The sequence below is a fragment of the uncultured Microbacterium sp. genome, from assembly GCF_963524805.1.
In the GTDB taxonomy this organism is placed as follows: Bacteria; Actinomycetota; Actinomycetes; order Actinomycetales; family Microbacteriaceae; genus Microbacterium.
Genome location: NZ_CAURGG010000007.1, coordinates 107,163 through 163,493, shown reverse-complemented (window position 1 = coordinate 163,493; position 56,331 = coordinate 107,163). Strand labels below are relative to the sequence as shown.

Annotated in this window: 56 protein-coding genes (2 of these 56 running past the window's edge); 40 read left to right on the top strand and 16 right to left on the bottom strand. The window is 67.6% G+C overall.

Annotated features, from left to right (window positions below; all coding sequences use genetic code 11):
* The 6 genes from RWQ91_RS13675 to lysS all read left to right on the top strand — a co-directional run.
* Positions 1 to 217: the 3' end of a DUF3180 domain-containing protein gene (locus RWQ91_RS13675; RefSeq protein WP_314507002.1), read on the top strand. Its footprint begins 263 nt before the window's first position; the window shows 217 of its 480 coding nt (coding positions 264-480); the start codon falls outside the window, past its left edge; its stop codon occupies positions 215 to 217.
* Positions 177 to 767 (top strand): PH domain-containing protein, encoded by a 591-nt coding sequence (locus RWQ91_RS13670; RefSeq protein WP_314507000.1) that lies wholly within the window; start codon positions 177 to 179, stop codon positions 765 to 767. Before RWQ91_RS13675 ends, RWQ91_RS13670 begins: the two co-directional genes overlap by 41 nt.
* On the top strand, positions 764 to 2,509 hold the full coding sequence (locus RWQ91_RS13665) for a PH domain-containing protein (protein WP_314506999.1): 1,746 nt from the start codon (positions 764 to 766) through the stop codon (positions 2,507 to 2,509). The genes RWQ91_RS13670 and RWQ91_RS13665 overlap by 4 nt, the downstream gene beginning before the upstream one ends.
* Positions 2,506 to 3,219, top strand: a complete 714-nt coding sequence (locus RWQ91_RS13660; protein ID WP_314506997.1) for a Rossmann-like and DUF2520 domain-containing protein — start codon at positions 2,506 to 2,508, stop codon at positions 3,217 to 3,219. Before RWQ91_RS13665 ends, RWQ91_RS13660 begins: the two co-directional genes overlap by 4 nt.
* A gap of 92 nt (positions 3,220 to 3,311) precedes the next feature.
* Positions 3,312 to 4,478, top strand: coding sequence for a hypothetical protein (locus tag RWQ91_RS13655; protein WP_314506995.1), 1,167 nt, complete (start codon positions 3,312 to 3,314; stop codon positions 4,476 to 4,478).
* 109 nt (positions 4,479 to 4,587) lie between these two features.
* Positions 4,588 to 6,138, top strand: coding sequence for a lysine--tRNA ligase (lysS, locus tag RWQ91_RS13650; protein ID WP_314506994.1), 1,551 nt, complete (start codon positions 4,588 to 4,590; stop codon positions 6,136 to 6,138).
* A gap of 22 nt (positions 6,139 to 6,160) precedes the next feature.
* Here the strand turns inward: lysS and RWQ91_RS13645 are convergent, their stop codons facing one another.
* Positions 6,161 to 7,351: a DUF4192 family protein gene (locus RWQ91_RS13645; RefSeq protein WP_314506993.1), complete on the bottom strand. Its 1,191-nt coding sequence runs from the start codon at positions 7,349 to 7,351 to the stop codon at positions 6,161 to 6,163.
* Between the two features lie 110 nt (positions 7,352 to 7,461).
* Between RWQ91_RS13645 and RWQ91_RS13640 the strand changes: the two genes are divergently transcribed.
* Together RWQ91_RS13640 and cls are read left to right on the top strand one after the other, a co-directional pair.
* Entirely contained in the window at positions 7,462 to 7,650 is a 189-nt protein-coding gene (locus tag RWQ91_RS13640) for a hypothetical protein (RefSeq protein WP_314506991.1), read from the top strand.
* 44 nt (positions 7,651 to 7,694) lie between these two features.
* Positions 7,695 to 9,161, top strand: coding sequence for a cardiolipin synthase (cls, locus tag RWQ91_RS13635; RefSeq protein ID WP_314506990.1), 1,467 nt, complete (start codon positions 7,695 to 7,697; stop codon positions 9,159 to 9,161).
* Between the two features lie 431 nt (positions 9,162 to 9,592).
* On the opposite strand, the gene RWQ91_RS13630 is transcribed toward cls, so the two are convergent.
* The gene (locus RWQ91_RS13630; RefSeq protein ID WP_314506988.1) at positions 9,593 to 9,820 is read right to left on the bottom strand and encodes a hypothetical protein; all 228 of its coding nucleotides are present in this window, start codon (positions 9,818 to 9,820) and stop codon (positions 9,593 to 9,595) included.
* A gap of 254 nt (positions 9,821 to 10,074) precedes the next feature.
* Between RWQ91_RS13630 and RWQ91_RS13625 the strand changes: the two genes are divergently transcribed.
* The 9 genes from RWQ91_RS13625 to RWQ91_RS13585 are packed head-to-tail and all read left to right on the top strand — an operon-like array spanning position 10,075 to position 19,302.
* Entirely contained in the window at positions 10,075 to 10,335 is a 261-nt protein-coding gene (locus tag RWQ91_RS13625; RefSeq protein ID WP_314506985.1) for a PqqD family protein, read from the top strand.
* Between the two features lie 40 nt (positions 10,336 to 10,375).
* Positions 10,376 to 11,758, top strand: coding sequence for an O-antigen ligase family protein (locus RWQ91_RS13620; protein ID WP_314506983.1), 1,383 nt, complete (start codon positions 10,376 to 10,378; stop codon positions 11,756 to 11,758).
* Between the two features lie 47 nt (positions 11,759 to 11,805).
* Positions 11,806 to 13,323, top strand: a complete 1,518-nt coding sequence (locus RWQ91_RS13615; RefSeq protein ID WP_314506982.1) for a polysaccharide biosynthesis tyrosine autokinase — start codon at positions 11,806 to 11,808, stop codon at positions 13,321 to 13,323.
* Positions 13,316 to 14,425 carry a glycoside hydrolase family 99-like domain-containing protein gene (locus RWQ91_RS13610; RefSeq protein ID WP_314506980.1) on the top strand — a complete coding sequence of 370 codons (1,110 nt, stop codon included), beginning with the start codon at positions 13,316 to 13,318 and terminating at the stop codon, positions 14,423 to 14,425. Before RWQ91_RS13615 ends, RWQ91_RS13610 begins: the two co-directional genes overlap by 8 nt.
* On the top strand, positions 14,422 to 15,522 hold the full coding sequence (locus RWQ91_RS13605; RefSeq protein WP_314506977.1) for a glycosyltransferase family 4 protein: 1,101 nt from the start codon (positions 14,422 to 14,424) through the stop codon (positions 15,520 to 15,522). The genes RWQ91_RS13610 and RWQ91_RS13605 overlap by 4 nt, the downstream gene beginning before the upstream one ends.
* Positions 15,522 to 16,409, top strand: coding sequence for a hypothetical protein (locus RWQ91_RS13600; RefSeq protein WP_314506974.1), 888 nt, complete (start codon positions 15,522 to 15,524; stop codon positions 16,407 to 16,409). Before RWQ91_RS13605 ends, RWQ91_RS13600 begins: the two co-directional genes overlap by 1 nt.
* Before the next feature lie 46 nt (positions 16,410 to 16,455).
* Positions 16,456 to 17,478, top strand: coding sequence for a glycosyltransferase family A protein (locus RWQ91_RS13595; RefSeq protein WP_314506972.1), 1,023 nt, complete (start codon positions 16,456 to 16,458; stop codon positions 17,476 to 17,478).
* Positions 17,475 to 18,428, top strand: a complete 954-nt coding sequence (locus tag RWQ91_RS13590) for a glycosyltransferase (RefSeq protein ID WP_314506970.1) — start codon at positions 17,475 to 17,477, stop codon at positions 18,426 to 18,428. The genes RWQ91_RS13595 and RWQ91_RS13590 overlap by 4 nt, the downstream gene beginning before the upstream one ends.
* Positions 18,429 to 18,462: 34 nt before the next feature.
* Positions 18,463 to 19,302: a hypothetical protein gene (locus RWQ91_RS13585; protein WP_314506968.1), complete on the top strand. Its 840-nt coding sequence runs from the start codon at positions 18,463 to 18,465 to the stop codon at positions 19,300 to 19,302.
* A 13-nt stretch (positions 19,303 to 19,315) separates the two neighbouring features.
* Here RWQ91_RS13585 and RWQ91_RS13580 read toward each other — a convergent pair whose 3' ends face one another.
* Positions 19,316 to 21,124, bottom strand: coding sequence for an ABC transporter ATP-binding protein (locus tag RWQ91_RS13580; protein WP_314506964.1), 1,809 nt, complete (start codon positions 21,122 to 21,124; stop codon positions 19,316 to 19,318).
* Positions 21,125 to 21,542: 418 nt separating this feature from the next.
* Here RWQ91_RS13580 and RWQ91_RS13575 point away from each other — a divergent pair, with 418 nt between their 5' ends.
* On the top strand, positions 21,543 to 22,016 hold the full coding sequence (locus RWQ91_RS13575) for a hypothetical protein (protein WP_314506962.1): 474 nt from the start codon (positions 21,543 to 21,545) through the stop codon (positions 22,014 to 22,016).
* 128 nt (positions 22,017 to 22,144) lie between these two features.
* Here the strand turns inward: RWQ91_RS13575 and RWQ91_RS13570 are convergent, their stop codons facing one another.
* The 4 genes from RWQ91_RS13570 to RWQ91_RS13555 are packed head-to-tail and all read right to left on the bottom strand — an operon-like array spanning position 22,145 to position 27,424.
* A complete protein-coding gene (locus RWQ91_RS13570; protein WP_314506961.1) occupies positions 22,145 to 23,269 on the bottom strand; it encodes a glycosyltransferase in 1,125 nt (374 codons plus the stop codon).
* Complete coding sequence (locus tag RWQ91_RS13565) at positions 23,266 to 24,303, bottom strand: glycosyltransferase family 4 protein (protein ID WP_314506960.1); 1,038 nt, start codon at positions 24,301 to 24,303, stop codon at positions 23,266 to 23,268. Before RWQ91_RS13565 ends, RWQ91_RS13570 begins: the two co-directional genes overlap by 4 nt.
* Positions 24,304 to 24,329: 26 nt before the next feature.
* On the bottom strand, positions 24,330 to 25,460 hold the full coding sequence (locus tag RWQ91_RS13560; protein WP_314506958.1) for a glycosyltransferase family 4 protein: 1,131 nt from the start codon (positions 25,458 to 25,460) through the stop codon (positions 24,330 to 24,332).
* A complete protein-coding gene (locus RWQ91_RS13555; protein ID WP_314506957.1) occupies positions 25,457 to 27,424 on the bottom strand; it encodes a glycosyltransferase in 1,968 nt (655 codons plus the stop codon). Before RWQ91_RS13555 ends, RWQ91_RS13560 begins: the two co-directional genes overlap by 4 nt.
* 80 nt (positions 27,425 to 27,504) lie before the next feature.
* Here RWQ91_RS13555 and RWQ91_RS13550 point away from each other — a divergent pair, with 80 nt between their 5' ends.
* The 5 genes from RWQ91_RS13550 (at position 27,505) to RWQ91_RS13530 (ending at position 31,912) form a co-directional block, all read left to right on the top strand.
* The gene (locus tag RWQ91_RS13550) at positions 27,505 to 28,161 is read left to right on the top strand and encodes a hypothetical protein (RefSeq protein WP_314506956.1); all 657 of its coding nucleotides are present in this window, start codon (positions 27,505 to 27,507) and stop codon (positions 28,159 to 28,161) included.
* Entirely contained in the window at positions 28,158 to 29,330 is a 1,173-nt protein-coding gene (locus RWQ91_RS17215) for a glycosyltransferase (protein WP_399546478.1), read from the top strand. Before RWQ91_RS13550 ends, RWQ91_RS17215 begins: the two co-directional genes overlap by 4 nt.
* Positions 29,331 to 29,380: 50 nt before the next feature.
* Positions 29,381 to 30,391: a MauE/DoxX family redox-associated membrane protein gene (locus tag RWQ91_RS13540; RefSeq protein ID WP_314506951.1), complete on the top strand. Its 1,011-nt coding sequence runs from the start codon at positions 29,381 to 29,383 to the stop codon at positions 30,389 to 30,391.
* A gap of 68 nt (positions 30,392 to 30,459) precedes the next feature.
* Complete coding sequence (locus RWQ91_RS13535) at positions 30,460 to 31,185, top strand: hypothetical protein (protein ID WP_314506949.1); 726 nt, start codon at positions 30,460 to 30,462, stop codon at positions 31,183 to 31,185.
* Between the two features lies 1 nt (position 31,186).
* Positions 31,187 to 31,912 carry a hypothetical protein gene (locus RWQ91_RS13530; RefSeq protein ID WP_314506947.1) on the top strand — a complete coding sequence of 242 codons (726 nt, stop codon included), beginning with the start codon at positions 31,187 to 31,189 and terminating at the stop codon, positions 31,910 to 31,912.
* Here the strand turns inward: RWQ91_RS13530 and RWQ91_RS13525 are convergent.
* Together RWQ91_RS13525 and RWQ91_RS13520 are read right to left on the bottom strand one after the other, a co-directional pair.
* Positions 31,901 to 32,149, bottom strand: a complete 249-nt coding sequence (locus RWQ91_RS13525) for a helix-turn-helix domain-containing protein (RefSeq protein WP_314506945.1) — start codon at positions 32,147 to 32,149, stop codon at positions 31,901 to 31,903. The genes RWQ91_RS13530 and RWQ91_RS13525 overlap by 12 nt on opposite strands.
* Positions 32,146 to 32,769 (bottom strand): hypothetical protein, encoded by a 624-nt coding sequence (locus RWQ91_RS13520; RefSeq protein ID WP_314506943.1) that lies wholly within the window; start codon positions 32,767 to 32,769, stop codon positions 32,146 to 32,148. Before RWQ91_RS13520 ends, RWQ91_RS13525 begins: the two co-directional genes overlap by 4 nt.
* Positions 32,770 to 32,971: 202 nt before the next feature.
* Here RWQ91_RS13520 and RWQ91_RS13515 point away from each other — a divergent pair, with 202 nt between their 5' ends.
* The 3 genes from RWQ91_RS13515 to RWQ91_RS13505 all read left to right on the top strand — a co-directional run bounded on the left by RWQ91_RS13515 (position 32,972) and on the right by RWQ91_RS13505 (position 36,922).
* Positions 32,972 to 35,491, top strand: a complete 2,520-nt coding sequence (locus tag RWQ91_RS13515) for an ATP-dependent Clp protease ATP-binding subunit (RefSeq protein ID WP_314506940.1) — start codon at positions 32,972 to 32,974, stop codon at positions 35,489 to 35,491.
* Positions 35,492 to 35,637: 146 nt separating this feature from the next.
* On the top strand, positions 35,638 to 36,141 hold the full coding sequence (locus RWQ91_RS13510; RefSeq protein WP_314506938.1) for an amino-acid N-acetyltransferase: 504 nt from the start codon (positions 35,638 to 35,640) through the stop codon (positions 36,139 to 36,141).
* 76 nt (positions 36,142 to 36,217) lie between these two features.
* Entirely contained in the window at positions 36,218 to 36,922 is a 705-nt protein-coding gene (locus RWQ91_RS13505; RefSeq protein ID WP_314506936.1) for a hypothetical protein, read from the top strand.
* A gap of 320 nt (positions 36,923 to 37,242) precedes the next feature.
* On the opposite strand, the gene RWQ91_RS13500 is transcribed toward RWQ91_RS13505, so the two are convergent.
* Positions 37,243 to 38,802 carry an amino acid permease gene (locus RWQ91_RS13500; protein ID WP_314506934.1) on the bottom strand — a complete coding sequence of 520 codons (1,560 nt, stop codon included), beginning with the start codon at positions 38,800 to 38,802 and terminating at the stop codon, positions 37,243 to 37,245.
* A gap of 193 nt (positions 38,803 to 38,995) precedes the next feature.
* Here RWQ91_RS13500 and RWQ91_RS13495 point away from each other — a divergent pair, with 193 nt between their 5' ends.
* The 6 genes from RWQ91_RS13495 to RWQ91_RS13470 all read left to right on the top strand — a co-directional run bounded on the left by RWQ91_RS13495 (position 38,996) and on the right by RWQ91_RS13470 (position 44,647).
* Positions 38,996 to 40,351, top strand: a complete 1,356-nt coding sequence (locus tag RWQ91_RS13495) for a glutamine synthetase family protein (RefSeq protein WP_314506932.1) — start codon at positions 38,996 to 38,998, stop codon at positions 40,349 to 40,351.
* Positions 40,332 to 41,159 (top strand): gamma-glutamyl-gamma-aminobutyrate hydrolase family protein, encoded by an 828-nt coding sequence (locus RWQ91_RS13490; protein ID WP_314506930.1) that lies wholly within the window; start codon positions 40,332 to 40,334, stop codon positions 41,157 to 41,159. Before RWQ91_RS13495 ends, RWQ91_RS13490 begins: the two co-directional genes overlap by 20 nt.
* Positions 41,156 to 42,520, top strand: coding sequence for an aldehyde dehydrogenase family protein (locus RWQ91_RS13485; RefSeq protein WP_314506928.1), 1,365 nt, complete (start codon positions 41,156 to 41,158; stop codon positions 42,518 to 42,520). The genes RWQ91_RS13490 and RWQ91_RS13485 overlap by 4 nt, the downstream gene beginning before the upstream one ends.
* 53 nt (positions 42,521 to 42,573) lie before the next feature.
* Positions 42,574 to 43,353 carry a 3-oxoacyl-ACP reductase gene (locus tag RWQ91_RS13480; protein ID WP_314506925.1) on the top strand — a complete coding sequence of 260 codons (780 nt, stop codon included), beginning with the start codon at positions 42,574 to 42,576 and terminating at the stop codon, positions 43,351 to 43,353.
* 148 nt (positions 43,354 to 43,501) lie between these two features.
* Complete coding sequence (locus tag RWQ91_RS13475) at positions 43,502 to 44,218, top strand: GntR family transcriptional regulator (protein WP_314507037.1); 717 nt, start codon at positions 43,502 to 43,504, stop codon at positions 44,216 to 44,218.
* Positions 44,219 to 44,251: 33 nt separating this feature from the next.
* Entirely contained in the window at positions 44,252 to 44,647 is a 396-nt protein-coding gene (locus RWQ91_RS13470; protein WP_314506924.1) for a dehydrogenase, read from the top strand.
* Between the two features lie 176 nt (positions 44,648 to 44,823).
* Here the strand turns inward: RWQ91_RS13470 and radA are convergent, their stop codons facing one another.
* The gene (gene radA / locus RWQ91_RS13465; protein ID WP_314506922.1) at positions 44,824 to 46,191 is read right to left on the bottom strand and encodes a DNA repair protein RadA; all 1,368 of its coding nucleotides are present in this window, start codon (positions 46,189 to 46,191) and stop codon (positions 44,824 to 44,826) included.
* Between the two features lie 86 nt (positions 46,192 to 46,277).
* Between radA and RWQ91_RS13460 the strand changes: the two genes are divergently transcribed.
* Positions 46,278 to 46,787, top strand: coding sequence for an SRPBCC domain-containing protein (locus tag RWQ91_RS13460; protein ID WP_314506919.1), 510 nt, complete (start codon positions 46,278 to 46,280; stop codon positions 46,785 to 46,787).
* Positions 46,788 to 46,796: 9 nt separating this feature from the next.
* On the opposite strand, the gene RWQ91_RS13455 is transcribed toward RWQ91_RS13460, so the two are convergent.
* Positions 46,797 to 47,747, bottom strand: a complete 951-nt coding sequence (locus tag RWQ91_RS13455; RefSeq protein WP_314506917.1) for an L-lactate dehydrogenase — start codon at positions 47,745 to 47,747, stop codon at positions 46,797 to 46,799.
* 61 nt (positions 47,748 to 47,808) lie between these two features.
* The gene (locus RWQ91_RS13450) at positions 47,809 to 49,194 is read right to left on the bottom strand and encodes an MFS transporter (protein ID WP_314506914.1); all 1,386 of its coding nucleotides are present in this window, start codon (positions 49,192 to 49,194) and stop codon (positions 47,809 to 47,811) included.
* 113 nt (positions 49,195 to 49,307) lie between these two features.
* On the opposite strand from RWQ91_RS13450, the gene RWQ91_RS13445 reads away from it, so the two are divergent.
* From RWQ91_RS13445 to RWQ91_RS13435, 3 genes are all read left to right on the top strand, one after another.
* Complete coding sequence (locus RWQ91_RS13445) at positions 49,308 to 50,168, top strand: LLM class F420-dependent oxidoreductase (RefSeq protein WP_314506912.1); 861 nt, start codon at positions 49,308 to 49,310, stop codon at positions 50,166 to 50,168.
* 96 nt (positions 50,169 to 50,264) lie between these two features.
* Positions 50,265 to 51,158: a glycosyltransferase family 2 protein gene (locus tag RWQ91_RS13440; RefSeq protein ID WP_314506911.1), complete on the top strand. Its 894-nt coding sequence runs from the start codon at positions 50,265 to 50,267 to the stop codon at positions 51,156 to 51,158.
* 95 nt (positions 51,159 to 51,253) lie between these two features.
* Positions 51,254 to 52,003, top strand: a complete 750-nt coding sequence (locus RWQ91_RS13435) for a sigma-70 family RNA polymerase sigma factor (RefSeq protein WP_314506909.1) — start codon at positions 51,254 to 51,256, stop codon at positions 52,001 to 52,003.
* Between the two features lie 13 nt (positions 52,004 to 52,016).
* Here the strand turns inward: RWQ91_RS13435 and RWQ91_RS13430 are convergent, their stop codons facing one another.
* Complete coding sequence (locus RWQ91_RS13430; protein WP_314506907.1) at positions 52,017 to 52,745, bottom strand: glycosyltransferase family 9 protein; 729 nt, start codon at positions 52,743 to 52,745, stop codon at positions 52,017 to 52,019.
* Between the two features lie 50 nt (positions 52,746 to 52,795).
* Here RWQ91_RS13430 and RWQ91_RS13425 point away from each other — a divergent pair, with 50 nt between their 5' ends.
* The 3 genes from RWQ91_RS13425 to RWQ91_RS13415 all read left to right on the top strand — a co-directional run bounded on the left by RWQ91_RS13425 (position 52,796) and on the right by RWQ91_RS13415 (position 54,234).
* Positions 52,796 to 53,176 (top strand): hypothetical protein, encoded by a 381-nt coding sequence (locus RWQ91_RS13425; protein WP_314506904.1) that lies wholly within the window; start codon positions 52,796 to 52,798, stop codon positions 53,174 to 53,176.
* 110 nt (positions 53,177 to 53,286) lie between these two features.
* Positions 53,287 to 53,538 (top strand): DUF2188 domain-containing protein, encoded by a 252-nt coding sequence (locus tag RWQ91_RS13420; RefSeq protein ID WP_314506903.1) that lies wholly within the window; start codon positions 53,287 to 53,289, stop codon positions 53,536 to 53,538.
* 87 nt (positions 53,539 to 53,625) lie between these two features.
* Entirely contained in the window at positions 53,626 to 54,234 is a 609-nt protein-coding gene (locus RWQ91_RS13415) for a Rho termination factor N-terminal domain-containing protein (protein ID WP_314506900.1), read from the top strand.
* Between the two features lie 34 nt (positions 54,235 to 54,268).
* Here the strand turns inward: RWQ91_RS13415 and RWQ91_RS13410 are convergent, their stop codons facing one another.
* The gene (locus RWQ91_RS13410; RefSeq protein ID WP_314506898.1) at positions 54,269 to 55,105 is read right to left on the bottom strand and encodes an alpha/beta hydrolase; all 837 of its coding nucleotides are present in this window, start codon (positions 55,103 to 55,105) and stop codon (positions 54,269 to 54,271) included.
* 236 nt (positions 55,106 to 55,341) lie between these two features.
* Between RWQ91_RS13410 and RWQ91_RS13405 the strand changes: the two genes are divergently transcribed.
* Positions 55,342 to 55,626 carry a hypothetical protein gene (locus RWQ91_RS13405; RefSeq protein ID WP_314506896.1) on the top strand — a complete coding sequence of 95 codons (285 nt, stop codon included), beginning with the start codon at positions 55,342 to 55,344 and terminating at the stop codon, positions 55,624 to 55,626.
* A gap of 11 nt (positions 55,627 to 55,637) precedes the next feature.
* Here the strand turns inward: RWQ91_RS13405 and RWQ91_RS13400 are convergent, their stop codons facing one another.
* Positions 55,638 to 56,331: the 3' portion of a helix-turn-helix domain-containing protein gene (locus RWQ91_RS13400; RefSeq protein ID WP_314506895.1), read on the bottom strand. The gene runs 422 nt beyond the window's last position; the window shows 694 of its 1,116 coding nt (coding positions 423-1,116); its start codon lies beyond the right edge, outside the window — the gene reads right to left on this strand; it ends in the stop codon at positions 55,638 to 55,640.

The following is a 56,331-nucleotide window of genomic DNA, read 5'->3' as shown; positions in this document are numbered from 1 at the left end:
CGTGGGGGCAGCCGTGGCCGGTCTCGCGGGGGGACTCGCGCTGTTCCTGCTGACCCGCCCCGTGTCGCCGTCGCTAGGCTCGTTGGGCGCCGTCATCGCCACCGCCGTGTGCGGGGCGGCGCTGGTGGCGGCGGGGTTGTATGCGGAGTACCTCTGCACGATCCGGAAGGACGATGATGACGAACAGCCCGGAGGAGACGCCGAGCTCGGTGCGTGAGCAGGCGCCCGCTGCCGGCGACGTGCTCGATCTCGACACGTACGACGCGATCCGGGAACCGCGCTCCGCCGCTCGGCTGCCGCTCGGCGACGGCACGTGGCACCAGCTGGCACGCCAGTACGTGTGGGTGCAGCTGATCTCCACGGGGGCGTTCGCGCTCGTCGTGCTCGCCGCCGTCCTGCTGCTGACGCTGCTGTGGGGCCAGTGGTGGGCATGGATTCCGGGGGGGATCTTCCTCGCGATCCTCGCGTGGACGATGATCATCACGCCCCGCCAGGCGCGTGCGTACGGCTATCAGCTGCGCGACGACGACCTCGTGTTCCGCCGCGGGATCCTCTGGCAGCGGGTCGTGGCCGTGCCCTACGGTCGCATGCAGCTCATCGACATCACCCACGGACCGCTCGATCGCGGGTTCGGAATCGCGCAGCTCAAACTCGTCACGGCCGCCGCGTCCACCGGAGTTGTCATCCCCGGCCTGAAGCAGCAGGCAGCCGAGCAGCTGCGCGACACACTCGTCGACGTCGCCGAATCGCGCCGGACGGGCCTGTGAACGCACTTCCCTCCCCGCACGAGCAGCCGGGGGCCGCTGCGCCCCAGCCGGCGCGCGCCGCTCCCGAGCTGACCGACGGAGAGTGGCATCGGCTGCATCCGCTGACGCCGCTCTTGCGCGGGGGGCTGTTCCTGGTCGTCATCGCAGGTGTGATCATCACGAATCTTCGCGATCGCCTGGTGTTCCTCTTCCTCCCCTGGCTGGATGAGGACATCGATGTCGACTCGGAGGACTTCACCCGCGGCGACCCGATCGATTTCATCATCGCGAACAACCTCTACCTCATGGCCGGGCTCGTGGTGCTCGGCATCCTGCTCGCCCTGATCGGGCTGTTCTACCTGTCGTGGCGCTTCCACACGTTCCGCATCACCGGAGACGATGTGGAGGTGCGCAGCGGGGTGCTGTTCCGCACGCACCGCCGCGCGCCCCTGGACCGCGTGCAGGGCGTGAACCTGACGCGCCCGATGTTCGCGCGCCTCGTCGGCATGGCCAAGCTTGAAGTGGTCGGCGCGGGGCTGGATTCCAACGTCAAGCTCGAATACCTGTCGACCTCGAACGCGGAGGCCGTGCGCGCGGACATCCTGCGCCTGGCCTCGGGAAGCCGCGCGGCGGCCACACGACGGGATGCCGGTGCCGGGGCTGTCTCGCGCCGATCGGCGGCGGCATCCGCGGTCAGTGCCGGCATCTCGGGGCTCATCGCCGGAGCGGAGGAGCCGGTCGACGAGCCGGAATCCGTCGTGCACATCCCGGTCGGACGCCTGATCGCCTCGCGCCTGCTGAGCACATCGACCCTCTGGCTGCTGGCCCTCGTCGTGGCGATCGTGGTCGGCTCGATCGCGGGGACACCGTGGGTGCTGTTCACGCTGATCCCGGCGCTCATCGGCTTCGCGGCGTACTGGCTGCGCACCATCACCCGATCGCTGCGGTACTCGATCGCGCCGACCCCCAGCGGGATCCGCATCACGTTCGGGCTGTTCACCACGATCACCGAGATCCTGCCGCCGGGCCGCGTCCATGCCGTCGAGATCGACCAGTCGCTGCTCTGGCGGCCGTTCGGCTGGTGGGGCATCACCGTCAATCGACTGTCGGGTCGCGGGCTCGCCGACGGAAGCACCGATCAGTTCGCCACGGTTCTGCCCGTGGGCACCCGGGCCGATGTCGAGCGGGTGCTTCGACTCCTCCTGCCCGACCTGCCTGAGAGCGAGTGGCCGCTCGTCTTCGACCACGGGCTGCTCGGACCGCAAGCCGACGACCCGTTCGTCAACACGCCGCGCCGCGCGCGGCTGCTGCGGCTGCTGTCCTGGAAGCGGAACGGCTTCCGCCTGCTGCCCGACGTGATCCTGTTGCGCCGCGGCGTCATCTGGCGCACCCTGTCGGTGTTCCCACTCGCCCGCATGCAGAGCATCGGCATCGATCAGGGCCCGCTGGACCGCGCGCTGCGCGTGGCGGGGCTGCGGGTGCACACGATCCAGGGGCGTGTTTCGGGACGCCTGGCCGCGATCGATCGGGATGCCGCGCTCAGCCTGTTCGATGGTGCGGAGGCGTCGGCCATCCGAGCCGCGGTGCGCGATCACAGTCACCGCTGGGCCGACGGCGATGTCGTGAGCGAGGGGGACGAGGTGGGATCCGGCGATCAGGTGCCGCCGATCGGCCCCACCTCCGCGGGGGACGGCCCCGTCGAGGAGACCCCGATCGTCTACGCCGCGCCCGCGCCGGTCCACCCGCGAACGGAGCCGTCGTGAAACGCGACGGTCGCCTCGGCGTCGGCATCATCGGGGCCGGTCGCGTGGGTCCGGTCATCGGTGCGGCGCTCGGAGGCGCCGGCCACGCGATCGTGGGCATCACGAGCGGATCCGACGACGAACGCGCGGAGGCGATTCTGCCGGGAGTGCCCGTGCTCGACGCGCTGGAGGTCGTCCGTCGCAGTGAGCTCGTCGTGATCGCCGTGCCGCACGAAGAGCTCGCCGGACTCGTCGCGGGACTCGCCGAACTGGGCGCCTGGCAGCCGGGACAACTGGTCCTTCACACCGACGCCGCCCACGGCACCGGCGTCCTGGCGCCCGCCGCCGCGCGGGGAGCCATCCCGCTCGCGGTGCACCCCGCGCTGGCCTTCACCGGCAGCTCCATGGATCTGCGCCAGCTCTCCCACGCGTACGCTGCCGTCACGGCACCCGCTCCGGTGCTGCCGATCGCGCAGGCGCTCGCGGTCGAGATGGGGTGCGAGCCCGTGGTCGTCGACGAGGAGTCCCGTCCCGCCTATGCCGAGGCGCTGGCCACCGCGACGGAGTTCTCGCGTTCGATCGTGCGCCAGTCGACCGAGCTCCTCGCCCAGGCCGGCATCCCCTTCCCGGGCCGCTACCTGTCGGCGCTCGTGCACTCGACGGTCGATCAGGCCCTCTCCGAGGCGGGCTCCGCCGGGACGGGAGGACGGGGTGAAGGCCTCGAAATCTGACAAGCCGAGGGTATCTTTGGGGAATGCTTCCAGCACCGTCGCGCTCGAGAAGTGTGGAGCGGGAGCGGATACCGCCCTGGCTGATCGCGGCAATGGTGGCGTTGATCGTCGTCGCGTCCCTATCAAGGCTGTGGAGGCTTGGCCTGCAGCCGTACTGGGTAGATGAGACCTGGTCGCTGGGTGCCGCATCGCTCGCTTTGCCGGACAGCCTGCATACGATCAAAACAGAGATTCACCCGCCGACATTTCAGCTCCTCCTCTGGGGCTGGATCAGGATCGGCGGCGTCGAACCCGAGTGGACCCGACTGCTAGGGGCAGTGTGTGGGGTGGCCGGAGTGTGGCTCGCATATTGGCTGCTTCGCGCGTCGCCCTTCCCGCTCGGCTTGCGCTTGATATGGGTGGCGTCGGTGGCCGTCTCCGGTTTCGCGATCGTCTACTCGCAGGATGTGCGCTCCTATAGCCTCGCTTGGCTCGTGGCCGTCGCGTTGACTGCCATGACATTGCGATTGTGCATCGATGTGCATCCCCCGGCACGCGTGGTGATGGTCTCCTGGGTCATGTGGGGCGCGATCGGGTCTGGGATCCACCTCTTCAACGCGCTCCTCGTCCTCTGCGCAGCGATAGCGATAGGGCTTCGTTGGCGGAGTCGAATGGGGCTCTTGTCCGCACTTGCATCGCTCGCCCTGCTGCCGCAGATACTCTGGCTGCTGCTCGCCAAACTGATTGCCCCAGGCTTTGCGGGGGGGTCCTCGTGGATTCCCGCTCCCGTCCTGGCAGACTTGGTTGAGGGCGCGACCACTCTCTTCGCAGCGGATGGCCTGCACCATACTGCACGGGGTTTCGTGTGGGGGTCACCCGCTGCGCTCCTGATCTTGGCGGTCTTGACCCTGGCGCTCATTTCAAGCACCCTCCTCCGACGCAGAAGAGGCACTCTCGCCTCGCCGACGGCAGACGATTCACTCGCGTGGCTCGCCGCACGCGTCCTTGGGACAATGCTGGGGGTTGCGCTGTTGCTCGCGTTCGTCGGTGCGCAGGTCATCCATGTATGGACAGCGCGAAACCTGATTGTCCTGCAACCGGCGGCTGCCTGGTCCGTCGCTGCCGTCCTCTTTGCGTACGCCAACCGGTTGCGCTGGGGGAATATGCTGGTTGCCCTCGCGGTCGGGCTCCTCACACTCAACCTCATCAGCATCCTCTTGAACATGTCCGCCGAGTACAAGCCCGCGTCTACGCTCACGGCTCACTTGGAGGACGGCTGAGCCAGAGCTCGACGGGCATCGCCGTCGTGTCCCGACTCTGGGTACCGTACGCCGGGCTGTCGTTGCTCGGCCGCCGTAGACTTGGGCGGACTTCTGAGGAGCCCACACGATGAGCACTGCGCCCCCGCCCGCCGACGCCCCCGAGCCGACCGAGGAGGACGTCTTCGAGCAGAAGGCCGTGCGCCTGGCCAAGCGCGAACGGCTCATCGCCGAGCGGGTGGATGCCGCGGGTGGGGCGTATCCGGTCGCCCTGCCCATCACCGACACCATCCCCGCCCTGCGCGCCGAGTACGACGAGCTGGAGGCGGGAGCCGAGACCGGCGTGACAGCCGCGGTCGCCGGACGGGTGGTCTTCAGCCGCAACACCGGCAAGCTGTGCTTCGCGACGCTGCAGGCCGGTGACGGCAGCCGCATCCAGGCGATGGTCTCCCTCGCCGGCGTGGGCGACGAGTCGCTGCAGCAGTGGAAGGAGCTCGTCGACCTCGGAGACCACGTGTTCGTGCGGGGCGAGGTCATCTCCAGCCGCCGCGGTGAGCTCTCCATCATGGTGGCGGACTGGCAGATCGCGGCCAAGTCCATCCTTCCGCTGCCCAACATGTACGGCGAGCTCTCCGAAGAGAGCCGCGTGCGCAGCCGCTACCTCGACCTGATCGTGCGCGATCGGGCGCGCGAGACGGTGCGAGCTCGGGCCAAGGTCAATGCGTCCTTGCGTCAGACCTTCGCCGATCGGGGCTACATCGAGGTCGAGACCCCCATGCTGCAGGTGCAGCATGGCGGCGCCTCCGCGCGCCCCTTCGTGACGCACTCCAACGCGTTCGACACCGAGCTGTATCTGCGCATCGCGCCTGAGCTCTTCCTCAAGCGCGCCGTCGTGGGAGGCCTCGACCGGGTGTACGAGATCAATCGCAACTTCCGCAACGAGGGCGCGGACTCCACGCACAGCCCGGAGTTCGCGATGCTCGAGTCCTACGAGGCGTACTCCGACTACAACGGCATCGCCGACCTGACGCAGGATCTGGTTCAGAACGCGGCCATCGCCGTGGCAGGCTCGACGACCGTCACGTGGGCTGACGGCACCGAGTACGACCTGGGCGGTCAGTGGGATCGCATCTCGATGTACGACTCGCTCAACGATGCGGTCGAGGCCTGGTGGAGCGAATCCGCCCCGTTGACGCGCATCTCGCCCGAGACCTCGGTGGAGGAGCTGAGCGCGCTGGCCGCCCTCGCCGACATCGACGAGCCGCCGCTGGCCACGCACGGCAAGCTCGTCGAGGAGCTCTGGGAGTACTTCGTCAAGGGAGACCTCGTTCGTCCCACGTTCGTCATGGACTTCCCGCTGGATACCAGCCCCCTGGTGCGCGAGCACCGCTCGATCCCCGGCGTCGTGGAGAAGTGGGACCTGTACGTCCGCGGCTTCGAGCTGGCGACCGGCTACTCCGAGCTCGTCGACCCGGTCATCCAGCGCGAGCGGTTCACCGAGCAGGCGAAGCTCGCCGCGCGGGGCGACCTCGAAGCAATGCGGATCGACGAGGAGTTCCTGCGGGCTCTCGAACACGGGATGCCGCCCTCGGGCGGGCTCGGGATGGGCATCGACCGTCTGCTGATGGCCATCACCGGCCTCGGCATCCGCGAGACGATCCTCTTCCCACTGGTCAAGTGAGCTCGTCGCCGCCTCCATTCCGTCACTGACCAGGACGGCGGAAGGCCCAGTCCGGCAGGTGCCCGGCCAGCACGAAGGATCGCACGATCTCCGCGAGTCCGTGCTCCGGCTCGATCTCGCACGCGAGGAGCGCGTAGCGCTCCGCGTGGGTCGACCGGCCGAGTGCCCAGCCCAGCCAGCCGCACGTCGCCAGGGCACCCGCGCGGGACGCGCGCGGCGCGGCTGCGGCGATGCGTCGGGAGAGTGCGAGCGCGGCTTCGAGCCGGTCGGGATCCGGCCGCTCGCCCTCCCCCCACATCTGCATCGCCAGATGCGCCGGGTACTCCTCCCCGGATTCCCAGCGCAGCTGGGCATCCAGCGCCTCATCCCCGGCCGACATGCCGCCGCACCACTGCACCAGAGCGATGTCGCGGAGCGCGGGGCGGTCGAGGCACCACGTGAGGGCTGCCGCGTCGAACGGGGCGAGAGCGCCGGCATCCCACCCGAGAGCCGCTTCGAAGAGCGTCGGCAGGTCATCGAGCATGCACACCGCGGCGAGGGCCTGCGGGTCGATACGGCGCGTGCTCGGACTGTGCTGCCGGTCATCCTCTTCGCTGACGGGGGAGCGTTTCGCGACCCGGCGCGTCGCGTCGGACGAGTCCGGACCGCACAGCAGCTGCACCGCATGCTGCAGTGCGGCCAGGGCCTGGGCGAGGCGCTCCTTCTCAGCGAGGTCGACGCGCGGCAGGTCCGCACCGGCGGACTGATCCCCCGCCGAGACGGGGAGGTGCTCCGCCCCCTGCGGCTCATCGGTCAGCTCCGTGAGCGGGCGACCGCCATCGGGGCACGAGGGATCGAAACGCGAACCCCATGCGTCCGCCGCCACGCACAGCGCATCGGTGACACGCACCCCGCAGGCGTCGGCGCGGATCTCGAGCGCGTCGATGAGCTCGCGGTGCGGCATCCCTGCGCCGTCGAAGCCTTCGTCCGTGTACGCGACGGCGGCGACGGCGTCGGCTTCGGGGAGCCGGCACACCATGCCGATGAAGGTCGCCGCGAGGCGGTCGATCTCGTCGAGATCGCCGCCCGCGGGCAGATCGAAGCGCATGGCGCCGATGCTGCGTGAGCCCGAGAAGGGGATGAGCACCAGACTCCGAGACGGCTGGTAGCCGAGCATCTTGGGGACGATGGACAGGAATTGCGCGGCGTTCGCGGCCTTGACGATCGTGGTCATGGCACGAGCCTCTTCGTGCGCGTCCGGGCGCGGACGGGTACGCGGGAACCTGTGGATCGAAGGACGTCGGCTGCGGGCTGGGGAGGAGTGGCGGCGGGTATCCTGGAGGTATGGATGACTACTGGGTCGCGGTGTTCTGGTCACTGCTGCCGACGGTGGTCGTCAGCGCGCTGTTCTTCTTCATCCTGCGCAGCATCCTGCGCGCGGACCGCACCGAACGCCGCGTCTACGCGCGCATCGAGGCCGAGGAGCGCGCGAAGCAGGGCCTTCCGCCGGCCGCGGCGGCCTCCGAGCGCTGACTCGCCCTCCCACTACGCTGGGAGAAGTCCGCCGGGGAGGCCCATTGATCACTGTCACGTTCGACGCGACGTGGTGGCTGATCCTCGTCTTCATCACCGACCTTGCGATCCGCATCGCAGCGATCATCGTCGTGCCGCGCAACCGGCGCCCGACGGCGGCGACCGCGTGGCTGCTGGCGATCTACTTCATCCCCTTCATCGGCGTGCTGCTGTTCCTGCTCATCGGCAACCCCCGCCTGCCCCGCAAACGGCGGCGCAAGCAGGAGCAGATCAACACCTACATCCACGACACGAGTGCGCACCTTGACTTCGGCACGCTGCGGCCGCACGCGGCCGAGTGGTTCACTTCGCTGGTCACCCTCAACCGCAACCTCGGCGCGATGCCACTCGCCGGCGACAACGCCGCGCACCTGATCTCGGAGTACCAGAAGAGCCTCGATTCGATGGCGGAGGCCATCCGAGAGGCGACGAGGTACGTGCACGTGGAGTTCTACATCCTCCAGACCGATGAATCCACGGACAACTTCTTCCGCGCTCTCGAGGAGGCCGCCGCCCGCGGCGTCACCGTGCGGGTGCTCATGGACCACTGGGCCAATCGTGGCAAGCCCTTCTACAAGAAGACCATGCGGCGCCTGACCGACATGGGCGCGCAGTGGCACCTGATGCTTCCGGTTCAACCCTTCAAGGGCAAATATCAGCGGCCCGATCTGCGCAACCACCGCAAGCTCCTCGTCGTCGACGGCACGGTGGCCTACATGGGTTCGCAGAACGTGACGGACTCGACGTACAACCTCAAGAAGAACATCCGCCGCGGCCTGCACTGGGTGGATCTGATGGCTCGTCTCGAGGGGCCGGTGGTCGCCTCCATCAACGCGGTCTTCCTCTCGGACTGGTACAGCGAGACCGACGAGGTCCTCACGGAGGAGATCGACCTGTTCAGCGTGAAGTCGGGGCCGGGCGACCTGGACTGTCAGATCATCCCGTCCGGGCCGGGGTTCGAGTTCGAGAACAACCTGCGGCTGTTCCTGGGCCTGATCTACTACGCCCAGCGCAAGATCATCATCGTGAGCCCGTACTTCGTGCCCGACGAAGCTCTGCTGAACGCGATCACGACCGCGTGCCATCGCGGCCTTCACGTCGAGCTCTTCGTGTCCGAAGAGGGTGACCAGGCGATCGTCTACCACGCGCAGCGCAGCTACTACGAGGTCCTCCTGCGGGCCGGCGTGAAGATCTGGATGTACCGCAAGCCCTACATCCTGCACAGCAAGTCGATGACGATCGATGACGAGACGGCGATCATCGGCTCGAGCAACATGGACATGCGCTCCTTCGGTCTGAACATGGAGATCTCCATGCTCGTTCGCGGGGAGCCCTTCGTGGCCGAGATGCGCGACGTCGAAGCGAGCTACCGCGCGCTCAGCCGGGAGCTCACGCTCGAGGAGTGGGAGACGCAGCCGCTGCGCTCGACGGTGCTCGACAACCTCGCCCGACTGACCAGCGCACTGCAGTAGGCGTCGATGTCACGTAGCAGGGCAGAGAGCAGGTAATGATGAGCGAAACCGAAACTGTCGCCATCCCCCCGGGCGTCAGACTGCTGTTGGGGAGGGCGGCTGTGCAGGTTATAGCAGACCGAGAAGGCGTGGACCTGCTCCATATCAAGGGCGACGCCGTCGATCAGTCTCTCCGAGACCCACTTGCCCCTGGTGCGTCTGGCACAGACGTCGACGTCATGGTGCGACCCGAGCAAGCCGCTCGCATGGATCGGGCACTGAGGCGCCGCGGATGGAGCGTCTACAGTACTTACCTCAACGGCTCCCCCTTCGGGCACGCCCAGACGTATCTTCACGAGACGTGGGGGTACCTGGATTTGCATCGGGCCTTCCCCGGTTTTGAGGTCGATGGGTCGGCCGCTTTCGCGATTCTGTGGTCGCAGCATTCGGCGTCAAGCGTCGCTGGTGTTCAGTGTGCGGTTCCATCCGTCTCCGCTCAATCGCTGATCCTCATCCTCAATGCCGCGCGCTCGCCGTCGAGGGGCGATTCTGACGTGCAGGCCGCATGGGACGCTGCTGACCCAGTGAGACGCGGCGAGATCCAAAGCCTCGCTGAGAACCTGCGGGCTCAGGTTGCCATGGCTGCTGGGATCGGACGGATCGAGGATTTCCGAACTCACCGTTCCTATCGTCTCTGGCATGCGGTCTCTCGGGGCGGGACCCGATCCGAGGAGTGGTGGGGACGGCTGCGAGCCGCCCAAACCTGGCGTGAACGCGCCCGGTTGGTGGGACGCTTGCCGCTGGTGAACACGGAGCACTTGGCGATCCGCCTGGGTCACTCACCGACGTTCGGGGAGGTGGCGGTAGAATTCATATCTCGACCATCCCGGGCACTGCGCGAGTGGGGGGGATCGTGGCGTCGAAGGTTCCGCTCGTGACTCGGCTCGCCACCGGGCCGGAGGTTGCCTGGGTCGAGGTCGAGCGCACCGTCTACGTAGCGGTCCTACCCGATCCGCCGATCTTCGTGCTCGAGGGAACCGCAGCCGTGATCTGGGTGACTGCGCTCCAGGAAGAATACGAGATGGTGCACGAGCACGTCGCGGCCAAAGCCGGAATCTCGCCCGAAGGGGCACGCGAGCCGGTCGCCGCGTTCATCGATGACCTTCGCGCACGAGGGCTGCTGGTCCGCGAGTGAGCGCACCTGCGATACTTGGACGGTCCTGAAGGGAACCGCCATGGCATCGCCCGGTATCGTCCGTCTGCGCGAACGCGCCGGCGATTGGTGGAGCGGCGCTTGGCGCTGGATTCTGCTGGCAGCGGGCATGGCCGTGGTCGTCTTCTACATCCTCGAATCCGGCGCTGTCAACGGTACCGTCGCGGCGCTCGCCATCGCGGTGCTCGTCGTGGCGGCAGCCATCACGAGGAGCGCCTCCATGGCCGTTCCTCTCATGATGATGCCGTTGCTGTTCGTGGTCTCTCGTGTCGGACTCGGCGGCAGTATCCTCTCGGTGTCGGACGTGGCGTTGGCGGCGGCTTTCGGAGCGGCAGTACTCCTCGGGGAGCGCCCGTATAGCCCTCCGCTCCGCCGCCTTCTTCTGTTCAATCTCATCTATCAATTCGCCACTCTCTTCACCGTTATCGTCAACCCGTATGCGCAGAACACCATCGAGTGGTTCCACGCCTGGCTTCTCATTTCAGGTGCGCTCATCGTCGGCTGGGCAGTCGGACGGGCGGGCCAGGCTCGGACGGCTCTTCTGCTCACAATCGGAGCGGCTGGCGTCCTGGGGGTGGGGGTGTATTGCCAAGCCCTCCTCCAGTATGCGCAGGGTGATTTCACGGCGGCCTACCCCACATGGCCGTTCCCCTTACAGAAGAACGCCGCCGGCTGCATGTTGGCATTCGCCGCGCTGATCGTATACATACGTCCCGATTGGATGGCATGGTCGCCTCGTTGGGCGATGCCGCTTTTCTGGGCATTCGTCGCGGGTGTGGCCATGACCCAGTCCCGCCAGGCACTGATCGGCCTCATCGTGGCCATCGTCGTCATCAGCTTCCGGCGAGGAGGACGTCGCTCGGGGCTGGTTCTGCTGGCTGCCATCCCGGGCGCCTGGTTGATCGTGACGATGGTGATCGACCAGATTCAGTCCCAGAACCAATTCAACTCGTACTTCACGCGAATCGACTGGACGCGCGAGGTGTACGCCCTATGGAAGTTGTCACCCGTATTCGGCCACGGGCTGCGCTACTGGTATGTGCACGAGTGGGCCAACTTCCAGCCGCCGCAGGCCGAGCTCGAGGTTGCCGCGTCGAGCGGGCTCGTGGGGTTGGCCGGCTTCGTCGTAATGTCCGTCGGCATCCTGGTCGTGCTCTGGCGCGTTGACCCCAGGTTCGGCACGCTCGCCTTCGCGATCGTGCTGAGCCGCCTGGTCCAAGGCCAGTTCGACCTGTTCTGGGTCGCCGCTCAGGTGTCCATTCCGTTCGTGGTGGCCGGCATCTGCCTCGGGGCGCAGTCGCTCGATGCGAAGCGCGGGACCGCCGCGAATTCGATCGCGGGCGCTGAAATGACCGTGGTCGGGACCATCGCAAGGAGCGGTCCCGACCGCGTGGCATACCATTGAGCCTGGGGCCGGTCGCCACGCGATCGGAATGAGAGCTCGGAGGAGCGATGGAGTTGCGCGACTATATCCGCGGACTTCGGCGACACTGGATCGCTGTCGTGCTGATGACAATCGTCGGCGTCGCCGTCTCCTACGGGTGGTACGCGGTTCAGACCCCTGCGTACGAGGCGACCGCCGTCGGTCTCGTGAAGACCCGTGAAGCAGCGATCGCGGACGAAGTCAACCAGAGTTTGATGGAGTCGGCCAACGACTCGGTGGCCCGCGGCAAGGTGCCAACATACCTCGATATGGCCACGTGGAAGCCTGTCGCGGACCGGGTTATCGAAGACCTGGGGCTGACAACGACGCCGGATCGGGTGGTGACGCGAGTCGCCTTCGAGAACCCCGAGAACACCAACATCATCCGCGTCACGGCTTCGGGTGGTTCGCCGGAGGACGCGGCTGCACTCGCGCAGTCGTGGCTCGAATCCCTCGCCGTGCAGATCGACGAAGTCGAAGGAGACGGAGCAGCCGGTTCCGCGCCAGTGTCGATATTCGTCACGGGCTCGGCCATCCTGCCGCAGACGCCGGTATACCCCGATTTACAGACTGCGCTCATTGTCGGGGGCGTGCTCGGCCTCGGCGTGGGGATCGCATTTGCTCTCATGCGGACAGCGTCGGATCGTCGTATCCGTGGTGCCGATGATGTAGAGGCGAGGACCGGGCTGCCGGTCGTGGGGATCATTCCGCTTACGGACCTGCCGTCGGACAGTCGGCTCCTGGATGCCGGGTCTCTGCGCGACTCGAAGGCCCGTTTCGCCGTCGCCGAGGCGCTCCGAACGCTTCGCACGAACCTCCAGTTCATGGATGTGGACCACCCACCGCGCATCATTGTCGTCACGAGTCCCGTACCCAGCGACGGCAAGTCGACCATCGCCTGCAACCTGGCTATCACTCTTGCCGCGAATGGAAAAGCGGTCGTCCTCGTGGACGGCGATCTCCGCCGCTCCACGGTCGCGACGACGATGGGCCTGCCTGGCAGCGTCGGGTTAAGCGACGTCCTCGCCGGCAGAGCGGAGATCGCTGACGTCCTGCAGTCGACCCCCCGCGCTGAGAGCCTTTTCGTGCTGGCTGCTGGCAGTACGCCGCCGAACCCCAGCGAGGTGCTCGGATCGGAGCGCATGCGGACGCTCATTCATGACCTTGCCAAACATGCCACCGTAATCATCGATGCGCCGCCCCTCCTTCCCGTGACGGATGGCGCTGTCCTCACCCATCAAGCCGACGGGGCCCTGCTGGTGGTCAGCATGGGCAAGACGACGTACGATCTGCTTGAAAAGGCGCTCGACACGATCGGGAAGGCTGGAGGACGAGCGCTGGGTGTGGTCCTCAACAAGGCGCCGATGAAGGGCATCGACTCGTCGGCCTACTCTTACGAGTACCGCCGCGAGTACACGAAACCCACCAAGAAAGGCGGCGCGCGCCGAAAGCCCGCGGAGACTGATCGTGTCAGCGACATCCTTCAGACGGGCCAGGCCGTTTCCGCGCCCGACACGGTGGTCGACACGCGCGTCAAGCGTGGCTGACTCGACTCCGGTCGAGACCGACCGCGTGGCGGAGGACGACTTCGCCGTTCGCGCGCTCGCCTTCTACCTGCCACAATTCCACCTCATTCCCGAGAACGACGAGTGGTGGGGTCCGGGGTTCAGCGAATGGACCAATGCCGCTCGGGCGCGTCCGCTCTTTCGGGGCCACATTCAACCGACGCTGCCGGCGGATCTCGGCTTCTACGACCTGCGAGTGCCCGAAACGCGACACAGCCAGGGCGAGCTCGCCCGCAGGTACGGTGTCGAAGGATTCATCTACTGGCACTACTGGTTCGGCGGTGGTGATCGGATCCTCGAGCGCCCGTTCCGAGAAGTGCTCTCAACCGGCGAGCCGGATGTCGGATTCGCCCTGGCGTGGGCGAATCAGTCGTGGACGGGAACCTGGCACGCAGCCCCTGATCGAGTCCTCAAGCTGCAGACGTACCCCGGCGTCGAAGATGATCGAGCGCATTTCGACTCGCTGCTTCCTGCATTCCGCGACGATCGCTATCTGCTGGTGAATGGCAAGCCCCTGTTCTACGTCTTCCGGCCGGAGGAGCTTCCGAATGCCGGCGCATTCGTCGAGCGATGGCAGGCGATGGCACGAGCGGCTGGACTCGACGGCCTCTATCTGGTGGCGGAGGCAAGTGATCTGCTAGGCCAGGGCCCGCGCTACACGAGCGCGGATGCTGACGGCTTCGACGTGAGTGTGTACATGCGGCTGCCCGTAGAGGTCAACCCATGGACTACCCTCCGAATGCGGGCACGGCGCAAGCTGCGGGGCGGGCCGGAGGTCTGGCCGTACTCTGACACGATTATGGACACGTATCCGCGTGGTCGACGTATCCAACCCTGCGTGTACCCGAACTGGGACAACACCCCCCGTGCGGGAAGGCGCGGTCTCGCAGTCACGCACGCCGAACCCGCCAAGTTCGAGAGGAACGTCCGCGCCGCCGTCGCGCAGCTGATGGACAGACCTCACCAGGAGCGCCTGTTGTGGGTCAAGTCCTGGAACGAGTGGGCGGAGGGAAACCACCTTGAGCCGGATCTGCGCGATGGCCACGGCTGGCTCGAAGCGTTGAGAGCGGGCATTTCGCGGTGATCGACGCGCGCGCATCCCGGCCGCTTCGCATCGCGATGATCTCGTACTACCTCCCGAGCGAAAGCAAGATCGGGGTCGGCTACCAAGTGCACGAGCTTGCGTCCGAGCTCGTCCGGCGGGGGCACACCGTCGACGTCTTCAGTCCGTGCGCGCCCGTCGAAGGAGCGGTGTACGGCCATATTCGAGTGCCGCTTAGCGGGTCCTTGCGGACCTTCAAGTTCGGCCTTGAGATGCGCAAACGGGACCTGTCCTCCTACGATGTGCTGCACGCTCACGGTGAGGACTACTGGATGTGGCGACGGCGCGTACCCATGCACGTGCGCACCCTCCACGGATCGTGCTTCGAGGAGGCGCTACACATCCGAGGGGTCAGGGAGAAGGCCAGGATGATCGCGCTCGGGTTCACCGAGGTGCTCGCAAGTCTGGTGGCGGACCGAACCGTACTGGTGTCGCCCCAGACGCGCCGGTGGACGCCCTGGGTAAGCGTCGTGATACCGAACGGGGTGGATGCCGCACGTTTCGCGCCGGACGGGACGCCCAGGTCGACCGACCCGACTGTGCTCTTCGTCGGAACATGGCTACAGCGCAAGCGGGGTGCGGATCTGGCTCGCATTTTCGCGCAGAACGTGCGAACGCGAGTGCCGGATGCGCAGCTTCGGATGGTGACGCAGGATGCACCGGAGGTACTGCCCGAGGGTGTGGTCGCGCTCGGTCGACTTACCGATGCACAGCTTGCGCGCGAGTACCGGAAGGCGTGGCTCTTCTGTCTGCCGTCCGCATACGAAGGCTTCGGCATCCCGTACGCCGAAGCGATGACGGCAGGAACGCCGGTGGTCGCAACCCCGAATGCCGGCGCCCGGTTCGTCACGGAGGAAGGGCGATACGGAAGCCTTGCGTCGCTGGACGACGTCGGCGATGCGATCGTGCGGCTTCTGGAGGACAGCAGGCTGCGGGAGGGACTGGGCAAGCGGTCCCTCGAGCGCGCACGCGAATTCCAGATGCAGAGTGTCGCCGCCCAGTACGAGGACATCTACCGCTCGGCGCGCGGCTTCCCTGACCCTCGCGGGCGTCGGTCACGCCGAACGCCGGCGTTGTGATGGACGAGTCACGCCGATCGCCTCTCCGGGTCAACGCCTATGTCATGCTCGCCGACCCGTCCTTTCTCCGCGAGAGCCTGACCTCGTACTATCACTTCGTGGATCGCATCGTGCTCTCCTTCGATCGAGCGGCGCTCTCGTGGACGGGCACACCCCTTCCGATTGAACAGTGCCTGCGGATCGTGGAGGAGCTGGACGTGGAAGGGAAATGCGTTGCCGCGCCCGGTCATTTTGCATTCGTAGACCGAGACCCGCTGGAGAACGATACTTTTCAGCGCCAACATGCCCTCGACATAGCCTCCGCTGACGCCGACTGGGTCCTGCAGCTCGACACCGACGAGGTTCTGCTCGAACCACAGCTCTTCTTCGACTGCTTGGCGCGTGCGCATGCAGCGGGCAGTGGCGGGATGGACTTCCCTGCCATGTGGCTGTATTCACGTGTTTCGCCCGGTCGTTATCTCGAGCGCTCCGGCCGCTTTTGGAAACGGGCAGCGTCGTACCCGGGGCCCCTGGCGGTGCGGCCGGGCACCCGTCTTTCGCTTGCTCGGCAGACCGACGTCGACCTGTACCGCGTCGACATTCAACCAGCGAACAGCGACCCGTGGCATCCGCGCCAAACCGTCGTTGATGAGGCGATCGCCCCCGGTCAGGCCGTGGCGCATTTCTCCTGGGTGCGCCATCCCGATGTCATGCGGCGCAAGTTCGGCTGGTCGGGGCATGCCGAGGACCTCAGGCCGCCCTCGGTATACCGCGCCTGGGCCTGGCGCACGCGGCATCCGCGCATTGCGGTGGCGACATCGGTATTCCGCCCACTCGGAGCCTGGTACCGGCTTTCGAGGTTTCCGGAACCTCCAGGCGGCGAGCCGATCGAGGTCCAGGCCCGCTGAGGGCCGAACATGATTCCGCACCGTGCGGCAGTCGTAGGCTGTGGGAGTGACCCAGTTCGCATACGACGTGGTGATACCCACCCACGGTCGCACGCTCGGACTTCTTCACGAGACGGTCGAGAGTGTTTTTCGCCAGACGATTCCTCCACAGGGGGTGATCATCGTCGTTGATGGGAACACGGCCGCCGTTGACTCCATCCAGGTGCGGTGGCCGGATGCCGTAGTGCTGGATCATCCCGGTCCCAGTGGTGAGGCAGCCGCGCGACAGGCCGGCATTGCTGCGACGAGCGCGGAGTGGGTTTGTTTCATCGACGACGACGATCTCTGGCCAAGCTACAAGTCAGAGGTCACGGCGGCTTATCTGAGCGGGCACCCGGACTGCGACGCTGTTCGCGCGACCTACATGATCTTCGCCGCCGAGCACTACGCCAATGAGATGTTGAATGGGCAGTACATCGATATTCGCGGCAACGCTCTAGATGAGCTAGAGGTACAGGCGCGAGGGCTGAGTCCGCGCAATGATTTTGCTTACCTCGACATTCGGGGACAAAGCCTGGCAAGACTGATGGACCGCAACCGCAGCGTCATCGGAACGACGTGCGTTCGGCGTCACGTGCTCAGTCGGCTGCCCGCTGTCCCTCCAGGAACCCGACCGGGAGCCGACTACGTCCTGGCTTGCCTGGTCGCCACGCAGACCGAATGGCATCTGATCGACCAACCCTTGATGTTTTATCGGCTGCACGCGGCACAGGACTCCCGCACCCCCGATCCCCGGGGCGTGCTCGGCATCCTGGCAGCTCGAGCCACGGCATGGCGGCTGTGCGGCCCATTCGTGCAGCGCCGACTGTCCGATTACGGGCCGGCCTACCGACGCGAATTCCGGTCCCTGATCTGGCCGCTCGTGCGCGATCGTCATGTGCGCGAGGCCATCAGCGCCGTTCGACACTCTTTCGAACTCTTGCCGCGGTGGCGGGATCGTGCGCTGCTGATGATTCCGGAACCCATCGTCTGGCGCTGGCGCTATGGACGACATCGCGGCCGCCTCACTCATTCCGGGATCACCCCGTGACCGGCGAGGATCTTTCGATGTCGGTATGCATCGTGACGTTTCAGCGCCCCCGGTTCCTAGAACGTTGCCTGCGAGCAATTGATGCAAATCTCTCTTCAGAAGTTGGGGTGGTCATCGTCGATGCGTCAGACGAGGACTCTGCCGAGTTGGTCTCAGCCATCCGCCCGTCCGCTGTCTACGTCCATGACCGATCAGTTGCGGGCTGGATGACCAAGGCACGCAATATCGCGCTGCTGCACGCGACGGGGGATGTGGTCAGCTTCCTCGACGATGATGTCGTCGTCAGCAAGGGTTGGCAGGAAGCGATTCTCGCGGCGTTCGTCGATCCCGGAGTGGATGCTGTCGCCGGGCGGACTCGCAATCTCCAGCCGGGCGAGGAGGTCTACGACCTGCCGATCGGTCGACTCCAGCAGGACGGGTCCCTGACCGAGGGATTCGCGTCTCTCCCCGCGGGTCAGGTCGATGTCGACCATGGGATCGGGGCGAACATGTCGTTCCGACGCGGCGTGCTCGCAAGACTTGGCGGATTTCGCGACGACTATCCCGGGACGGCGATGCGTGAAGACACCGACGTGTACCTCCGTATATCGAGGATCGGCGGGCGGGCCGTGTTCGCACCGGATGCCGCTGTCGATCATCTTCCGGCGCCGCACATCACGGGCGCGCGCTTCGACACGCGATACAAGCTGTATGCGCGTCGCAACCACATGGTGATGCTCGCCCGCCACGACGGCATCGGGTCGCCCCTCCTGCGCCGATGGATTGCTCGCGAGTACCGCATGGTCTCGGGCGCTGGGGGCGCCCTCAGGCGGGTGCAACGCTGGGGCATCACTACCCTCGGAATAGCCTGGGGTACCGCAGCGATGATGCGTCATGCTCGCTGGCGCCCCTCCGACCCCGAGAAACAGGATGTCGGCGGTCGCCGCGTCCGTGCCGCGCTCTCGCGCTAAGAGTCGACCAGGATACCTGCGTGGAGAAGAGCCGATGAATACACATCCGATAGTTCCCGTCGGCCTCATTGTGAACGTGTACGAGCGCACCTACCGGGACGTGCTTCGGCCGGGCTTCTTCGCCGGCATATCGGACCAGAATCGTGTCCGGTTCGCGGAGACGTTCGCTCTGATCAACAATGTCGCAGACCTCGTCGATGCGACCGCACGGGCGGACGCGCTCGTATCCAGCGGCGAATTGACCGGCTTCCGGATCGTCGCCGCCGACGTCGATCGAGCGCTCCGTGTCGCCCACCTGCCGAGGCGGGTGCTCCGCGACCGGGGCTACTTCCTGGACTACGGCCTGGTGATGTCCGTGACCGGATCCTCCCAGTTCGTCCTGGGTTGGGATGCTGAGACACAACTCGCAGAAGACTTCGACTGGGTGAGCCCCGCCGTGAACTTGCTGAACTCAGAACCTCGCGTCTTCTCGGCGGCGCCACGCTGGCCACTCGACCGCGACACGCTCGACGAAGAATCATTCGCGCGGCGCGGTTCGTGGTCGCTCAATTACGGATTTTCGGATCAGGTGTTCCTGGTCCGAAGAGCGGACATCGCCGGTCCGATCTACCGCTCGTTCGCACCAGCGGCATGGGCGCGGCACGCGAGTCACCCCAATACGTTCGAGGCTCGGCTGGAAGCACATCAGCGCGCAGCCCAGACGCCTCGGGCAACACACCTCCGCGCGTCATATCGCACGAATGACCTCGACCCGGTCATTCCCCGCACCGGGGGCTACACCGCCTACGAGGTGCTCCGCAGGAAGGCATGCTCCTTCGTTCGTCACGTGCTGAAGCGGGTGCACATCCACCACCCGCGCTTTCGGCTTCCGTGAACCTTCGAGCGGCTTAGCGAAGCTCGCCGAGGGAGACGAGTCGGGCGAAGTCCGGGCTCGCGTCGCGAAGCTCCGAGAAGGTTCCCTGAGCCTCAATGCGGCCGTCCTTGAGAAAGACGAGGTTGTCGGCGTCACGGACCGTCGAGAGCCGGTGAGCGACGATGACGATAGTCAGGTTTCCCGACAGCGCGGCGAGAGCCTCGGTGATCTGGCGCTCGGTTTCGTTGTCGAGCGCCGAAGTCGCCTCGTCGAGCACGAGGATCGATGGCCGCCGGTACAGGGCGCGAGCCAGGCCCAGCCGCTGGCGCTGACCTCCCGACAACCGCGTCCCGCGTTCTCCGAGCAGAGTATCCACGCCCGCCGGCAAGGCGTCCACCGTCGTTGTCAACCGGGCGATCGAGAGCACCTCCCGAACGCGATCTCGATCGATCGCGCCCTCGGGTATGCCGAAGGCCACGTTGGCGGCCAGTGACGCATTGATCACGAAGACGTCCTGGGGTACGACCCCGAGACCGGCATACCACCCCGTCAGGTCGCGGTTGATCGGTCGTCCACCGCACTCGATCGAACCCGCAGTCGGCTCCAGCAGGCCGAGGATGAGATCCAGCAGTGTCGACTTGCCCGCGCCGCTCGCTCCCACGAATGCGGTGGTGGCATTCTCAGGGATGACCAGGCTGATGCTGTGCAGAACCGGGATGTCGGCATCCGGGAATTCGAACATGAGGTTCGAGAGGACGATGTCTCCTCGATATGGTGCGCTCTGGTCAGGCGTTTCGTCATGACGGCCTTCCGCATCGAGCATCGTCATCGACTCGGTGACGATGTGTAGCCCGACTCGCCCAGCACGGACGATGGCAAGACTGCCGGCGACGCGATTGAGGATCGGCAACCCGCGCAGCGACGCCGCGGCGAACACTCCCAGGATGGTGAGCGCTTGAGCCGGGTCGCCTGAGGTGAACAAGAGCAGGGAGATCGCTGCGATCATCACGACGAAGCCGATCTCCAGGGCGTAGCGGGGTAACTCGGAGACGATCGCCAGTTTCCGCGACGCTTCGGCGTTGCGCAGCTTCGCCGAGCGAAAGCCATCGACGAACACCCGTGTGCTCGAGCTCAGTCGGGCCTCACGAAAGCCGTCGAGTGCAGGCATGATGTAGCCCCATGCTTCCAGATTCGACTCCGCGCTTTCTTCACCGATCCTCGACTGCATCTTTCGCAAGCTCAGCTGCAGGCCGAGCACTCCTGCCCCGAACAGCACCACAGCCATCAGCGTCACCAGTGGTGAAGTGATCGCCAGCACGACGATGATCGCGATGAGTGTCAAACTGTCCGTCACGATCGTCAGACTCGTCACCAAGACCGAAGCGCCTTGGGTCGAGGCCTCCCCAATGTTCCGATAGACCTCACTCAGTCGCCGCTGCCGGTGCGCGGCATACGGGGCAAGGAGATACCGGTGCATCAGTTCGGCGCTCACGAGGGCAGCCACCTGACTCGTACGCCCGAGCAGCCACCAGCGGAATGACATCGCCGCGATGCTCTTGACTATGAAGAGGACTGTTATGCCGAGGGCGACGAGAGGGATCAGCGTGGCGGGATCACTTGTGCCCGTCAGATCAGAGATCACAGCAAGGGCACCCGTGTCAGGGTCCGCGCCGCTCACGAGCTGCATGAGCGGGATCATGGCCGCCACGCCGGCGGTGTCAAGTAGAGCCAGGATGACGGAGGCCATCAGCACTCCCGTAGCCCACCTACGTGGTCGCGCGCCGGCCATCTCCAGTAGACGCGCGAGTTCGCGCACCAGACTGTCGCCGCGTGCAGCCGACATGTTTTCCCTTCGGCCGGTTGCTGGCCTGAGCACGCCGGCCGGCTGTGCAGATCGGTTACCGAACGTCCATCCGATTGTACCCGTCGCGGCTCGCCGGTCTGGGTCTTCCTCCACTTCTAGCCTCGGGGATTAGGGAAGGCGCCGGGAGACAATCCGGTGGCGGTCTGACGCGGAGTACGACATCTCGTTGGCCGACTCGGGAGTCCCCGTCCACCGCGGACTCAGGACTGCGGTCTGGACTCCCAGCGGATTTACGGTATTCTTCTCGGAGATCGACCAACATGGGGACGAGGTTCGGGCTTTTGGGGAGTCCTGACTCAGGGTCGGCCGACCCGCAGAGAGAAAACGTCCACGTCACTGACCCGTTAACCGCCAGCCTCGTCGGGGCCCAGGCCGCACACTACCGAAGGACTCGACCATGAGTGAATTGAACGAACCGCAGAAGTCGGGCGTGAGCCGCCGGACCGTCACAAAGGCCATGGCGTGGTCCGTTCCGGCCATCGCCGTCGCGGCCACAGTGCCCAACGCCGCGGCGTCTCCCATTTGCCTGACGGCGACCTTCTCAGGAACCAGCTGCAAGGACCCGGGTAATCCTACTAAGGGCTACCGCCTCCAAGTCTGTTTCACCAACTCCTGTAACGCGGCCATCACGGTCAACGTCATCTCAGTTCGGGGAGACACCGGCCAGGCTCCTACGCAGGCGGTAAATCAGCAGATCGTCATCCCTGCTAATTCGGGGCCAGTCTGCACTACGGAGTTCGTTTACTGCAGCACCAGCAGCGCCAATTTCATCGAAGTGTCGTACTCGCTCGCAGGGGCCCCCGGCACCGTCCTGACGCAGAATGTCGCCTCGCCTCCCCAGGAGTGCGCAAACACTCTCAACTGCCCCTGACGTCGCCGCTCAGGTGTAGGAGCGGATATTAGGTCTACAGATCGCGCAGGTGCTTTCCGCACCTGCGCGATCTGCCGTATTCACTGGGCGGCCTACGGCTTGGGTGAGCCTGTCTCCACGGGGTCGAACTAATAGGACATCCGGTCGAGCACTGCGCACATGGCTGTCACTCGTTCCGCCCAGTCCGCGACGGTCCGGTTCGGCGAGTTGACCGAGGGAGAATCGAGCATAGACCGGACGGTCGCTGCGAACCCCGACGACGAATCGACGATGTGGATACGCGGATCGTCGGTGTCCCGGAAACCGGCAACCGCTGTGGACACGATCGGTCGCCCCGCCGCTAGGTACTCGTACAGCTTGAGCGGGTCGAGGCTCTCGGTGAACGGTGTGATGACATGGGGCACGATGAGTGCATCGCCGTGCGTCAGGTATCCGATGACATAGTCGGCGCGGCGCGCACCGAGCACGATGACCCCTGCGGTGCGCAGCCGTCGTGTGTCTGCCTCGCCGAGGGCGTTCGGACCGACGAGAACCACGCTGGCTTCGTCCTTCAGCTCCCGCGCTGTTTCCTCACAGAGGTCTATGTCGAGACGGTCGGTGTGCAGCGTGCCGACATACACGGCGGTGCGACCCGGCGGAAGATCCCTCGGCCGTTCTCGAGGTCGTTCGTACGCAGCCGTGTCCACGGCGTTGCGGATGACTTCGATGGGAGCGGAGCCGCGCGGGCGGTCGGCGCCCTTACGGCGCGCGAGCTCCGGGGAACACGCGACCACCTGCGAGGCGTGTTCGAGAAGGAACCGCTCGACCTCGCGCAACCGCGCCAGCTCCCGGGGAGGGCGGTCGGCCGCCAGCCAGTCGTCGGTGATGTCATATAAGGTGGGCCATCCAGTCGACTTCGATAGAGCGGCCCCACCCGGATCATTGACCCACACGATCGGATGCTCGAACTCGAGTCGATGTGCCGCCCGTCGCACTTGAGTGGCCAAGCGCTTATCCGCGCTCCGGTCCACGCGGCGCGGCAGTGCCTTGAGCGGGCGCATCGTCCACAGGTGCTTGCACCTGGACGACTGTCGTGGGCCATACCCGAGCTGCGGCATTGCACCGTGCGTCAGGCGGTGAATCGGATCGGCGGGGGGCTCGACGAAGAGCACGCGGAGCGAGGGGTCGCGGTCGAGCAGACGAGAAACGAGATGCTGGTTGCGACGCCACACGCCGTCCCACGCCTCGAGCGATACGACGATGAGATCGGTCATGGTCGGCTCGCGCGCGAGCCCCGGCGGAGCGCAATGGCGGTCCGGTACACCGAAATGGTCGCATCCGATTGCGCGTCCACACTGAAGTCCTGCCGCTGACGGTCGCGCTGCGCACGTCCGAGGCGGGCGCGGCCGACCGGGTCATCGGCAAGAGAGGCGAGCTTTCCGGCGGCGTCGGCGACGTCGTCGGGTGCGAACAGAGCGCGCGCATCGAGGCCGCTGAGGAGTTCTCGATGCCCGCCCGCTGATGCTGCCACCACGGGCAGACCATCCGCCATGGCCTCCAGCACCGTCAGGCCCAATCCCTCGACGGGGCACGGGGCCAGCAGCATTCCCGACCGGGTCATGAGAGCCGGGACATCATCCCGGAAACCCAGCATCCGCACTGCATCGGACACACCGAGGGCGTCAGCAAGCGCGCGTAGCTCTTCCTCGAGGGGCCCGGAGCCCGCGATGTTCAACTGCCAGCCCTGGCCTGCAAGCCCGGATGCTGCGAAAGCACGCAGTCCGATATCGGTGCGCTTCTCCCTCTGCAGCCGCTGTGCCATCAAGACGGTCGACTCGCGAGCCTCCGGATCCGTGGTCGCGACCGGGTCGACCCCTGAGTGCACAATCGTGCTGGCAACGCCGATCGACCCGGAGACGGCGTGACTGATGGCGATCTCGGCGTCGATGCGCGCCTCCACCGCGCGGTACAGCCAGGAAGGGCCGCGGGAGCCGCGCCGCTGGGTGAAGTGCCGCGTCGACACGACGGCGGGGCGTCGCCGCAATCCCATCACTCCGAGCACTGCAGCGACGTCAGCATCCGTCATGTGGGCATTGACCACGTCGACGTGATTCCCGAGGTTCAGGATCGAGCGCGCCATGGATGCGAGGCCTTGAGAAGGGTGGAAGAGAATCCCGGTACGAGTGAATCCCCGCCGCATGCGGGCTGGGTCTCCGCCGATGACGCGCACACTGTGCCCGGCAGCTGCCTGTGCGATCGCGAGTCGCTGCACGAAGCGCTCGACTCCCGCGAACCGATCGGATCGCACTACGTGCAGGATTCGAAGGGGCGCGTTCACGAGATTCCACGCTCCTGCTCGATCTCATCGGCGAGCAAGAGGTACTTTTCCGCGATCGCCCGCCACGACAGATGTTCCACGCTTGCGCGCGCTCTCAATCGCCACGGCACGGGGTCCGCGGCGGCCAGCTCCTCGAAACGGTCGCCGATCTGCTGCGGATCCGCGTCGACGAGGAAGCCGTTGATTCCATCCGCGACCAGCTCTGCTGCATATCCGACGGGTGTCACGACCACGGGAAGGCCGCTCGCCAGCGCCTCGAGAATGACGAGCGCATTCGCTTCGTACGCACTCGGCAGGACGAACATGTCGGATGCTGCGAACATCGCCTGCAGGTCGTTGCGCACGCCGACGAAGAGGACTCGTTCGGCAACGCCCGACGTCTCCGCCTGCGTGCGAGCTGCAGCAAGGCTGTCTGTTTGTCCGCCCACCACGAGAAGAAGGACTGTGGGGGCGAACGTCAGCGCGTTGATCGCGTGCTCGAGCCCTTTGCGTCGGAATTCGTGACCGATGAAAAGGGCCACCCGGTCCTCGTCGTCCAGTCGCAGAGTCTCGCGCGCCCGGAGTCGCTCGTCCGCAGTCGGCGGGTGAAAGCGATCGAGGTCGACCCCATTCGGAATGATGGCGACACGCGGCTTGACTCGGCCGTACACTCGCCGCAGCGTCTTGCCCTCGGACTCCGATAGGACGACGATCGCGCGGTGGGCATCGCTGCGATAGCGGATCGAATCGCGCAGCGTCGTGAAGATGTGTGTCGGATTCCTCAACACACGCCACACTCCCCATCCCCGGGCTTGCATGCTGGCCGCGACGATGCCGTGATTGACGTAGATGTCGCCGGTCATGATGTTGTTGTGGCAGATCGAGATGGCGTCCGGTCGATCGCTGAGGAAGATCCGCGCCTTCCGGGTTCCGACAATGAAGAACCAGAGCATGTCCCACGTCAGCGCAAGTGCTTGCGTGAAGCGTCCTCGCCCAGCCAGGCGCAGCGACCTCGGCTCCGTATCGGAGTGGGTGAATCGTTCTGTCCGCACACCCAGTTCTCGGAATTCCCGATCGAGGTTCCATGCAACGCCGGCGACTCCGCTCCCATTGTGCATGTATGGGACGATCTGGACGATGTGAGTCATGCGGCATCCGAGGTGGTGAACAGCGTTTCGATGCGGATCGGCCCCAGCCGGTACAGCGCCGCTCGCCGGCGCGCCTCGAAACCACGAGCACCGGGAAGGATCGCGGACCGTGCGATGGCTCCCAGCCACGCAGCGGCTCGGGCGCCCTGCCATCCGGCCCAGCCGAAGTGCTTTCTCAGGTAGCGCTCCTGCGAAGCATGGAAGTGGGCTTCGCGGAGCCGGCCGTCCGAGCTTGTTCCTCCCCCGGCGTGCACTGCGCGCGCCCCCGGTACCGCGCGATGATGCCAGCCGAGCCGATATGCGCGATACGCCCAGTCCGTCTCCTCCGCGTAGAGAAAGAAGCGCTCATCGAAGCCGCCGACCTGGTCCAGCGCCTCCGCGCGCAGCAGCAGGACGGAGCCAACCACGAACGTTCCGCCACGCTGTAGCCTTGCCAGCCCCAGCGCCTCGAGCCAGGAGTTCAGTGGCGAGGGGAAGTACCACTCGACGCGGGCCGAACTTCCTTCCCCGTCGACTTGCTGGGGGCCTACGCTGGCGAGGTCTGATCGCGCACGGAGCGCACGCTGAAGGACGGCGATGTCCTCGGGCTGAACGCGTGCGTCAGGATTCAGCAGCAGGACATCTGCTCCCGGCAGCAGGCGATCAGCGAGAGCGATGTTTACCGCCGTCCCGAAGCCGACGTTGCGTCCGGAGTCGAGGTAGCGCACGCCGAGTTCCTCGCAGAGTGACGCGATCTCGGGCATCGAGGAGTTGTCCACGACGGTCACCGTCATCGCTGCGACGGGCTCGAGAGCAGTTCGCAGCATGTCGGGGTGGCCATAGGCGACGACGATGACCTCGATCCGGGGATCGAAAGAGCTGGACGGCTCATGCAGCACCGCACCGTAGAGGTCTCGATAGTCTTCGGCCACCGCGGCCCACGTGCAGCTCCGGGCCCGGACGAGCCCTGCCGCCCGCAGTTCCGCCGCCCGCGGTCCGGCTGCCTCCACCAGCGCGTCGGCGAGCGCGCCCACGTCGCCTTGAGGCACGACGATCCCAGCGCCCCCCACGACGTCCGGGAGTGCACCGGCGTCACTCGAGACGACCGGCACGCCGCACGACATCGCTTCGACCGCAACGCGTCCAAACTGTTCGGTCCATCGCGAGGTCGGCAATGACGGGACAGCCAGGACATCGATCGACCGGTAGAAGGACACGATCTCATCGGGTGGGACAGCCCCATCGAACTGAACGCGGTCGGAGAGGTCGAGATCTGCGGCCAGACGCTGAAGTCGGTCGCCCTCAGCGCCAGCTCCCGCGATTCGGAGTCGCATCCGCTGGTCGCGGTGCACAGCGCGCAGCAGGAGACCCACACCCTTTTCGGGTACCAATCGCCCGAGGTAACCTACCGTGACTGTCCTCGCGCCCGGGTCGGTAGCGGAGGGACGCGCATCCGAGGGCGCGAAGCGAGTGGGATCGATGCCCAGGGGGATGACCCGAGCACGACCCGCGAAGCCCTTTTCCGCGGCGATGCGTGCGGCCGCGGTGTTGCATGCCGAGATGCCCGCTGCGTTCCGCAGCGCGTGGCGTTCCAGCCACCGGAACGGAATCGGGTAGCGCTTCTGCAGATTCTGTGCTGTGTACAGCACCACCGGGGCGCCATTGCGGCGCAGCGCGCGGAGCAAGAGCACCTCGGCGGTAGCCAGCGCGAATGGCTCCTCGTGGATATCGATGACGTCCCAGTCGTTCCCGAGCGCTCGCCACAGGGGACGGGGGTCGTAGAGGAAGAGGGCGGGATGTCGACCTGCCGTGCCGACGCCCTCGACCTGTTCGCCGGGCCGCGGCTGCAGGGTGACGACGGAGCCGCCCTCCACGCTCTCACGCGCACTCATCAGCGACACATGGACTCCGAGTTCGCGCATCGCTCGCTCTCTCCCGCGCCACTCGTCGACCACGGCGCTGTGCGAGATCCTCAGTACGCGCACCCGAACCTCCCAGTAGGCTTCCCAGTAAAGATAGTCGCCGTCATCGGTTCGATGGGTGGCACCGCAGGTGGGGGCGCGTGATGGACGATCGATTCTCGATCCTGACCGTCTGCACAGGCAACATTCACCGATCCGCACTTGCAGCGGCGCTGCTCGAGCGATGGCGCACCTGGTATCTTCTCGACCCCGTCGCAGCGGCTGTGACCGTGACCAGCGCGGGGTTCGACGCGCCATCGGGCGCGCCCATGGGCACCCGAGCTCAAGCGATCGCTCGCGCGCTCGGGGCGGACGGTTCCGCTCATCTTGCCACCCGGATGACTGACCGCATGATCTCCGACGCCGACCTCGTGCTCGTGGCCAGTGTGCATCACCGAGATGAGACGGTTCGGCGGGTGCCGGCGGCGCTGCGCAAGACCTTCACGATCCGCGAGGCGGGACGGATCGCCGCAAGTCTCGACTTGCCACACCCGCCTGCCGGTGTCGACGATCTCCTGCGTACCGTCGCGTTGCTTGCCGGGAACCGGGTCCAAGCCGACGATTCGGATGACATCATCGATCCTCAGGGCCGCAATGAGGAGGCCCACCTCCAGATGGCGAACGAAGAGGTGCCCGCTCTCGCGCGTCTTGCACACGCGCTCTTAGGGATGCCGAAGTCCGACGCGGATGCCTACATCGACGTTGCGGGCACGCCTGAAGCGCTCCGTGCACAGCTGCGGAAGGTGCGGCCCGGCGCATGACTGTGCGTTCCCATCGACCCGATGCCCTCCCGCGTATCGTTCATCTCGATCACACGTCGGTGGCGGGCGGTGCCGAGTACGCCCTGGTGCGGATGCTGCGCGCCTCCCCCCGGTGGCACCCTCTTGTTCTCGTTCCTCGCGGCTCGTCCGCCGGCGTCTTCGCGGAGCTGGGCGAGACGGCGAGGATCCGGGAATGCGGCGTACGCCAGCGCGCAGGCGTGAGCGCAGGGGCGGCCAGCGTTCTGTTCGCGGCGGGTGCGGGGCTGGCCGCCCAGTCCGTTGCGACGCGAATGCACCCAGGCTTTCGGAGCGCCGATATCGTCGACGCCAATACGTCACGCGCCGCTGCCTACGGAGCCCTCGCTGCGTGGTCGTCACGCACCCCGTTCGTCGTACACGTTCGTGACATGACCGACGCTGAGGCGATGGGACGCTTCGGTTCACTCGCGATGCGCAAAGTCGCGCTCCCGCGCGCGGATGGCGTCATCGCGGATACCCACGCGGCACTGGAATCCGCCGCGCGCTTCCTGCGGCCGGATGCCGTCACCGCCGTCATCCCAAGTGCCTCGGGTGTCCGGCGCTCGCTGACAGGGCAGGCGTCCTCTGAACCGCTCCGTGTCGGCATGCTCGCGCGGATCGACCCTTGGAAAGGCCAGCGGCTGCTCATCGATGCGTTCGCCGCGGCGTTCGCCGGCAGCGAGGCAGTCCTCGAGTTCGCGGGAGCAGCGCCGTTCGGTCACGAGCAATTCGCCACCGAACTCAGGAGTCGTGCCGCTGAGCTCGGGCTCGGGGAGCGCGTGAGATTTCTCGGTCATGTCGCCGACGTGGACGAGCTGCTGGCGGGATGGGACATCGCCGTGCAGGCCTCGACGCGGCCGGAGCCGCTAGGTCAGAACGTGCTGCAGTATCTCGCCGCGGGGTGCGCGGTGGTCGTCGCGGACGAGGGCGGCCCTGTCGAGTGGGTCGATGACGGCGTCAACGGGCTGCGATTCGCGCCACGGGACGGGGCCGCCCTCACCGCTGCCCTCCGCCGACTGGGTGCGGATCCCGAGCTGCGCGTTCGGATGGGGCACGCTGCCCGGCGGACGCCAGGTCTGATGGAGGATGCTGAGGTCGCCGCAGCGCATGCAGAGTTCTACGCGGACGTGCTCAGCCGTGCGGAGAGGTGATCCAAGCGGCACGACCCTGCCAGCGGCGACAACGCCCGTAGAATCGAGCAATGCCGGGACCACTATCCATTTCGTTGCCGCTCGTCTTGGGGGCCGTTCTGATCGCGAGCGGTATTGCGAAGTTCCGTCATCCCGATGACCTATCCGGCTGGGAGCAACTCGGAGTACCTCGCATCTTCCGCCGGACGGCGCTTCTCCGCCTACACCCATGGGGAGAGCTCGCGCTCGGCGTTACCTTGATCGCGCTCGGCGGGGTTCTCGGCCTGGTCGCCGCTCTCGCGACACTTGGACTGATGGCCGCTTACCTGTGGCTTGTCGTGCGTGCAGTACGCCGACCTGGGGACACCTCGTGCGCCTGCTTCGGTTCCGCCAAGCCGGTGACTCGCGTGACCGTTCTACGAAACGCATGGCTGACGGCTCTGGCTGTTGCGGTCGCCGCTGTGATCTGGGTGAATCCGCCGTGGGGGGGCGCCCTGGCAGCGATTCGGATGGATGACGGCCTTTGGGTCCTGGCGATGGCTGTCGCGGCAGTAACCACAGCTCTGATCACGGCATCGGGGGAGTCGGCTGCGGACGTGCCGTCTATCGAGGTGGCGACAGCAGCACTCGATGGAGACGACGACGAGGATGCGCTGGATTACATCCGCTTGCGCATACCCGCAGTGCCGGTCACCCTCGCCGACGGCAGCACTGTTAACCTGCGCACTCTCGCCGCGGCCCGCCCCATCCTGCTGCTCGCGGTGTCGGAAACATGTGGCCCGTGTATGAGTGTTCGCGATCACCTCGGGGAATGGCGCGAGCTTCTCCCCGAGGTCGACATCCGTCTACTGCTCGTGGCGGATCCGGAGCTTGCGGGCTGGGCCGAGAAGAATGAGCCGCAGTCCCTGCACGATCCGGCCAAGTACGTGAGCGGATCTATCGCCGACTGGCCCACACCGACAGCAGTCCTGCTGGGCTCTGATGGCCTGCTCGCCGGGGGACCGGTCTCGGGTTTCGCAGAGATAGCGGCTTTTGTCAATGACGTCCACACGACTCTGCATCCTCAGCCCATGCCCGCGTGACTACCCCGTGACCTCCCCGTAACCGGTTTCCCGGGCGTCCCACAGCCGCCGTGGGGAAGGATCGGCACATGATCCTCGCCCCTCGCCTCCTCGCGCTTCCGGCGGTCCTGCTTTTGGCCGGCGGTGCGCTCGCCGGCTGCGCCAGCACCCCCGCCGCGGCGCCCCCGACCGCCCCTCCGTCCGGTGACAGCACGGAGGCGCAGATCGATGCGGCATGGCTGGACGACGGTCGGATCATCGGGCTCGTGACGACTGGCAGCTCGACCTGCGTGCCGGCCGCCGACGAGGCGACCCTCCAGGCCGACGGATCGCTCGCGGTCACCCTCGTCGAGCCGGATGCCGACACGGCGTGCACGCGCGACCTCGTTCCCCGCGTGACCCTGGTCGAGGTGCCCGAGGGCGTTGACCCGTCCGAGGATCTCGCGATCACCGTGACCGGCGACGGATATTCCGGCAGCACCGATCTCGAGGGGGTCGACGGGCTCGCCGGCGGCGGAATGACCGACTACCTGCCCAGCGCAGGCTGGACGGGGACCGACGGGCAGTTCGTCCTGCTGACGTGGGGATCATCCTCCTGCGTCCCGTTCATCTCCGACGTGGCGGCATCCGGCCCCGCCGAAGTGACCGTCACCCTCCAGGCGCCCCCGGCGGATCAGGTCTGCACCATGGACATGGCCCCGCGCGCCACGGTGGCGGTCGTCGACGGCCTGGAGGAGGATGGCGACGTATCGCTCGTCCTCGCCGGCAGCGCCGAGTTCGACGACGTCCGCGTTCCGATCCACGGAGAGAACTGACATGACCCCTCGCAACCTCGCTCTGCTCGCCGCCGTCACGGCCGTCTCGCTGACGGCGCTCCTCGGCGGGTGTGCCGGTTCCTCATCCGGCTCGGCGCCGAGCGAGGATCCCGCGGAGACCCTCGACACCGATCTCGGCGCCGCATGGCTGGACGGCGGCCGGATGGTGGGACTGATCACGCAGGGCTCGTCCACCTGCGTGCCGACCGCGGAGGGCGAGTACGCCGACGGTGTTCTGCAGGTCACCCTCACCGATGTGTCCGAGGGCGCCTGCACGTCCGATTTCGCCCCGCGCGTCTCGCTCGTCGCGGTCCCGGAGGACGTCGATCCGTCCGCGAACCTGGTGATCGAGGTCACGGGCGCCGGCTTCGGCGGCGAGGTCACGCTTCCCGGCGTCGACGGGCTCGCGTTCGAAGGCGTCTCCGAGCAGACACCCAGCGCCGGCTGGACCACGGCGGAGGGCGGCGTGATCGTGCTGCTCTGGGGCTCATCCGGATGCCCGGAGCTCGTGACCGCCACGGAGGTGACCGGCGACGCCGCCGCGACCGCCACCCTGTCGGGCGTGGAAGAGGACAAGGTCTGCACCGCGGACTACGCCCCGAACCCGCAGCTGACGGCGATCGACGGACTGGGCGGCGTCCAGGACGTGCAGCTCACCATCAGCGGACCCGTCGGCGAGTCGTTCACGACGACGATCCTGGGCGTGAACCCGGCCTCAGCCGGCTGAGCCCAGCCCGTCGGCCCGCACCAGCAGGTCGCCGATCTCGCAGTCCAGTACGCGGCAGAGCGCCGACAGCGTCGAATACCGGATCGCCCGCGCGCGATCGTTCTTGAGCACGGACAGGTTGACCACCGACACCCCGACGAGTTCTGACAGGCGCGTCAGCGTGAGCCCGCGCTCCTCCAGCAGTTCGTCGAGGCGGCAGTGGACCCCGGTGGGGCCTTCGTCCTCCGCGGGGCTCACACCAGCCCCTCGGTGTCGCGCTGCAGACGGTCTCCGACGGTGAAGGTCGTTGCCGCGAGCGCCGCGATGAAGGCGACCGTGAAGAGCTGACTCAGATCGGCCGCCAGGATGACGTTCTCGAACGTCCGGTCGGAGATCCACGCGAAGGCCCCGTTCGCGCCCATGTTCGCGAAGAAGGGCGCGAGTGCGACGCCGAAGAACGCGACGATTCCCGCAGTCGTGACGAGCCGCGTGTTCTTCCGGCTGAACACGCGCCCGTGCAGGACGTTCCACGTCAGGCCCAGGAGGCACGTGACGACCGTCGCGACCGCGGCCACGATCACGAGCTGCTCGATCACGAGCGCGACGGTGGAGGCGACAGGAAGTTCCGGCGCGATCAGATACGCCGTGTCCAGCTCGACGGCGACCGGTGCGCCGTCCGGTCCGATCGGAGCCTCGGCCATCGTCCCGGAGAACCGGGCGAACACGCGGACACTCTCGCCTCCCAGCACTTCGGCGATCCGCGCTCCGGATCGGATGACCGTGAACATCGCGTACGCGGCGCCGATCACCATGAAGATTCCCATCGATACGGCATCCCACCGCGACATGATCGCGTCCTGCTTCGGCCTCGTCGACATCACCATCAACTCCTTATCGATAATCGTTGTTATCGAAGAACGATATGTCGACGGGATGCCGCTGTCAAGGAAGCGCCGAGCGGGCCCCTTTCGCGACGCTATGCCCATGGCGAACACCGCGCTATCGGCATCCCCCCGTCGTTACCCTCGATGTAAGCGCGCGGAAGTGCGCCACATGGCCCCGAGGCCGGAGGAATGGATGATGTTCGAGAGATTCACGGATCGCGCCCGTCGGGTGGTTGTGCTCGCCCAAGAAGAGGCGAAGATGCTCAATCACAACTACATCGGCACCGAGCACATCCTGCTCGGGCTGATCCACGAGGGTGAGGGTGTCGCCGCCAAGGCGCTCGAGTCGCTGGGCATCTCGCTCGACGCCGTGCGCGAGCAGGTGCAGGACATCATCGGGCAGGGGCAGCAGCAGCCGACGGGGCACATCCCGTTCACGCCGCGCGCCAAGAAGGTGCTCGAGCTGTCGCTGCGCGAGGCCCTGCAGCTGGGTCACAACTACATCGGCACCGAGCACATCCTGCTCGGGCTGATCCGCGAGGGCGAAGGCGTGGCCGCTCAGGTGCTCGTCAAGCTCGGTGCGGATCTGAACAAGGTCCGCCAGCAGGTCATCCAGCTGCTCTCGGGCTACCAGGGCAAGGAGCCGGCCGCCGTCAGCGGTGCGGCGCACGACAGCACGCAGGCAGCGCAGGGAGGTTCCGCGGTGCTCGACCAGTTCGGCCGCAACCTGACGCAGGCGGCTCGCGACAACAAGCTCGACCCGGTGATCGGGCGCGAGAAGGAAATCGAGCGGGTCATGCAGATCCTCTCGCGTCGCTCCAAGAACAACCCCGTGCTGATCGGCGAGCCGGGCGTCGGCAAGACCGCCGTCGTCGAAGGCCTCGCGCAGGCGATCGTGAAGAACGACGTGCCCGAAACCCTCAAGGACAAGCAGGTCTACTCGCTCGACCTGGGTTCGCTCATCGCCGGTTCTCGCTACCGCGGTGACTTCGAGGAGCGCCTGAAGAAGGTCACCAAGGAGATCCGCACGCGCGGCGACATCATCGTCTTCATCGACGAGATCCACACGCTCGTGGGTGCCGGTGCCGCCGAGGGCGCGATCGACGCGGCCTCGATCCTCAAGCCGCTGCTCGCCCGCGGCGAGCTGCAGACCATCGGCGCCACGACGCTCGACGAGTACCGCAAGCACTTCGAGAAGGATGCCGCGCTCGAGCGCCGCTTCCAGCCGATCCAGGTCGCCGAGCCGAGCCTGCCCCACGCGATCAACATCCTGAAGGGGCTGCGCGACCGGTACGAGGCGCACCACAAGGTGCAGATCACCGACGGCGCGATCGTGGCGGCGGCGAACCTCGCCGACCGGTACGTGAGCGACCGCTTCCTGCCCGACAAGGCCATCGACCTGATCGACGAGGCCGGTGCACGCCTGCGGCTGTCCATCCTGTCCTCGCCCCCCGAGCTGCGGGAGTTCGACGACAAGATCGCGAGCGTCCGCCAGCAGAAGGAGCAGGCCTCGGAGGACCAGGACTTCGAGAAGGCCGCATCGCTGCGCGACGAGGAGAAGTCCCTGCTCGCCGAGCGCCTGCGCCTCGAGAAGCAGTGGAAGTCCGGCGACGTCGCGACCCACGCGGTCGTGGACGAGGGCCTGATCGCCGAGGTGCTCGCCCAGGCCACCGGCATCCCGGTGTTCAAGCTCACCGAGGAGGAGTCCTCGCGCCTGGTCTTCATGGAGAAGGCTCTGCACGAGCGGGTCATCGGTCAGGAAGAGGCGATCGCCGCCCTCGCCAAGACGATCCGTCGTCAGCGCGCGGGTCTGAAGGACCCCAAGCGCCCGAACGGCTCGTTCATCTTCGCCGGCCCCACGGGCGTCGGCAAGACCGAGCTGGCCAAGGCGCTCGCCGAGTTCCTGTTCGACGACGAAGCCGCTCTCATCTCCCTGGACATGTCGGAGTTCGGCGAGAAGCACACCGTCTCGCGCCTGTTCGGTGCCCCTCCGGGCTTCGTCGGCTTCGAGGAGGGCGGGCAGCTCACCGAGAAGGTGCGCCGCAAGCCGTTCTCGGTCGTGCTGTTCGACGAGATCGAGAAGGCACACCCCGACATCTTCAACTCGCTCCTGCAGATCCTCGAAGAGGGTCGCCTGACCGACGGTCAGGGCCGCATGATCGACTTCAAGAACACGGTCATCATCATGACGACCAACCTGGGCGCGCGCGACATCGCGGGCGGCCCGGTCGGGTTCCAGGTCGAGGGCGACTCGTCGACCTCGTACGACCGGATGCAGGGCAAGGTCAAGGAAGAGCTCAAGCGGCACTTCAAGCCCGAGTTCCTCAACCGCGTCGATGACATCATCGTGTTCCCGCAGCTGTCGAAGGAGGAGCTGGTGCAGATCGTGGATCTGTTCACCCGCCGCCTCGGAGAGCGTCTGCTGGATCGGGACATGACGATCGAGCTGTCGCTGCCGGCGAAGGAGCGACTCATCGAGATCGGGTTCGACCCCGCCCTCGGTGCCCGCCCCCTGCGCCGCGCGATGCAGCACGAGGTCGAGGACCGGCTGTCCGAGCGCATCCTGCACGGCGAGCTGAACTCGGGAGACCACATCACGGTCGACGTGCAGAACGGCGAGTTCGTCTTCGAGAACGGTCCGCGCGGCGAGAAGGTCGCCGTCGGCGCCGTCGCCGCGGGCGAGATCACCGCGACGCCCGACCTCGCGATCGGCTAGCAACCCACGAACGAAGAGCGGATGCTGCGGCATCCGCTCTTCGTCGTTCTTCGCCCCCTTCATCCGTCACCCGCGTACGCTTTTCCGCCCGATCGGCGTACGCGGGTGACGGATGAACCGGGGGGATCGGCGCATAAGGTTGACGGGTGAGCGAGTACAGGGTCAGGGCGGCGCGGTCAGCGGACGTCCGCGGCATCCGCGACCTGCTGGAGCCCTATGTGCAGCGCCGAATCCTGCTGGGCAAGGACCTCGTCGTGCTCTACGAGGCGGTGCAGCAGTTCGTGGTCGCGGAGGATCCGGACGGCACGCTGATCGGCTGCGGCGCACTGCACGTCATGTGGGAGGACCTGGGCGAAGTGCGCACGCTCATCGTCGCCGACGCGTGGCTGCACCACGGCGTCGGGCTCGGCATCGTCGAGGCGCTCGAGCAGAATGCGCGCGCCCTGGGACTCTCGCGACTGTTCTGCCTGACGTTCGAGGTCGACTTCTTCGCCCGGCGGGGGTTCGAGCCGATCGGCGAGCAGGTCGTCGATCCCGACGTCTACTCGCAGCTGATCCGCAGCCCCGACGAAGGTGTGGCGGAGTTCCTCGACCTCGCCCATGTGAAGCCCAATACGCTGGGCAACACCCGCATGCTCAAGCGCCTCTGACGGCGCGCCTGACAGGTTGCCGCCAGCTCGCGCGTGCCGTTCCGGAGTGCCGGAAGCGCCCACGTAGCCTGGAATCATGAGCGGCGCACCTCCTCGCAAGCGGCATCCGCCGGCCGTCTACCGCCGGCGGCGGATCGTGCTGATCGTGGCCCTCGTCGCCGTGATCGCCCTGGTCTGGCTGCTGATCGCGCAGCCCTGGCGCGGCGCGGCCGCCGAAACGTCATCGATGCCGGCGCCGACCTCCTCTCCGGCGCCCGCCGTGACGACCCCTGCGCCGACGACCACGCCCGAATCGACGATGGATGCCGCCGCCTCGGCGACTCCGACACCGCCGGCGTCGCCCGAGCCGGAGTCCACCGCGACCCCGGCGGCCAAGCCCTGCGTGGCGCGCGACATCGCCGTCGAGCCGGTGAGCGACCAGGACACGTACGCCGAGGGACAGAACCCGCAGCTGTCGATCACCCTCACCAACAACGGCGCCGCCGACTGCACCCTCAACGTGGGCACGAGCGCGCAGGCCTTCACGATCGCGAGCGGCAGCGACGTGTGGTGGCGCTCGACCGATTGCCAGTCCGAGCCGAGCGACATGGTCGTGCTGCTCGCGGCCGGCCAGAGCGTCTCCAGCGCCACGCCGCTCGTGTGGGACCGCACCCGGTCCTCGGTCGGATCCTGCGAGGACGAGGGCCGGCAGAGCGCGCCGGGCGGCGGGGCGTCGTACCACCTCAGTGTCGAAATCGGCGGCATCCCGTCGACGCAGTCCAAGCAGATCCTGCTCTACTGATCGCTGCCGGCAGACCCAACGCCGAATCTGTCCCCCGAAGAGGGGACAGACGAATTTCGACGGCCAGCGTACCGTTGAAGACAGCTCCCGTTCGATGGCTCATAGCTGTCCCCAGCAGCGTCTCGTCCCCAGCGAGGTATTGAGCCCCGGAGAGCACTTGGCCCTCTCGAGTCACTCCCCGCGCAGGGGGTGGCCCGAGGGGGCCGAGTCATTCCACCCTGCCGACGGCTCGCGGATGCCGCACCCCTCGTTCGCGAGAAAGCGGGGCCGCAGCATCCCCCCGGACCACTGCGACCCCGCCGCCCTCTGCGGGCTGTCTCTCAGGGTTTCGGCTCAGGTGTCTCGCCGAAGACCTCGCCCTCCATGGTGTCGTAGCCCTCCGCCTGCGGATCCCAGTGCTTGCCATCCGAGAGGGCGTACTCCTCCTCGGGGGAGAGGACGAGGCGGTGGCGGAAGAACACCGCGAATCCGATGAGGATCACGACGTAGACGATCGCGATCGCGATGATCGCCGGTCGCGCGGGCTCGTTGATGAAGAATCCGAAGAAGATCAGCACCGAGATGACCAGCGCGATCACGGCGCCCGGAACGCCCCAGGGGCTGCGGTAGGGGCGGTTCGCGTTCGGGAACTTGCGGCGCAGGATGATGAACGACACCATCTGCAGCGCGTACGCGATCACCGCACCCCAGATCGCGATGTTCAGCACGATCGCTCCGGCCACACCGCCCGCACCGCCGAGGGACTCGACCAGCACCAGGGCGATGAACCCGATCACCGCACCGACAAGGAGCGCGACCCAGGGCGTCTGGCGCTTGCCGGTGAGCGAGAGGAACCGCGGGTAGTACCCGGCCCGCGACAGCGAGTACATGTTGCGTCCGTAGGCGAACATGATGCCCTGCAGCGAGGCGAGAAGGCCGATGAGCGCGAACAGCGCGAGGATGGCGGCGAGCTGGTCGCCGACGATCGCGCGGAAGCCGTCGAGCAGCGGCTCGCCCGCGGTGCCGGTGGCCTCCGCTCCCACGACGCCGGTGTTCAGGAACAGCACCAGCAGGCCCGTGACGATCAGCGTGGTCCGGGCGATGAAGCCGGCGCGGGGGATGTCGCGCTCCGGGTTGTGGGACTCCTCGGCGGCGAGCGGGAGCTCCTCGATCCCCAGGAAGAACCACATCGCGAACGGGAGGGCGAACAGGATCGGCACCACGCCGTGCGGCAGGAACTCGGTCTGGCCCGGGTCGGGGGCGATGTCCCACAGGTTCGCCCACTCGAAGGCGCCGGAGAAGATCGCCATGGCCGAGAAGACCAGGATGATCGCGATCGAGATGATCGACACGACGATCGCGAATTTGAATGAGATCGCCGCGCCGGCGGAGTTCAGACCGATGAACACGGCGTAGAGGATGATCCACCACACCCAGGCCGGCAGGGAGAAGTTGAGCAGCTCACTCGTGATCGCGTCGGCGTACGACGCGGAGAAGTAGACGATCACGGCCGTGGTCGCGACGTATTCGATCGTCTCGGCCAGCCCCGTGACCAGACCGCCCCACGGCCCCATCGCCGACCGGGCGAAGGAGTACGCACCGCCGGTGTGCGGCATCGCGGCGGCCATCTCGCCGATCGCGAAGATCATGCCGTAGTACATCGCGACCAGGATCACGAAGGCGATCAGCATCCCGCCGAATCCGGCGTAGTCGATGCCGAAGTTCCACCCCGAGAAGTCGCCCGAGATGACTGCGGCGACCGCAAGCCCCCACAGGCCCCAGATACCGGCGGAGCGCTTGAGCGTCCGCTTCTGGAAGTAATCCTGGCCGGCTCGCGTATAGGTTGCTCCGGCAACCTTCGCGGAGTCCTTGCGCGTGGACGCATTGCTCGGTTGCGACATCGATCCTCCGGTGCATTCGGGTGCGGCGCGGGGGTGGCGCCTTGCGCATGATTGTGATGCCTATTGGTGGGTTCTGTCTACCTTTGCGACGAACTTCGTGGTTACAGTGGACGCAGCGTGCGGCAGGTCCGGGCGCGGGGCTCCCATCGTCGGGCGCCGCAGATGCGCGGACATCGCGCCAGGAAGGTGACGGATGCCAGGCAACCTCAGCGTCTCGGAGCTGCACGCGGCGATCGCGGCGGACGAGATCGACACCGTCATCGTGGCCTTCGCCGACGCGCAGGGCCGCCTCGTCGGCAAGCGCGTCTCGGCACGCCTCTTCCAGGAGGAGGTCCTTCCTCACGGTGCGGAGGCCTGCAACTACCTGCTGTCGGTCGATGTCGACATGAACACGATCGACGGGTACGCGATGTCGAGCTGGGAGAAGGGGTACGGCGACATGATGCTGCTGTCCGACCCCGAGACGCTCCGCAGGATCCCGTGGATGCCGGGCACGGCGCTCGTGATGGCCGACCTCGGCTGGGAGGACGGCGACCCGGTCGTTCAGTCGCCCCGCGCGATCCTCAAGCGTCAGCGCGAACGCCTCGCCGAGCGCGATCTCGTGGCCTACGCCGGCACGGAGCTGGAGTTCATCGTCTTCGACGACACGTATCGGGATGCCTGGGCGAAGGGCTACCGCGACCTGAAGCCCTCCACCGACTACAACGTCGACTACGACCTGCTCGCCTCCGGCCGGCTCGAGCCGCTGCTGCGCGACATCCGCCGCGGGATGGACGGCGCCGGCATGTACTGCGAGGGCGTGAAGGGCGAGTGCAACCTCGGCCAGCAGGAGATCGCCTTCCGCTACGCAGAGGTGCTCGAGACCGCGGACCAGCACACGCTCTACAAGAGCGGTGCGAAGGAGATCGCCGAGAAGCACGGCAAGTCGCTGACCTTCATGGCGAAGTTCAACGAGCGCGAGGGCAACAGCTGCCACATCCACCTGTCCGTGCGCGGGAAGGACGGCACCCCGGTCATGGCCGGCGACGAGGAGCACGGCTTCAGTCCCTTCATGCAGCACTGGATCGCCGGCATCCTCGCGACGCTCCGCGAGTTCACGCTGCTATACGCGCCCACGATCAACTCGTACAAGCGCTACCAGATGGGCACGTTCGCGCCGACCGGCGTGGCCTGGGGGCTGGACAACCGCACGTGCGCGCTGCGCGTGATCGGACACGGTCAGTCGCTGCGGCCCGAGAACCGCGTACCGGGGGGCGACGTTAACCCGTACCTCGCGATCTCGGCGATCATCGCCGGGGGCCTGTACGGCGTGGAGAACGAACTGCCGATGCCGGACCCGCTGACCGGCAACGCCTATTCGTCCGAGGTCGACCACTTGCCCACGACGCTGCGCGACGCCGCCGATCTGTTCGAGAACTCCGTCGTCGCCCGCGCCGCGTTCGGCGACGACATGGTGGAGCACTATCTGCACCAGGCGAGGATCGAGGTCGCCGCCTACGACGCCGCCGTGACGGACTGGGAGCGCATCCGTGGCTTCGAACGTCTCTGACCCGGTCCCCGAGCCTGTCGAGGGGTCGCTGACCCGGCCGCCGGTCATCGGGCTCACGACCTACCTCGAGCAGGCGAAGCAGGGCGTGTGGGACGTGCGAGCCGCCTTCCTGCCGCAGCAGTACTTCGACGCCGTCACCGCGTCCGGCGGGATCGCGGTGCTGCTGCCCCCGCAGCCGGCGCGGGATGCCGTCGCCGACGCGGTGCTGGAGGGCCTGGACGGACTGATCCTCACCGGAGGGCTGGACGTGCAGCCCGAGCTGTACGGCGCGCAGCGGCATCCCCTCACCGATCCGGCGCGTCCTGACCGCGACGCGTGGGAGCTCGCCCTGTTCCGCGGAGCGGAGAAGCGCCGGATGCCGGTCCTCGCGATCTGCCGCGGGCTGCAGCTGGTGAACGTGGCGCGCGGCGGAACGCTGCACCAGCACCTGCCGGAGGCGATCGGCACCGACCGGCACCGCGTCGGCGGCGGGGTCTTCGCGACCAACACCGTCGAAGTGGAGAGCGGAACCGCCCTCGCCTCGCTCGTCGGCGACGGAGCGCTCGACGTGCACAGCTACCACCACCAGGGAGTGGACCAGCTGGGCGACGGGCTGCGGGTGACCGCCCGCGATGACGGCGGCCTGGTGCAGGCTGTCGAATCCACCGGCGACGGGTACGTCGTCGGCGTGCAATGGCATCCGGAGCAGAACGTCGAGGACCGGCGCCTGTTCGCGGGGATCGTGGACCAGGCCGCGGTGTATGCCGATGCGCGCATGAGAACGGAACGAACGAGCACTGAGGGCATGAGAGTGGGAAGAACCGCGTGAGCACCTTCACCGTCATCAATCCGGCCACGGCCGAGCCGCTGCGCGAGGTCCCGCGGGCGAGCGTCGGCGAGGTGGATGCCGCGATCGCGCGCGCCGTTCGTGCCCAGGCGTCGTGGTCGGCGCTTCCGCCGCTCGGGCGTGCCGATGCGCTGCGCTCGTTCGCGCGGGTCGTCGAGAGCCACGTCGAGGAGCTCGCACTGCTCGAAGTGCGAAACTCCGGGCATCCCATCAGCTCGGCCCGGTGGGAGGCGTCGCACGTCGCGCAGGTGCTGAACTACTACGCCGGCTCACCCGAGCGGCTCGTCGGTCAGCAGATCCCGGTGGCCGGCGGGATCGATGTGACATTCCACGAGCCGTACGGCGTGGTCGGCATCATCGTGCCGTGGAACTTCCCGATGACGATCGCAGCGTGGGGGTTCGCGCCCGCGCTCGCGGCGGGAAACGCCGTCGTGCTCAAGCCCGCCGAGCTCACCCCGCTCACCGCGATGCGGCTGGGCGAGCTCGCGCTGGAGGCGGGCCTGCCGGAAGGACTCTTCGAGGTCGTCACCGGCTCGGGATCGGTCGTCGGGCAGCGCTTCGTCTCGCACCCGGAGGTGCGCAAGGTCGTCTTCACCGGGTCGACCGAGGTCGGCACCGATGTCGCGGCCGGCTGCGCGCGCGCGCTCAAGCCGGTCACGCTGGAGCTCGGCGGCAAGAGCGCGAACGTGATCTTCGCGGATGCCGACCTCGAGCGCGCGGCCGCGTCGGCGCCGGGCGCGGTGTTCGACAACGCCGGGCAGGACTGCTGCGCGCGCAGCCGGATCCTGGTGCAGCGCTCGGTGTTCGATCGCTTCCTCGAGCTGCTGGAGCCGGCGGTCGCCGATTGGCGGGTGGGCGATCCGCTGCTCGAGTCCACCGAGATGGGGCCGCTGATCTCGGCGGCGCATCGCGACACGGTGACCCCGTTCGTGAAGCACTCGCGGGTCGCCTTCCGCGGGTCGGCGCCGAACGATCCCGGGTTCTGGTTCGCGCCCGCCGTCGTGATCCCCGACTCGCGCCACGACCGGGTCGCCCAGCACGAGATCTTCGGACCCGTCGTCGCGGTGCTGCCGTTCGAGGACGAGGCCGATGCGATCAGCCTCGCGAACGACACGATCTACGGGCTCGCGGGATCGATCTGGACCGAGAACCTCGGTCGTGCCGTGCGCGTGGCGCGTGGCGTCAAGAGCGGCGTGCTGTCGGTGAACTCGCACTCGTCCGTCCGATACACCACACCGTTCGGGGGGATGAAGGCGTCGGGGCTGGGCCGCGAACTGGGTCCGGACGCCGCCGAGCACTTCACCGAGACGAAGAACGTCTTCTTCGCCACGGACGCGCCGTGAGCGGCATCCACCCATCGAATCCGTCGAACCCCGAGACACAGGGAGCACCACGCATGACCGTCGATCTCACGCAGCGCCTGAAGGACCGCGTCGCCATCATCACCGGAGGGGCGAGCGGCATCGGCCTTGCCACCGCGCGGCGGTTCGCCGCGGAGGGCGCTCTGGTCGTGATCGCCGACGTCGATCCGGTCACCGGTGAGGCCGCCGCATCCGAGGTCGGCGGGGTGTTCCGGCGGGTGGACGTGGCGGATGAGGCGCTCGTCAACGAGGTGTTCGACGGGGTGGCGGCCGAGTTCGGGCGCCTGGACATCGCGTTCAACAACGCCGGCATCTCGCCCGCCGACGACGACTCGATCGAGACGACCGAGCTGCCCGCGTGGGACCGCGTGCAGGATGTGAACCTCAAGAGCGTCTACCTGTGCTCGCGCGCGGCGCTTCGGCACATGCTGCCCGCAGGCAAGGGCTCGATCATCAACACGGCGTCGTTCGTCGCACTGCTCGGCTCGGCGACCTCGCAGATCAGCTACACCGCCTCCAAGGGCGGAGTGCTCGCGATGACGCGGGAGCTGGGCGTGCAGTTCGCCCGGCAGGGCATCCGGGTGAACGCGCTCTGCCCCGGGCCCGTGAACACGCCGCTCCTGCAGGAGCTGTTCGCGAAGGACCCCGAACGCGCGCAGCGCCGTCTGGTGCACGTGCCGATGGGGCGCTTCGCGGAGCCGGAGGAGCTCGCGGCGGCCGTCGCCTTCCTCGCCTCGGACGACTCGTCCTTCATCACCGCGACCGCCTTCGTCGTCGACGGCGGTGTCACGAACGCGTACGTGACACCGCTCTGACCCTCGTCCGCCGGTCGGAACTGGAGCCTTCCCCGATGTCGATGTGCCGAATTCAGGCTGGCCGCGGAGCGACCCGGCGCACGTCGGCGTGTCGGCGGCATCCCCACGCGCTCAGCCTGAATTCGGCATCTGGTGGTGGGGGGCACTCGTGACCGAGGTTCCGCTGCGCGAAGTCGGCCGGGTCGTGTACCGGCCGCTCCGCGAGGGCAATGCCCTCGAGGACACCGTGGCGCGGCTCGTGCAGACCATCCGGCTGGGCGTCGTCGCGCCGGGGGAGTCCCTTCCGGCCGAGCGCGAACTCGCCGCCCGCTACGAGGTGAGCCGTGACACCGTGCGCGAGGCCATCCGGGAGCTCGCCGACACCGGCTTCCTCGTGCGGCGCCGCGGCCGCTACGGTGGCACGTTCGTGGCGGATCCGCTGCCGCGGGCACCGCACCCGGAGGTCGTGCCGCTCGCGGAGCTGGACGACGTCCTGGGCCTGCGCCGTGTCATCGAGGCCGGCGCCGCGCGGGCTGCGGCCGGCCGCACCCTGACCCCCGAGGTGCGCGCCGATCTGTGGGAACGGCACGAAGCCGCCACGGGTGCGGATGCCGCCGACTACCGGCGCCTGGACACCCTGCTGCACCTCACGATCGCCGAAATCGCCGGCATCCCCTCGCTCGTGGAGATCGCGGCGGAGAACCGCGCCCGCGTGAACGCCTGGCTCGACTCGTTTCCCCTGCTGCCCCGCAACATCGAGCACTCCAACGCCCAGCACGAGCGGATCGTGACCGCGATCCTCGCCGGGCGGGCCGAGGCCGCGGAGACGGCGACGCTCGAGCACCTCGCCGGATCCGAGTCGCTGCTGCGCGGCTTCCTCGCCTGATCCGGTCGCTGCCGGACTGGGTACGCTGATCGGATGCCGGACGCCAGCCCCGCCGAAGAACAGCCCGAGTTCCGCAACATCGCACTGACCGACGCGCTGCAGACCCAGGACCTGGCCGCCGTCGCGTTCGCACTGCGCCACGGCCCCACGGTCGTGCCGCTGCTCCCGCCCGGGGCGGAAGACCCGCTGGAGGCCGGGGTGTGGACCTACCGGGACCCCGGAAGCGGCGCCATCACCCTTCTGCTCTTCAGCGACGCCGCCCGCAAACCGGATTCGCTGCCGCCTCAGGTGGGGCTGAACACTCCAGGATGGCTGCGCGCGTTCCTCGGGGTGCATGAGGACCGGATTGCGAACGTGGTCTTCGATGTCGCCGGTCCGCATCCCCTGCAAGCGTCGCCGAGCGACCTCATCGCCGCGCTCGACGCCTGAGCGGCACGCCGCGGCGGCAACTCGACATCGGCGCGGGTCTTTGGCACACTCGCCGGATGGAGTTCCTCATCGTGGGCCTGGTCTGTGCGGCGGGACTCGTGATTCCCGTCGCCCTCGGAATGCGCGACACCCGCTACCGCCGCACGCACCGCCGCTGAGACACGCCGGCTGCCGGATCAGAACTCGGGGATGTCCTCGCCCCGTCCGCCCTTCGCGCGTGCCCGCACATCGTTCAGCGCTCCGCGCACCGAGCCCGAGCGGTTGTCGATCAGATCGGTGTAGCCCAGGCGCGCGGCCTCGCTGCGCCGCTGAGCGGTCTGCGTGACCGGCCGGATCTCGCCGGCGAGGCTCAGTTCGCCGATCGCGGCGAGCTTCTTCGGCGTGGCTTCGTTCAGGATCGACCCGGCCACCGCGATCGCGATCGCCAGGTCGGCTGCCGGCTCGGTGAAGCGCACTCCGCCCACGGTGGACACGTAGACATCGAGATTCGACGTCTTGATGCGGGCTCGCTTCTCGAGCACCGCGAGCACCATCGCCACGCGGGCGGCGTCGACTCCGTTGACGATGCGCCGCGGGTTGGGCGCACCGGTTTCGATCGTGAGCGCCTGCACCTCCACCGGCAGCGCGCGCCGCCCCTCGAGCGCGATGGCGACACAGGTTCCGGGCTCGGGGCTGCCGTGCCCGAGGAACAGCGCACTCGGGTCGGCGACCTCGGCGATCCCCGAGCCGGTCATGTCGAAGCAGCCGACTTCGTCGGTCGGGCCGAACCGGTTCTTGAGCGCTCGCACGAACCTCAGCGACGTCTGCCGGTCGCCTTCGAACTGGCACACGACGTCGACGAGGTGCTCCAGAATGCGCGGGCCGGCGATGGATCCGTCCTTGGTCACATGGCCGACGATGATGACCGGCAGCCCGCGCTCCTTCGCCACCCGGATCAGCGTCGAGGCGACCTCGCGCACCTGGCTCGGGTGGCCGGCCATCCCCTCGGAGAGGGAGGAGGACACGGTCTGCACCGAGTCGACGATCAGCAGTTCGGGCTGCACCTGGTCGACATGCCCGAGGATCGTCGCCAGATCGGTCTCGGCCGCGATGTAGAGCTCGTTGTGCAGGGCGCCGGTGCGTTCGGCGCGCAGCCGCACCTGCGCGGTCGACTCCTCGGCACTCGCGTACAGCACCCGTCGGCCCGCTCGCGCACTCTGCGCTGCCACCTCGAGAAGCAGCGTCGACTTGCCGACGCCCGGCTCGCCGGAGAGCAGGATCGCCGCACCGGGGACGATGCCGCCGCCCAGAACCCGGTCGAACTCTCCCACCCCGGTCGTGCGCCGCGGGGCGTCGCGCGTGTCGATCGCCGTGATCGGCCGGGCGGCGCGATCGGCGCCGGGCGATACCGGACTGACCGTGCGTGAGAGGCCGACGGTCTCAGCCGCCTCGACCACCGTGCCCCACTGCTGGCATTCGCCGCAGCGACCGACCCACTTCAGCGCCGTCCACCCGCACTCGGTGCAGCGGTACGGCGCAGTCGTGGTGGTGCGCCGGGTCGCCATGACTCCAGGGTAGGCGGGACATGCGACAGCCGGATGCCGCACCTCCGGCATCCGTTCGACCGACGTTGCGGCTCTAGGCTGAACCCATGCGCGTCGACACCGCCCACCGTCGTATTGCCGCCCTCCCCGAGGAGGTCTTCCGGGCCTTCCAGGATCCCGGCCTGCTGGCGGTCTGGCTGCCGCCCGAGGGGATGCACGCGCACCTGGAGCATTTCGATCTGCGCGCGGGCGGCGGGTTCCGCTCCGTGCTGACGTACGAGACCCACGACGCGCCCGGCAAGTACTCGGCGCACAGCGATGTCACCGAGACCAGGATCCTCTCCATGGAGCCGCCGCGCCGCGTGGTGTGGTCGGTGCAGTTCCCCTCGGAGGACGCCGCCTTCGCCGGGACGATGTTCATGGAGTGGACGTTCGAATCGGTGCTGTCGGCCGATGACGCGCAGACGCCCGGGTCGCAGGTGCACGCCGAGGTCGGCACGGTGGTCACCGTGCAGGCGAAGGACGTCCCGCACGGAATCGATGCCGATGAGCACGTGGCGGGGATGCAGTCCTCGCTGGGCAAGCTGGCGGCGCTCTTCGAGCACCGCCGCCGCTGAGGAACGGGTTCAGCGCAGCGACGCCGCCACGTCGCGCAAGGCGTCCGCCGAACGGCGGAGCAGGCCGAGCTCGCTCGCGGAGAAGGGCGTCTCGCGGATGGGCCGGGCGCCGGACGCGCTCACGACCGACGGAACCGACAGGGCCACGGCGTCGATGCCGTGGAAGTCGTGCAGCACCGTGCTCACCGGCATGACCGCGTGCTCGTCGTTCAGGATGGCCTCCACGATGCGGGCGCTGGAGAGCCCGATCGCGTAATTGGTGGCACCCTTGCCGAGGATCACCTTGTAGGCCGCATCGCGCACGTCCACGGCGATGGCGTCGAGCTCGTCGACGCTCATGCGCGGGTGATGCTCGCTCTCCCACTCCAGGATGGGCACGGTTCCGATCGTCGCCTTCGACCACAGGGGGAATTCGGTGTCGCCATGCTCGCCGACGATGTACGCGTGGACGCTCGCGGTCGACACTCCGGCGCGCTGGGCCAGCTGCCAGCGCAGCCGCGAGGTGTCCAGCACCGTGCCCGAGGCGAAGATCTGCTCGGGCGGCAGGCCGGTCTGCTCCTGCGCGAGCACCGTCAGCACGTCGCAGGGGTTCGTCACGATCACGTAGATCGCATGCGGGGCGACCTCGAGCAGCTGCGGCATCATCGTCCGCAGGATGCCGGCGTTGACGCCCGCGAGCTCGATGCGGGACTGTCCCGGGTTCTGTTTCGCACCCGCCGTGATCACCACGACGTGCGAGCCCTCGACGACCGAGATGTCACTGCCGCCGACGATGTCGCTCGTGCCGGTGAACTGCGTGCCGTGTGCGAGGTCGAGAACCTCGGCCTCGACTTTCGCCGTCGCGATGTCGTACAGCGCGACGTGCCGGGCCGACCCGCGGATGAGGGCTGCGTAGGCCGTGCTCGCGCCGACGCTTCCGGCCCCGACGACGGTGAGTTTGGAGTTCTCGATGACGGTCATGCGACCAGTGTGGCAGTGCCCGGCACCGGGCTCGCACCGGCCCGGTCAGCGGGCGCCGGGCTTATTGCGGTGCGGGCGCTGCGGCATCCACTCGGGTGGGATTGCGGATGCCGAGGAACGAGACCAGCCCGCCGAATGCCATCATGGCGGCGGCGACGATCGCGGCCCGGTAGAACCCCGGCAGGTCGAGGCTTCCGCCGATGATCGTCGCGAGCATGGCTATCACGAGCAGGCCGGCGACGCGGGAGACCGCGTTGTTCACCGCGGAGGCGATGCCCGAGCGGCTCGTGTCGACGGCGCCGAGGATCGCGGTCGTGAGCGGCGAGACCGTCGCGGCCAGTCCCAGGCCGAAGACGATCATGCTGGGCAGCACCTGGGTCCAGTAGTTGAAGTCCTCCTGCACGTTCAGCAGCAGGAGCACCCCCACGCCCATCACGAGCGGTCCGACCGTCATGAACAGGCGCGGCCCCCACCTGCCCGCGAGCGCTCCCATGCGCGAGCTGAGAAGAATCATGAGGATCGTCGTCGGGATGCTGGCGAGGCCGGCGAGCGTGGCGGGCAGTCCCGCACCCTGCTGCAGGTACACCGCGACGACGAAGCCGTTCAGTGAGAGCGCGCCGTAGATGAAGAAGGTCGCCACGTTGCCGGTCCAGAAGTTGCGGATCTTGAACAGGCCCAGGGGAAGGATCGGGTTGGGCGTCGTGCGCTGACGGATCAGGAAGCCGGCGAACAGCGCGATGCCGACGGTCAGGGGGATCCAGATGGCGGGGTCGGTCCACCCGAGCTTCGGCTGCTCGATCAGGGCGAACACGGCCGCACCGAGGCCGAACGTGCACATCAGCCCGCCCAGCCAGTCGATGTGCGTGTCGGGCTTGCGCACGTCGTGGGCGGTCAGCCGGGTGAGCAGCCACAGTGTGATCGCGATCGGCACGACGTTGATGAGGAACACGAACCGCCACGACAGCAGGTCGACGAACAGGCCGCCGATCAGCGGTCCGACGAGCATGGCGCTCGTGGTCATGGCCGTCCACAGGCCGATCGCCCTGCCCTGCAGCGGCCCGCGGATCGTCGAGGTGATCAGGGCGAGAGAACTCGGCACCAGGAAGGCGCCCGCCGCGCCCTGCACCGCCCGGGCGATGATGAGGAACAGCGGTTCGGGCGCGACGGCGATCGCGATCGAGGCGATGCCGAAGCCGACCAGCCCGATGCGCATGACCAGGATGCGGCCGAAGGCATCGCTGACGGAACCCGCGAGCAGGATCAGGGCACTGAGGGTGATGAGGTAGGCATCCACCACCCACTGCTGGGTGACCAGGCCCCCGCCGAGCTCGCGGCTGATGGCGGGCAGGGCGACGTTGACGACAGTGCCGTCGAGGAAGGCGACGAACGACGCGAGCGCCGCGATCCAGACGACGAGCCGCTGCTGCGTGTCGAGGGTCAGGCTCATTTTCTCAACCTAGACCTCACTGCGGACCCGCGGGCCGGCCGGTGCCCCGATGGTCGTAGCCTGATCCAGAGCGGCGGATGCGGCATCCGATCCGCCGGGACGGAGATCGCAGCATGGAATTCGGACTGCACATCGCGGACTTCACCTGGCGCACCGGCGCTCGACAGCTCGGGCCCGCGCTCGCCGCTCACGTGCGCAATGCCGAGGCGGCCGGCATCCAGCGCATCACGGTCATGGACCACTTCTGGCAGCTGCCCGGCATCGGTCCGGTCGACCACGAGATGCTCGAGGCGTACGCGACGCTCGGGTTCATCGTCGCTCACACCGAGAAGGCTCTGCTGCACACCCTGGTCACCGGCGTGATCTACCGGGAGCCCGCTCTGCTGGCCAAACAGGTCACGACGCTGGACGTGCTCTCGGGCGGGCGCGTGGGGCTCGGCATCGGCGCCGCGTGGAACGAGCAGGAGACGCAGGGTCTGGGTTTCGCGTTCCCGCCGGTGGCCGAGCGGTTCCGCCAGCTCGAGGAGACGATCCAGATCTGCCTGCAGATGTGGTCGGAGTCCGAGGAACCCTACGACGGAGCGATCTGGCAGCTGGAGCGCACGCTGAACTCGCCGCAGAGCCTGACGCGGCCGCATCCGTACCTCATGATCGGCGGCGGCGGGGAGAAGAAGACGCTGCGACTGGTCGCCCAGTACGCCGACGCGTGCAACCTGTCTGCGATGGGTGCACCTCCGGCGCACAAGCTGGACGTGCTGCGGGGTCACTGCGACGCGGTCGGCCGTGACTACTCCGAGATCGAGAAGACGGCGATGATCGCGGTGAACCCCGACTCCACCTCGGAGTCGGTTGCTCAGGCGGTCGCGGGCCTGAGCCCCCTGGGCTTCACAGCGACGTACGTCTTCTCGGTCGGGATCGATGAGCCCGAGCGGGTGGTCGAGCTGATCGCGGGGGCCGCTGCGCTCTCGTCGTGAAGGGCTGCCGGACCACCGATCGGAGCCCCTGTCAACCCCGTCTCCGCGGGGGCGCCGGCTTTCTAGCGTGTCGGCATCCGATGCTGAGGAGCGCCCATGGCAGACGACCAGGGGCCCGCGACCGCCCGGCGGTCATCGCGGGAATGGGGGAGACCGGCTCCCCCCGTGCCGGCGGCCGTCGACGTCCTGATCCCGACAGCCGGGCGGGTCGCCGAGCTGGCGGTGACGCTCGCGGGCCTCGCGTCGCAGGACGAGCCGGGCTTCCGCGTCGTCGTGAGCGACCAGTCCGACCAGGAGGCGAGCTCGCGAGCCGCCGTCCAGGCGATGGCCCGGGTCCTGCGTGCCCAGGGCCGGGAGACCGTCTTCCTGCGCCATGTCCCCCGGCGGGGAATGGCCGAACAGCGGCACTTCCTGCTCTCTCACGCCACGAGCGAATCCGTGCTCTTCCTTGACGACGACGTCTGGCTGGAGCCGGGACAGCTCGCGCGCATGTGGGACGCCCTGCAGACGCTGCGCTGCGGGTTCGTCGGCGCGGCAGTGCAGGGGCTGTCCTATCTGAGTGAGGAGCGGCCGCACGAGCACGTGTCCTTCGAGATCTGGGGCGACCAGGTCTCCCCGGAGGCTGTGCATCGCGGCAACGGCGCCTTCGAGCGCTGGCCGCTGCACAATGCGGCGAATCTCACCCACATCGCGCGGGACATCGTCGTACCCGATCGCGGATGGATCCCCTACAAGGTCGCGTGGGTCGGGGGATGCGTCCTCTTCCGGCGATCGGACCTCCTCGCCTCGGGCGGATTCTCGTTCTGGGAGCAATTGCCTCCGGAGCATTCCGGCGAGGATGTGGCGGCGCAGTGGCATATCATGGCGCGTTCGGGCGGAGTCGGACTGCTCCCGAGCGGGGCGGTGCACCTGGAGGCGCCGACCACCATCCCGCACCGGCCCGTGGATGCCTTCGACGTCCTCCCGGACGAGCCGAAAGGGGCGGCATAGGCGAGTCGGGCACCCGAGGCGTCGGCATTGTGACAGAAGTGCGCCACTTCTCAACCCCCTCGGAGAAGTGGTGCCTCCCGCCTCAGCATGCTCGCATGAAGGACGCCGACCTCTTCGAGGGCACCCGGACCGGGTCTGGCGCAGGCCCGGACCGCCTCGTTCTCGAGAACCTGTCACTGGCGGAGGCGGTTGCGCGGCGCTTCTTCCGGCACCAGGGCAGCCGCGACGAGGATCTCGTGCAGGTCGCCTGCATCGGACTGCTCAAGGCGGCGCGCCGGTTCGATCCCGAGCGGGGAACGGATTTCGTCGCGTTCGCGGTTCCGACGATCTCCGGCGAGATCAAGCGGCATCTGCGCGATCACGGCTGGTTCGTGCGCCCACCGCGTCAGGTGCAGGATCTGCGTGCCCGCATCTCGGAGGCCTCGCCGCGACTGGCGCAGCAGCTCGGCCGGGGACCTTCGGTCGCCGAGCTCATGGCGGATCTCGGTGAGACGAGCGACCGCGTGCGCGAGGCCATGGGGTGCCGATCGCACCGGTACCCGGCATCCCTCGGCGTCCCCGTCGGCGAGGACCACGAGTCGACCCTGGCCGACCTGATCCCGGGACGGGACGATCAGTGGGAGCGCGCCGAGATCTGGGCCGTCCTCTGGGCGGCGATGCGCACCGTGCCGCCGCGCGAGCGCCAGATCCTCCACCTGCGCTTCTTCGAGGACTGCACTCAGCAGGAGATCGCCCAGGAGCTCGGGGTCACTCAGATGCAGATCTCCCGCATCCTCGCGCGGACGCTGCGCACGCTGCAGGACCGGATCGTCAACGGATGCGTCGAGGACAAGCGCCCGGCCTGACCTGCGTCCCGCCTCAGTCGGCCGGCAGCCTCGAGACCACCGCGACCGCAGCGAGGACGTCCGCGGGGGTCACTGCGAGCAGGGCGGGATCCGGGTCGGCCGCGAAGGCGTCACCCCGCCGCCGGGCGGCATCCGTCAGGACGGCGTGCGGGCCCGGTGGAGGTCCCCAGTGCTCTGGAGCGGCAGGACCGAACAGCACCACCGACGGGCGTGCGTAGGCCGATGCGAGGTGAGCCGCGCCGGTGTCGGCCGAGACGATCACCCGGGCGTCTTCGATCAGAGCCGCGAATTCGGCGAGATCGAGGCGCCCTGCCCACACGGTGTCGTGCGCGAATCCGGCGAGGTCGGCCACCTCGAGAGCCCGGCCGCGCTCGTCCGCGCTGCCGGTGAAGATCACCCGATGACCGGATGCCGCCAGCCGTTGCGCCACTTCCGCGAAACGGTCGGCAGGCCAGCGGCGCGACCCGTAGAAGGCACCGACGTGCACGACGGTGGCGCCGACGATCTCGGTGCGGCGCGGTGAGGACGACAGCCGCACCTCATCGGCATCACCCGGCACGTCGTACGCCCCCACGAGCCGCACCCACCTCGCCCGCTCGCCGAGATCGTCGTCCCACTCCGGCATCCGAGAATCGCGGGGGAGGTGTCCGTCGATCTCCGCAACGCGGTGCACCATGGCCAGCCGGGCATCGAGTGCGTCGATCAGGCGCCTGCTCTCCGGCCCGCTTCCGTGGAGGTTCACCGCGACATCGACGCGGCCGGGCCCGATCGGAAGCAGGTCGTCGAGACCGGGTGTCGGCAGGAGCCACGCACCTGCGACAGGCGAAAGAGCTCGGCGACGTGCTCGTCGTCGCGCTGAACGACGACGCTTCGGTACAGCGGCTCAAAGGCCACGGCCGGCCGGTGAACCCGATCGAGGACCGGACCGCGGTGATCGAATCGCTCGGCTGCGTCGACTACGTCGTCGTCTTCGCGGAGGATTCCCCCGTACGTCTGCTGCGGGAACTGCGGCCTGAGATCTATGCCAAGGGCGGTGATTACACGCCCGAGATGCTGCACGAGACCGACGTCGTCCGCGCCTACGGCGGAGACGTTCGGATCCTCGACTTCATTCCTGCGCGATCGACGTCGGCGGTGATCGACCGCATCACGGCGCGAGCATTTCAGCGGTGATCGTCGCGTGCCCGCCGATCACCGGTCGCCGACTGTCAAGGCCGGCCCACCGATACCGTCGGCGCGGATAAGCTCTGGTGCTGTTCGGCCGCCGAAACGAAGGAGACGCCGTGAGCGATGCAGGAGATTCCCCGGTCATCACCCGGTCCAACCGCGGGCAGTGGGAGAACTCGGTGGCCGGTCGACCTGAGCTGTCTGCCAGCTACACCAGTCGCGAGGAGGCGATCGATCAAGGGCGTTCGATCGCGGACGACCTGGGAGTCGCTCACGTCGTCGACGAGGCCGAACCGACCGGTGCGATCACCGACGAGCAGGACGGCACGGACGAGCCGGTCCAGCCGCTGGACGGCGCCGACCTGTAGCGCGTCGGCCCTTTCAGTTCAAGCCCTTCGCGCACGCCTCCGGTCACGTCCGAGACTGTCCGTCCGGAACGACCGAGGAGGTCCGACATGGCTGAGCAGCCCGGAAACCAGACGCCCGACACTCCACAGGTGAGCGAAACGGAGTTGCGCGACCTGAAGGTCGATGAGCTTCGTCAGAGGGCGAAAGAGGCCGGTGTGTCCGGCGCATCGAATCTCAAGAAGGAAGAGCTGGTCGAGGCGATCGCCCAGCAGTCCGGCGGCGGCTCAGGAGCGGCATCCGGCGGCGGCGAGCGCGGGGACGACGATCTCGGCGCGGGGCCCGACGACGGTCGCGTCCGGCAGGGACCCGAGGCGAGCCGATCGCTCGACTACTCCCAGAAGGTCACCTCCACCGACGACGAACCCGAACGGGAGGGACGCAGTCTCGCCACCACCCACCACGAGGTCATCCGAGAGTGGGCGGAGGCGCGCGGCGGCCGGCCGGCAACGGTCGACGGCACCGAACACGGCGACCACCTCGGCGTGCTCCGCTTCGATTTCGGCGAGTCGACGGATCGACTGCGCGAGGTCACCTGGGACGAATGGTTCGAGACGTTCGACGCCCGCCGGCTCAACTTCATCTATCAGGAGACGCGCACCGACGGCGCGCAGTCGAACTTCTTCCGCCTCGACAACCCGGAGCGTGAAGACGGCTGACACCGGGTTGTCGAGGCGGACGAAGGAGGCCGGGCTAGCCCTGGATGAAGGCCAGCAGGTCGGGGTTGATGACGTCGGCGTGCGTGGTCAGCATGCCGTGCGGATAGCCCTCGTAGATCTTCAGGGTGGAGTTGCGGAGGAGCTCGTGCTGTTTGAGTGACGCATCCTTATACGGCACGACCTGGTCGTCGTCGCCCTGGGTGACCAGGACCGGCACCGAGATCGCCTTCAGGTCGTCGGTCTGGTCGGTCTCGGAGAACGCCTTGATGCCCTCGTAGTGAGCCAGCGCGCTGCCCATCATGCCCTGACGCCACCAGTTGGCGATCACGGGATCGGAGACTGTCGCGCCGGGGCGGTTGAAGCCGTAGAACGGACCGGACGCCACCGCCTGGTAGAACTCGGCGCGGTTGGCGGCCAGAGCGCTGCGGAACCCGTCGAAGACCGAGACGGGGGTTCCGTCGGGGTTGGATTCGGTCTGCACCATCAGCGGAGGCACCGAGGAGACCAGCACCGCCTTGGCGACGCGTTCCTGCGGTTCTCCGTACTGGGCGACATAGCGTGCGACCTGGCCGCCGCCGGTCGAGTGGCCGATGTGGATGGCGTTTCGCAGGTCCAGGTGCTCGACGACGGCCGAGGCATCACTGGCGTAATGGTCCATGTCATGGCCGGTGGCGATCTGCGAAGACCTGCCGTGCCCGCGACGGTCGCTGGCGACCACGCGGAAGCCCTTCGAAAGGAAGAACAGCATTTGCGCGTCCCAGTCATCTGCCGACAACGGCCAGCCGTGGTGGAACATGATCGGCTGGGCGTCCCGCGGACCCCAGTCCTTGAAGTAGATTTCTGCGCCATCTTCCGCGGTCACGAACGCCATGGTCGACCTCCAGTTGTGTGTCGGGCCCGAGTGGCGTCGGGGCCGACGATCGGAAAGCTCCCTGTCTCGAATGGGGGGAGTGCGATCACCATAACGCCCGCACTTCACCGGCCGACTCCTACAGGTGTTGAGACTGGGCGGCTCGCGTGGTCGACTTCTGTCGAGCGTCCGCGATGGTCCGGAGGTGTAGCGTCGGCACGCACTCTCCTCCTCGGACCACAGAAAGAGGCCTCGCGATGTCGGACGGAACTGACCGTATGCACCTGGATGGGAACCATCGGACGACGCTGGACCAGATCGAACGCCATCCGACGACTCATAATCTCGAGTGGCACGATGTGATCGGTCTGCTCAACGAGGTCGGCGACGTGGTCCAAGAGCACGACGGCAAGTTCCGCGTGACCCTGGGCGATCACCGGCTCATCCTCACCAAGCCGAAGCACAAGGACGTCCCGGAGCAGATGGTGCTCGACCTGCGGAGGCTGCTGGCGGGCGCCGGCTACGTCGAGTCCAAGGACTGACCCCTCGCCCGTCAGAGCCGCCCCGTCGCCTCCCACATCCGGATCAGCTTGAGCGCGAGGTGCAGAGTGCTGCGCTTCATGCCGTCGGCGAGTGCCTCGCGCACCACTGCCGGCATCCGCTCGAGCCGGTAGTACAGGGTCGTCCGGTGCACGAACAACAGCTCGCAGGCGGCCACCACGTTCCCGCTGACATCGAGGTAGGTCTCCACGGTCCGCCGCTGAGACTCTCCGCTGTCGTAGTAGAGGGCGTGTGCGGCCGGCGAGAGCACCGAGAGCTGCGAGGGCTCCGCGCCTGATGATGCGAGCAGCATCCATCCACCGAGCTGGCTCACATCGACGCCGGGACGGAATTCCTCGAAGATCGACGAGAGATCTGCCGCGCACGATGCCTCGCGGGCGGTGGGCAACAGGTCGTCGGCGCGCGGCGACGCGGACGCGGAGCCGATTCCGAGGACGTGGATGCCGCGGTTCGAGGCTTCGACGATGGTGTCCTCGTCAACGCGCGATACGGAAGGGGCGCTCAGCAGGTACAGCGTGCTCCTGTCGACCGCGAGATACGTGAACGGCCGGTGGCGGTCGGCGGACAGTCGGCGCCCCCATGCGACGAGCATGACGCTGCTGACTGTGGCGTCGACGCGCACGGCGTGGATCCTCGCGCCGTCGCCTCGACGGATCCACCTCTGGTCGAGGGCGATTGCGAGGGAT

Coding starts and splice junctions, on each gene's coding strand:
- RWQ91_RS13640 (WP_314506991.1), top strand. CDS start 7,462: ATGGATGACTACTGGGTCGCGGTGTTCTGGTCACTGCTGCCGACGGTG.
- RWQ91_RS13560 (WP_314506958.1), bottom strand. CDS start 25,460: ATGACTCACATCGTCCAGATCGTCCCATACATGCACAATGGGAGCGGA.
- RWQ91_RS13530 (WP_314506947.1), top strand. CDS start 31,187: ATGACCCCTCGCAACCTCGCTCTGCTCGCCGCCGTCACGGCCGTCTCG.
- RWQ91_RS13570 (WP_314506961.1), bottom strand. CDS start 23,269: ATGACCGATCTCATCGTCGTATCGCTCGAGGCGTGGGACGGCGTGTGG.
- RWQ91_RS13480 (WP_314506925.1), top strand. CDS start 42,574: ATGACCGTCGATCTCACGCAGCGCCTGAAGGACCGCGTCGCCATCATC.
- RWQ91_RS13515 (WP_314506940.1), top strand. CDS start 32,972: ATGTTCGAGAGATTCACGGATCGCGCCCGTCGGGTGGTTGTGCTCGCC.
- RWQ91_RS13520 (WP_314506943.1), bottom strand. CDS start 32,769: ATGTCGACGAGGCCGAAGCAGGACGCGATCATGTCGCGGTGGGATGCC.
- RWQ91_RS13455 (WP_314506917.1), bottom strand. CDS start 47,747: ATGACCGTCATCGAGAACTCCAAACTCACCGTCGTCGGGGCCGGAAGC.
- RWQ91_RS13415 (WP_314506900.1), top strand. CDS start 53,626: ATGGCTGAGCAGCCCGGAAACCAGACGCCCGACACTCCACAGGTGAGC.
- RWQ91_RS13470 (WP_314506924.1), top strand. CDS start 44,252: ATGCCGGACGCCAGCCCCGCCGAAGAACAGCCCGAGTTCCGCAACATC.
- RWQ91_RS13550 (WP_314506956.1), top strand. CDS start 27,505: ATGGACGATCGATTCTCGATCCTGACCGTCTGCACAGGCAACATTCAC.
- radA (WP_314506922.1), bottom strand. CDS start 46,191: ATGGCGACCCGGCGCACCACCACGACTGCGCCGTACCGCTGCACCGAG.
- RWQ91_RS13670 (WP_314507000.1), top strand. CDS start 177: ATGACGAACAGCCCGGAGGAGACGCCGAGCTCGGTGCGTGAGCAGGCG.
- RWQ91_RS13620 (WP_314506983.1), top strand. CDS start 10,376: ATGGCATCGCCCGGTATCGTCCGTCTGCGCGAACGCGCCGGCGATTGG.
- lysS (WP_314506994.1), top strand. CDS start 4,588: ATGAGCACTGCGCCCCCGCCCGCCGACGCCCCCGAGCCGACCGAGGAG.
- RWQ91_RS13585 (WP_314506968.1), top strand. CDS start 18,463: ATGAATACACATCCGATAGTTCCCGTCGGCCTCATTGTGAACGTGTAC.
- RWQ91_RS13440 (WP_314506911.1), top strand. CDS start 50,265: ATGGCAGACGACCAGGGGCCCGCGACCGCCCGGCGGTCATCGCGGGAA.
- RWQ91_RS13575 (WP_314506962.1), top strand. CDS start 21,543: ATGAGTGAATTGAACGAACCGCAGAAGTCGGGCGTGAGCCGCCGGACC.
- RWQ91_RS13655 (WP_314506995.1), top strand. CDS start 3,312: ATGGTGGCGTTGATCGTCGTCGCGTCCCTATCAAGGCTGTGGAGGCTT.
- RWQ91_RS13435 (WP_314506909.1), top strand. CDS start 51,254: ATGAAGGACGCCGACCTCTTCGAGGGCACCCGGACCGGGTCTGGCGCA.
- RWQ91_RS13445 (WP_314506912.1), top strand. CDS start 49,308: ATGGAATTCGGACTGCACATCGCGGACTTCACCTGGCGCACCGGCGCT.
- RWQ91_RS13450 (WP_314506914.1), bottom strand. CDS start 49,194: ATGAGCCTGACCCTCGACACGCAGCAGCGGCTCGTCGTCTGGATCGCG.
- RWQ91_RS13460 (WP_314506919.1), top strand. CDS start 46,278: ATGCGCGTCGACACCGCCCACCGTCGTATTGCCGCCCTCCCCGAGGAG.
- RWQ91_RS13500 (WP_314506934.1), bottom strand. CDS start 38,802: ATGTCGCAACCGAGCAATGCGTCCACGCGCAAGGACTCCGCGAAGGTT.
- RWQ91_RS13600 (WP_314506974.1), top strand. CDS start 15,522: ATGGACGAGTCACGCCGATCGCCTCTCCGGGTCAACGCCTATGTCATG.
- RWQ91_RS13645 (WP_314506993.1), bottom strand. CDS start 7,351: ATGACCACGATCGTCAAGGCCGCGAACGCCGCGCAATTCCTGTCCATC.
- RWQ91_RS13495 (WP_314506932.1), top strand. CDS start 38,996: ATGCCAGGCAACCTCAGCGTCTCGGAGCTGCACGCGGCGATCGCGGCG.
- RWQ91_RS17215 (WP_399546478.1), top strand. CDS start 28,158: ATGACTGTGCGTTCCCATCGACCCGATGCCCTCCCGCGTATCGTTCAT.
- RWQ91_RS13410 (WP_314506898.1), bottom strand. CDS start 55,105: ATGGCGTTCGTGACCGCGGAAGATGGCGCAGAAATCTACTTCAAGGAC.
- RWQ91_RS13580 (WP_314506964.1), bottom strand. CDS start 21,124: ATGTCGGCTGCACGCGGCGACAGTCTGGTGCGCGAACTCGCGCGTCTA.
- RWQ91_RS13615 (WP_314506982.1), top strand. CDS start 11,806: ATGGAGTTGCGCGACTATATCCGCGGACTTCGGCGACACTGGATCGCT.
- RWQ91_RS13540 (WP_314506951.1), top strand. CDS start 29,381: ATGCCGGGACCACTATCCATTTCGTTGCCGCTCGTCTTGGGGGCCGTT.
- RWQ91_RS13405 (WP_314506896.1), top strand. CDS start 55,342: ATGTCGGACGGAACTGACCGTATGCACCTGGATGGGAACCATCGGACG.
- RWQ91_RS13505 (WP_314506936.1), top strand. CDS start 36,218: ATGAGCGGCGCACCTCCTCGCAAGCGGCATCCGCCGGCCGTCTACCGC.
- RWQ91_RS13535 (WP_314506949.1), top strand. CDS start 30,460: ATGATCCTCGCCCCTCGCCTCCTCGCGCTTCCGGCGGTCCTGCTTTTG.